This is a genomic window from Clostridium gallinarum, assembly GCF_014836325.1.
GTDB lineage: Bacteria > Bacillota > Clostridia > Clostridiales > Clostridiaceae > Clostridium > Clostridium gallinarum.
The window spans coordinates 1-40,724 of sequence record NZ_JACSQZ010000028.1 but is presented as its reverse complement, the minus strand read 5'-3'; the positions used below and the strand labels follow the sequence as shown (position 1 = coordinate 40,724).

Annotated in this window: 39 protein-coding genes and 1 riboswitch; of the genes, 32 read left to right on the top strand and 7 right to left on the bottom strand. The window is 26.6% G+C overall.

All coding sequences use genetic code 11. The features are described 5' to 3' along the window. Positions 1–55: 55 nt before the first annotated feature. The gene (locus H9660_RS09060; RefSeq protein ID WP_191750056.1) at positions 56–2,152 is read left to right on the top strand and encodes a GGDEF domain-containing protein; all 2,097 of its coding nucleotides are present in this window, start codon (positions 56–58) and stop codon (positions 2,150–2,152) included. Between the two features lie 125 nt (positions 2,153–2,277). On the opposite strand, the gene H9660_RS09055 is transcribed toward H9660_RS09060, so the two are convergent. Both H9660_RS09055 and H9660_RS09050 read right to left on the bottom strand, forming a co-directional pair. Further along, positions 2,278–2,472: a hypothetical protein gene (locus H9660_RS09055; protein WP_191750055.1), complete on the bottom strand. Its 195-nt coding sequence runs from the start codon at positions 2,470–2,472 to the stop codon at positions 2,278–2,280. Beyond that, positions 2,462–2,611, bottom strand: coding sequence for an alpha-helical endospore appendage domain-containing protein (locus H9660_RS09050; RefSeq protein WP_191750054.1), 150 nt, complete (start codon positions 2,609–2,611; stop codon positions 2,462–2,464). The genes H9660_RS09055 and H9660_RS09050 overlap by 11 nt, the downstream gene beginning before the upstream one ends. 326 nt (positions 2,612–2,937) lie before the next feature. Here H9660_RS09050 and fliB point away from each other — a divergent pair, with 326 nt between their 5' ends. From fliB to H9660_RS09030, 4 genes are all read left to right on the top strand, one after another. Continuing rightward, the gene (gene fliB, locus H9660_RS09045; RefSeq protein ID WP_191750053.1) at positions 2,938–4,086 is read left to right on the top strand and encodes a flagellin lysine-N-methylase; all 1,149 of its coding nucleotides are present in this window, start codon (positions 2,938–2,940) and stop codon (positions 4,084–4,086) included. A 95-nt stretch (positions 4,087–4,181) separates the two neighbouring features. Continuing rightward, positions 4,182–5,576, top strand: a complete 1,395-nt coding sequence (locus tag H9660_RS09040) for a hypothetical protein (RefSeq protein WP_191750052.1) — start codon at positions 4,182–4,184, stop codon at positions 5,574–5,576. A gap of 319 nt (positions 5,577–5,895) precedes the next feature. After that, complete coding sequence (locus H9660_RS09035; protein WP_191750051.1) at positions 5,896–6,747, top strand: DegV family protein; 852 nt, start codon at positions 5,896–5,898, stop codon at positions 6,745–6,747. A 41-nt stretch (positions 6,748–6,788) separates the two neighbouring features. Next, entirely contained in the window at positions 6,789–7,217 is a 429-nt protein-coding gene (locus H9660_RS09030) for a DUF4829 domain-containing protein (RefSeq protein ID WP_191750050.1), read from the top strand. A 146-nt stretch (positions 7,218–7,363) separates the two neighbouring features. Here the strand turns inward: H9660_RS09030 and H9660_RS09025 are convergent, their stop codons facing one another. Then, positions 7,364–8,848 carry an aldehyde dehydrogenase family protein gene (locus H9660_RS09025; RefSeq protein ID WP_191750049.1) on the bottom strand — a complete coding sequence of 495 codons (1,485 nt, stop codon included), beginning with the start codon at positions 8,846–8,848 and terminating at the stop codon, positions 7,364–7,366. Between the two features lie 224 nt (positions 8,849–9,072). Here H9660_RS09025 and H9660_RS09020 point away from each other — a divergent pair, with 224 nt between their 5' ends. The 21 genes from H9660_RS09020 (at position 9,073) to H9660_RS08920 (ending at position 28,919) form a co-directional block, all read left to right on the top strand. Beyond that, positions 9,073–12,237: a DEAD/DEAH box helicase gene (locus H9660_RS09020; protein WP_191750048.1), complete on the top strand. Its 3,165-nt coding sequence runs from the start codon at positions 9,073–9,075 to the stop codon at positions 12,235–12,237. A 215-nt stretch (positions 12,238–12,452) separates the two neighbouring features. Further along, positions 12,453–12,683 carry a hypothetical protein gene (locus H9660_RS09015; RefSeq protein ID WP_191750047.1) on the top strand — a complete coding sequence of 77 codons (231 nt, stop codon included), beginning with the start codon at positions 12,453–12,455 and terminating at the stop codon, positions 12,681–12,683. A gap of 22 nt (positions 12,684–12,705) precedes the next feature. Further along, positions 12,706–13,470 carry a glucose-1-phosphate cytidylyltransferase gene (rfbF, locus tag H9660_RS09010; protein ID WP_191750046.1) on the top strand — a complete coding sequence of 255 codons (765 nt, stop codon included), beginning with the start codon at positions 12,706–12,708 and terminating at the stop codon, positions 13,468–13,470. Next, positions 13,464–14,444 carry a GDP-mannose 4,6-dehydratase gene (locus H9660_RS09005; protein WP_191750045.1) on the top strand — a complete coding sequence of 327 codons (981 nt, stop codon included), beginning with the start codon at positions 13,464–13,466 and terminating at the stop codon, positions 14,442–14,444. Before rfbF ends, H9660_RS09005 begins: the two co-directional genes overlap by 7 nt. Positions 14,445–14,447: 3 nt before the next feature. Further along, a complete protein-coding gene (locus tag H9660_RS09000; protein WP_191750044.1) occupies positions 14,448–15,365 on the top strand; it encodes a hypothetical protein in 918 nt (305 codons plus the stop codon). A 26-nt stretch (positions 15,366–15,391) separates the two neighbouring features. Continuing rightward, positions 15,392–16,570 carry a glycosyltransferase family 2 protein gene (locus H9660_RS08995; protein ID WP_191750043.1) on the top strand — a complete coding sequence of 393 codons (1,179 nt, stop codon included), beginning with the start codon at positions 15,392–15,394 and terminating at the stop codon, positions 16,568–16,570. Between the two features lie 31 nt (positions 16,571–16,601). Then, a complete protein-coding gene (locus H9660_RS08990; protein WP_191750042.1) occupies positions 16,602–17,540 on the top strand; it encodes a hypothetical protein in 939 nt (312 codons plus the stop codon). A 253-nt stretch (positions 17,541–17,793) separates the two neighbouring features. Beyond that, a riboswitch (cobalamin riboswitch) is annotated at positions 17,794–18,001 on the top strand. A 158-nt stretch (positions 18,002–18,159) separates the two neighbouring features. Continuing rightward, positions 18,160–19,017, top strand: a complete 858-nt coding sequence (locus tag H9660_RS08985) for a sirohydrochlorin cobaltochelatase (RefSeq protein WP_191750041.1) — start codon at positions 18,160–18,162, stop codon at positions 19,015–19,017. Next, positions 18,986–20,284, top strand: a complete 1,299-nt coding sequence (locus H9660_RS08980) for a cobyrinic acid a,c-diamide synthase CobB (protein ID WP_191750040.1) — start codon at positions 18,986–18,988, stop codon at positions 20,282–20,284. Before H9660_RS08985 ends, H9660_RS08980 begins: the two co-directional genes overlap by 32 nt. After that, the gene (locus H9660_RS08975) at positions 20,284–20,907 is read left to right on the top strand and encodes a precorrin-8X methylmutase (protein ID WP_191750039.1); all 624 of its coding nucleotides are present in this window, start codon (positions 20,284–20,286) and stop codon (positions 20,905–20,907) included. Before H9660_RS08980 ends, H9660_RS08975 begins: the two co-directional genes overlap by 1 nt. A gap of 5 nt (positions 20,908–20,912) precedes the next feature. Further along, a complete protein-coding gene (cbiD, locus tag H9660_RS08970; protein WP_191750038.1) occupies positions 20,913–22,001 on the top strand; it encodes a cobalt-precorrin-5B (C(1))-methyltransferase CbiD in 1,089 nt (362 codons plus the stop codon). After that, entirely contained in the window at positions 22,002–22,625 is a 624-nt protein-coding gene (gene cbiE / locus H9660_RS08965; protein ID WP_191750037.1) for a precorrin-6y C5,15-methyltransferase (decarboxylating) subunit CbiE, read from the top strand. It abuts the gene before it with no gap. Continuing rightward, a complete protein-coding gene (gene cbiT / locus H9660_RS08960) occupies positions 22,612–23,190 on the top strand; it encodes a precorrin-6Y C5,15-methyltransferase (decarboxylating) subunit CbiT (protein WP_191750036.1) in 579 nt (192 codons plus the stop codon). The genes cbiE and cbiT overlap by 14 nt, the downstream gene beginning before the upstream one ends. Before the next feature lie 3 nt (positions 23,191–23,193). Next, the gene (locus H9660_RS08955) at positions 23,194–23,862 is read left to right on the top strand and encodes a cobalt-factor II C(20)-methyltransferase (RefSeq protein WP_191750035.1); all 669 of its coding nucleotides are present in this window, start codon (positions 23,194–23,196) and stop codon (positions 23,860–23,862) included. Between the two features lie 11 nt (positions 23,863–23,873). Beyond that, a complete protein-coding gene (cobM, locus tag H9660_RS08950; RefSeq protein ID WP_191750034.1) occupies positions 23,874–24,620 on the top strand; it encodes a precorrin-4 C(11)-methyltransferase in 747 nt (248 codons plus the stop codon). A 1-nt stretch (position 24,621) separates the two neighbouring features. After that, the gene (gene cbiG, locus H9660_RS08945) at positions 24,622–25,590 is read left to right on the top strand and encodes a cobalt-precorrin 5A hydrolase (RefSeq protein ID WP_191750057.1); all 969 of its coding nucleotides are present in this window, start codon (positions 24,622–24,624) and stop codon (positions 25,588–25,590) included. Positions 25,591–25,689: 99 nt separating this feature from the next. Further along, positions 25,690–26,406, top strand: coding sequence for a precorrin-3B C(17)-methyltransferase (gene cobJ, locus H9660_RS08940; protein ID WP_191750033.1), 717 nt, complete (start codon positions 25,690–25,692; stop codon positions 26,404–26,406). Beyond that, complete coding sequence (locus H9660_RS08935) at positions 26,403–27,179, top strand: cobalt-precorrin-6A reductase (protein WP_191750032.1); 777 nt, start codon at positions 26,403–26,405, stop codon at positions 27,177–27,179. Before cobJ ends, H9660_RS08935 begins: the two co-directional genes overlap by 4 nt. A 54-nt stretch (positions 27,180–27,233) precedes the next feature. After that, positions 27,234–27,959 (top strand): energy-coupling factor ABC transporter permease, encoded by a 726-nt coding sequence (locus H9660_RS08930; RefSeq protein WP_191750031.1) that lies wholly within the window; start codon positions 27,234–27,236, stop codon positions 27,957–27,959. After that, on the top strand, positions 27,959–28,246 hold the full coding sequence (locus tag H9660_RS08925) for an energy-coupling factor ABC transporter substrate-binding protein (protein WP_191750030.1): 288 nt from the start codon (positions 27,959–27,961) through the stop codon (positions 28,244–28,246). Before H9660_RS08930 ends, H9660_RS08925 begins: the two co-directional genes overlap by 1 nt. Then, a complete protein-coding gene (locus H9660_RS08920) occupies positions 28,221–28,919 on the top strand; it encodes a CbiQ family ECF transporter T component (protein WP_207729452.1) in 699 nt (232 codons plus the stop codon). The genes H9660_RS08925 and H9660_RS08920 overlap by 26 nt, the downstream gene beginning before the upstream one ends. A gap of 119 nt (positions 28,920–29,038) precedes the next feature. On the opposite strand, the gene H9660_RS08915 is transcribed toward H9660_RS08920, so the two are convergent. From H9660_RS08915 to H9660_RS08905, 3 genes are all read right to left on the bottom strand, one after another. Then, positions 29,039–30,445 carry a YfcC family protein gene (locus tag H9660_RS08915; RefSeq protein ID WP_191750028.1) on the bottom strand — a complete coding sequence of 469 codons (1,407 nt, stop codon included), beginning with the start codon at positions 30,443–30,445 and terminating at the stop codon, positions 29,039–29,041. Positions 30,446–30,496: 51 nt separating this feature from the next. Next, positions 30,497–31,660 carry a M20 family metallopeptidase gene (locus tag H9660_RS08910; protein ID WP_191750027.1) on the bottom strand — a complete coding sequence of 388 codons (1,164 nt, stop codon included), beginning with the start codon at positions 31,658–31,660 and terminating at the stop codon, positions 30,497–30,499. A gap of 238 nt (positions 31,661–31,898) precedes the next feature. After that, the gene (locus H9660_RS08905; protein ID WP_191750026.1) at positions 31,899–32,573 is read right to left on the bottom strand and encodes a hypothetical protein; all 675 of its coding nucleotides are present in this window, start codon (positions 32,571–32,573) and stop codon (positions 31,899–31,901) included. A gap of 249 nt (positions 32,574–32,822) precedes the next feature. Here H9660_RS08905 and H9660_RS08900 point away from each other — a divergent pair, with 249 nt between their 5' ends. The 4 genes from H9660_RS08900 to H9660_RS08885 all read left to right on the top strand — a co-directional run bounded on the left by H9660_RS08900 (position 32,823) and on the right by H9660_RS08885 (position 36,076). Next, positions 32,823–33,977 (top strand): 5-bromo-4-chloroindolyl phosphate hydrolysis family protein, encoded by a 1,155-nt coding sequence (locus H9660_RS08900; RefSeq protein ID WP_191750025.1) that lies wholly within the window; start codon positions 32,823–32,825, stop codon positions 33,975–33,977. A gap of 24 nt (positions 33,978–34,001) precedes the next feature. Then, complete coding sequence (locus tag H9660_RS08895; protein ID WP_191750024.1) at positions 34,002–35,144, top strand: toxic anion resistance protein; 1,143 nt, start codon at positions 34,002–34,004, stop codon at positions 35,142–35,144. 61 nt (positions 35,145–35,205) lie between these two features. After that, on the top strand, positions 35,206–35,637 hold the full coding sequence (locus tag H9660_RS08890) for a nucleotidyltransferase domain-containing protein (protein WP_191750023.1): 432 nt from the start codon (positions 35,206–35,208) through the stop codon (positions 35,635–35,637). Further along, complete coding sequence (locus tag H9660_RS08885) at positions 35,621–36,076, top strand: HepT-like ribonuclease domain-containing protein (RefSeq protein ID WP_191750022.1); 456 nt, start codon at positions 35,621–35,623, stop codon at positions 36,074–36,076. Before H9660_RS08890 ends, H9660_RS08885 begins: the two co-directional genes overlap by 17 nt. A gap of 87 nt (positions 36,077–36,163) precedes the next feature. Here the strand turns inward: H9660_RS08885 and H9660_RS08880 are convergent, their stop codons facing one another. After that, on the bottom strand, positions 36,164–36,994 hold the full coding sequence (locus H9660_RS08880; protein ID WP_191750021.1) for a MerR family transcriptional regulator: 831 nt from the start codon (positions 36,992–36,994) through the stop codon (positions 36,164–36,166). 97 nt (positions 36,995–37,091) lie between these two features. Here H9660_RS08880 and H9660_RS08875 point away from each other — a divergent pair, with 97 nt between their 5' ends. Together H9660_RS08875 and H9660_RS08870 are read left to right on the top strand one after the other, a co-directional pair. Further along, positions 37,092–38,819, top strand: a complete 1,728-nt coding sequence (locus H9660_RS08875) for an ABC transporter ATP-binding protein (protein ID WP_191750020.1) — start codon at positions 37,092–37,094, stop codon at positions 38,817–38,819. Continuing rightward, a complete protein-coding gene (locus H9660_RS08870) occupies positions 38,819–40,597 on the top strand; it encodes an ABC transporter ATP-binding protein (RefSeq protein WP_191750019.1) in 1,779 nt (592 codons plus the stop codon). Before H9660_RS08875 ends, H9660_RS08870 begins: the two co-directional genes overlap by 1 nt. Positions 40,598–40,724: the final 127 nt, after the last annotated feature.

The window sequence follows — 40,724 nt, the reverse complement described above, 5'->3', positions numbered from 1 at the left end:
TTAGATAAAATTATACATAGTATGATTCATAGTAAGTATAAAAAGTGGAGGGTATATGAGTTTATATACTATAAGTAATAAAGATTTAAATGAATTAATGAACGATGAAAATTATTCAAAAAATATATGTGAAAAAATAAACGAAATAGAGGCTGATAAAGCTAAAGAAATATATATATTTTTTATAAAATTTTGCAAAGAAAATAATCTTATAAAGGCTTGTTCTTGGTTTTATCATTATATAGGTAGATTAAATTATGATTTATTAAATCTAGATAAATCTATAGAATATCATGAAATTGCTTTTAAGGGATTTGAAAGTATAAATGATAATGAAGGAATGGTATTTGCTATAAATGGAATGTTTATAGCAAATGTAAAACAACAAAAATTTGATATAGCTATTGAGTTTGGGATTAAGGGAATAAAACTTGCAAGTGAAGAAAATAATTACGAAGGACTTGCTAGATTAAAAACTAATATGTTAGGAGTATATGAGGAAATAGGTGAATATGAAAAGGCAATAGAATTGTATGATGATATGGAAACAATAGGATATATGGCTAATAAAGAAAATCAAATATTAAATAGTTTAAATAGAGGTATATGTGAATTTAAATTAGGAAATAAAGATGATGCTATAAAGTATGAAGAAAAAGCTTATGCAATTGCAAAAGAAAGTAAATTTAATTACTTAATTCCCAATATTTTATCAGAGTTGGCGAATGTTTATATAGATAAAGGTGACTTTGATATTGCTGTGGACAAACTAAATGAAGCTAGGGAATATATTAAAGATAAAAAAGATAATATAGGAAATTTATCTATTTTAATGACTTTAGGAGATCTGGAGTTAAAGAGAAAAAATTATAGATTAGCAATAGAGAATCTTGAAGAGGCTGGCAAAAATATAATAAATAATTATTATAAAAATGAATTAAGAGAAATATATAATAAGCTAAGTTTGGCTTATAAAGGAATAAAAAATTATAAGAGATCAATAGATTATTTAGAGAAATATATAGATATAGATAAAAAGATACAAAAGGAATTAAAAAGTGAAAAAATTAAAGAAATAAATAAAGCTAAGGAAGAAGAAAATAGAACTTATAAAAGTTTATATATTCAAACAGATAACATATATAAATTTGGACAAAAAATAACATCTAATTTAGAAAAAGAAAATATATTAAATATAATAGTAGAGGAAATAAGTAATTTAATAGATTATAATATAGTTCAAATCGGATTATATAAGGAAGATAAAGATGAATTTGAATTTTTACTATGTTTAGAAGAAGGAAATAGAGTAGAGATACCTACAATATCAATAAATGAAGAAAGTTTTAATGGATATTGTATAAAACAGAATAAGGAAATTCTAATTAATGATATTCAGAATGAATATTATAAATATCTTAATATAGAAAAAAAGATTAATAGAGAAAATAGGTTTCCTACAAATAATAGAAGGTGTAATTCAGCAATATTTATTCCTTTAACTATTAATGATAAACCTATAGGCTCATTTTCAGTACAAAGTTATGAAAAGGGAAAATATAATTTAAAGGATTTAAACACAATAAAAATAATATCATCTTTTATTGCAATAGCTTTAGAAAATTCAAGATTATATAAAGAAGTAAAATATTTTGCCAGACATGATTATTTAACACGAATATTGAATAAAGGAGAAGCTTTAAAGGAAGGAAATGAAATTTATGATATTATGATGAGAAATAAAGAGCCAATATCTATCATGATGATTGATATAGACGACTTTAAATGCATAAATGATACTCATGGACATCAATTTGGAGATAAGGTTATTCAAAATATAGCTGATGTAATAAGCAAATCTATAAGAAAAAATGATGTTGTTGGAAGATATGGTGGAGAAGAGTTTATAGTGTTTTTTAACGGTAATTCCAAAAAAGATTATATATCTATATCAGAAAGGATAAGAAGCAATATTGAAAATTCTCCTGTAGAAAATAATTTAGGAGAATTTATTAGTGTTACTTGTAGCATAGGAGTAGTTTATAAAGAGGCAATAAAAGAATCCATAGATAATCTTATAAATTTGGCAGATATGGCATTATATAAAGCTAAAAATACTGGGAAAAATAAAGTCGTAGTTATTAAAGAATAATTATTTTAGTTATTAAACCCTCGATAAGGTAGAAATATATTTTCGAGGGTTATTACAATTTTTATAAAAATATCTATTATAAAATATTTAAATGTAATTTATTAAATTTAATACATACTAAATTCTTATTTATAAGGAATATACTTATCTATTTTTAAATAACCTGATTTAATTAAAACTATATCACTATCATAATTAAATAAACTATTAGAAGATGTTGTAACCATACGTAGTTTTTGAGTAGATTTATAGTCTAAAATTGTACAGGTAAAATCTACAGTAGATTGTTGTAATAATTTTCCTTGAGAATTAAAGGACATAACTCCTTTTCCTTTTATTATAAATAATATTAGCTAGTCCCATCTCTTCCATAGCTATAGAGGCCATTAACATATTAATTGCTTTTTCCCTATTTATATTAATAATTGGAGTTATATTAGGAATATTAGGCATTGACATTTTAAGACCTCCTTATAATATGAGATAGGAGATTATACAGCATATCTATATATTGTCCTATTTAACATATTTATAAATTTATAATATATTCTTAAAAGGGGGCGATAATTTTATTATCAGCAACCCTTTAAGAAATGATTCTATTAAAAAATAAAGAATACTTCAAATCCATAATAAAGGAATAAGGTTTATTAATATTAGTGGGGTACTATATAGTATTCTACTTTCTTAAAAAAATTAATTTTAAATTTATAAAAGACAATATAAAATAAAGAAAGTTTATTATAATAGTTATATTAAAACTAAATTTAATTTGGAGTTATGATATGAATAAAATAAAAAATACTTTAAAGATAAAAGGATATGATCAATTTAAGTGTACAGCAGATAAATGCAATTTTACTTGTTGTAGAGGATGGGATATCAATGTAGATACTAAGACTTATAATAAATGGAGAGAAAAAGATAATCTTAATTATATTTTAGATAATGTAAGGTTTGTAAAAAGTTATGGAGAAAATAAATACTTAATTAAGAAGGAAACAAAAGGGGGATGTCCTTTCTTAAGCAATGAGGGTTTATGTAATATAGTCATAAATCATGGTGATGAATATTTATCTTCAACTTGTAGAACCTTTCCTAGAATAGAAAATGATTTTGAGGATGTAAAAGAACTTACCTTATCTTGTTCTTGTCCTGAAGTAGTTAACATAATTAGTGATATGAAAGATAAAATTTATATAGATTTTAATGAATCTCTCTCTTATATTGAAGAGTTAGGTTGTTTAAAAATAAGGGAAAGTTTAGTTAATATACTTCAAAAAGAAGATATAAGTATAGAGAATAAACTTATTATTTCCTATGATATGCTTTTTAATATGCTTAATAGTGATGATTTAACTTATGAAGATTTAATAGAACTTTTAGAAAAATATAAATCTAAAAATTATATAAAAGAAGAATTAGATAAATATAAGGAATATGAAAATAAAGACACTATAGGAGATTTAAAAGAAATAAATTCATTATTTATAGATATAATAGAAAACTATAGAAATGTCTCTATTTTTAAAGAGTATTTAAAGGATATTTATAATTTTACTGAGAAAATTAGTATAAAAAATCTTTTTAAGGAATGGAATAACTTTAAGGATTTATTTAAAAAATATGATAATTTAATTGAAAATTGTATTGTATCAAAGGTTTTAAGTAATTGTACTAGTGATGATTTAGAAGAGATGATTATTTCTTTTGAAATAATTATATTAGAATACTTATTAATAAGACATGCTTTATTTTTAAGATATTGTATTAATGTAACAAAGGAAATTAATATTCAGGAAATAAAAGATTACGTTGTGATTTTTTCAAGAATTATAGGAAATAATTCTGAGGCTGTAATAGAATTTTTATTAGATATGTTTGAAAGTGAAATATTGGAATTCAATTATATATCTGCCTTGATTTTAAGCTGATAGATACATTTGTCTTTTTATGACAATAATTCTGTAACTAGGTAAAATTTGTAGCATAAATTAATACTATAATAATTAATAAAGTGGAGAGGGACATGATAAACGTAACACTAACACCACTACACTACATTTATCTTATCTTTATCATTGTTATTATAATTGCAATGATAATGAAGAAAGATATATCCTTAATTTGTTTATTGGGGATATTTGTTATAGGATTTATTGGAACGCAATCACTTTATGAGGCTGTTATGGGTATCTTTAATAGTCTTGTATATGCTACAAAAGAACTAATGCCAACTATACTTATTATTTCGGTCATAACAGCTATGAGTAGTATTTTAATGGATTCTGGTATAAATAATGAGATAGTAGCTCCTTTTAAGGGGGTAATTAAGAATTACTGGATTGCTTATTGGGTTATTGGAATAACTATGATGATTATGTCTTGGTTCTTTTGGCCATCACCAGCAGTAGCACTTATAGGTGCTATATTTTTACCTATTGCTAAGAAAGCGGGACTTCCAGCCATTGGAGTAGCTATATCTATGAATTTGTTTGGACATGGTATTGCTTTATCAAGTGATTATATAATTCAAGCAGCTCCTAAAATTACTGCTGATGCAGCTGGAATACCTGTATCAAGTGTTATTTCAGCAAGTATTCCTCTTACAATAACAATGGGGATTGTTACTACAGTTTCTGCATTCTATTTTCTTAGAAAGGATATTAAATCAGGGGTAATATCTAATGAATATAATATAGATGATGAAAATAAGAATGATAAAAAAATGCTTATATCTTCTCAAAAATTAAGAAGATTATTAGCTTTGTTTATTGTAATATTATTTTCTATAGATATATTTATAATGTTTAAGGCAAACCTTCAAGGGGGAGATGCAACTGCTCTTATAGGTGGTACTGCAGTATTTATATTAAGCTTAATTTCTATAATAACTTATAAGGGAGAAGCTCTTGAAAAAATAACAAATGATCTTGTAAAAGGTCTACAGTTTGGTTTTAAAATCTTTGGTATTGTAATACCAGTTGCAGCATTTTTCTACTTAGGAGATTCAGCTTTTAATGAAGTATTTGGAGAAATACTTAATAAAACTTCTAACGGTATAGTAAATGATTTAGGTCTTGCTCTTGCAAATATAGTACCTCTAAACTCAACTGTTTCAGCAAGTACGCTTACTGTTGTAGGAGCCATTACAGGGTTGGATGGTTCAGGTTTTTCAGGAATATCATTAGTTGGATCTATTGCCAAAATATTCTCAACTGCTCTTGGTGGAGGAATAGCAACATTCACAGCTTTAGGACAAATATCAGGAATATGGGTTGGTGGAGGAACTTTAGTTCCTTGGGCTGTAATACCTGTAGCTGCTATATGTGGTGTTGATCCATTTGAACTTACTAAGAAAAATCTTAAACCTGTTATAATTGGATTGATTGTTACTACTATTGTAGCAATATTAATAATTTAAAAGTTAAATAAAAAAGAGTACTGTATTTATAAAGATAAAATTTTATAGAAAATAGAATATTATATTGGAAAAACCGAGAAGATAACTTCTTGGTTTTTAATTTTATAAGCTATAAGATTATAAAAAATATGAAATAATAAAAAGAATGGTATAATATATTTATGGATGTTTAGTTAATTATTTACAAAAGAAATATTGGTTTATATTTGAAAATATTAGAGTGACATACAATAGACCATATTATATTTATTTCTTTAATAATTAAAAATTAAATAACTTTAATAATATAAAATAATTAGATGATAGAAGGGTGATGAAAGTGAATAATATTATATTAGTGGCAGAAACAGGTTCAGATATTCCAAAAGATATTGCAGAAGAAATGGGGATTTTCCTTGTTCCAATGCATGTTACTATGGGAGATACTACTTTTGATGATGGAACTTTCCCAGTTGAAAAAATTTGTGAGTATTACAATAATACAAATAAAATACCAAAGACAAGTGGAAGTTCACCACAGGATTTTATAAAAGTCTTTGATGAAATTCATAGATTATATCCAGATAAACAGATATTACATTTGGCATATTCAGCAGTAACAACTTGTTCATATCAGAGTGCTTTGATAGCAGCAGAGGATAGAGATTATGTTACAAGTATTGATACTAAGCAGGTATCTGTTGGTCAAGGAGCCGTTGTAATTCAAGCAGCAAGATATTTAAAAGAAAATCCTAACGTTACTATGGAGGAATTAGTAAAGGAAGTAAAAAATATATGTAATAGTTGTAAGATGACTTTTATTCCTGATGAATTAGAGTATCTTAGAGCTGGAGGCCGTGTGAGTAATGCAGTCTTTATTGCAGGTAAGATACTAAGTATCCATCCTTCAATTGAAATAGAAAATGGATACTTAGTAGCTAAGAAAAAGTATAGAGGAAAAATGGAGAAAATAGTTCCAAAACTAATAGAAGAATATAGCTATATAAAAAATTTAGATAAAAAAGAAGTATATATGCTGTGGTCTATAGGATTATCAGAAACAGTTAAGAAAGCAGCTGAAGATAAAGCAAAGGAAATAGGATTTAAAATTATTAGATGGATGCAAACAGGAAATGTAATTACTACTCATGGAGGACCAGGTTCCTTTGGAATTGTAGGATTTTCTAAGTAATTTTATATACGGGTATATTAGTTGGAGGTTATGTATAAGATATGAAAAAAATTAGTTTAATTTTCTGTTTTCTTTTATTAAGTTTTTCTTTGGTTTCATGTAATAAAGATAAGATTTCAAATGATATTTCAATTGAAATAAGTCAATCTAGCAAATTTTCTAAAGATGAAATAGAAGAAGCTATTCAATGTGTAAAAGATAATTTTAGTTTTCCAGGAGCTACTTTAACAACAGTGTGGTATGATGAAAAAAAGTCTAATTATCTAATTGAAGAATACTTAGAAAATGGAAATGGGTCAATAAATGGAGTTAAAGTAGAAAATTTAATTATAATATTATCAAACTTTGATGTTGATGGATCTGGAGACAATCCTGTATTAACTCCCAATACAACATATTCAAATTATAAATGGATATTAATAAGAAATGATAAAAATAGTGATTGGGAAATTGATGACTTTGGATATTAATAGGTACCTAATATCATATTAAAAAAAGCTGATAACCTTCATTAGTAATGAGATTATCAGCTTTTGTTATATTATTAAGTCAGTAGTTAAAATATAATAATTTGTAATGAGTTTTATATATGATTAATAATTAAACTATTATATGTTTATTTTTTTACATACATTCCACCAGGAGTTTCAGATAAATTAACTATAATATTTTTCTTTTGAGTATAAGCTTCTAAGATAGTCTTATGAGTTTCTCTGCCTATTCCTGATTCTTTATATCCACCAAAGGTTGCACCAGCAGGGAAAGAATTATAAGTGTTTACCCATACACGGCCTGTCCTTATTCCTCTTGCAACTCTAACAGCACGATTTATATCACGAGTAAATACTCCGCCACCTAAACCATAGTCACTATCATTGGCCATAGCAATAACTTCTTCTTCGGTCTTAAATTCAATAACAACACCTACTGGTCCAAAGATTTCTTCTCTAGCAACTCTCATATCATTAGTAACATCTGTCAATAATGTAGGTTTCATAAAGTATCCATTTTTAGCATCACCTTCAATAAATCTTTCTCCACCAGTAGCTACTTTAGCACCTTCTTGTTTACCTATTTCTATATAGCTTAGAATTTTATTAAGTTGAGCTTCACTAACTTGTGCACCCATTTGAGTATTAATATCTAATGGATTACCAACCTTAACTTTTTCAAAAGCTTCTATGGCTTTTTCAATAAATTCATCATAGAAATCTTCTTGTACAAATATTCTAGATCCTGCAGAACAAACTTGTCCTTGATTAAATAAAATTCCTAGTTGAATACCTTCAAGAGCAATATCCATATTTGCATCACTAAAGAATATGTTGGCTGACTTTCCACCAAGCTCTAAAGTAGCAGGAATAATACGTTCTGCTGCAGAAATTCCAATTTGTCTACCTACTTCTGTAGAACCAGTAAAGGCTAATTTATCAATACCTTTATGATGTTGGAGATATTCACCACTTTTTGAACCTCTACCAGTAATTACATTAATTACTCCCTTAGGAATAACATCTTGTATTAATCTCATAAGTTCTAATACACTTAATGAAGTAGTACTTGATGGTTTGAATACTGAAACATCTCCTGCAGCTAATAATGGAGCTAGTTTCCAAGCTGCCATTAAGAAAGGGAAGTTCCAAGGTACAATTTGTCCAACAACACCAAGAGGCTCTCTTAATATTATATTTAATGTATTTTCATCAAGAATTGTTGCAGTACCCTCATCTGCACGAATAACTCCAGCAAAATATCTGAAATGATCTGCTGCCAATGGAATATCGGCACCTGTTGTTTCTCTAATAGGTTTTCCATTGTCCATAGCTTCGATAGTAGCTAAATATTCTTTATTTTCATCAATTATATCAGCAATTTTATTTAATATAGTTGCTCTTTCTATTGGAGTAGTCTTACTCCATGAAGTAAAAGCATTTCTTGCAGCATCTACTGCAGCATTTACATCCTCTTCTGTAGCATCTGCTATTTCGGCTAAAAGTTCCCCAGTAGCTGGATTGTAAGTTTTAAGAGTTACATTATCAGAAGAATCTTTCCATTCTCCATTAATAAATAATTTATATTTTTCTTGTAAATTAACCTTCATATAATCACCATTCCTTTTATATACATTTTAGTTATAATTTAATTGTAACACTATGAATTTAAAGTTCAATTTAAATAATTATTTAACAAATGTCTATATAAGAATTTATATAGACAAATGATTCTTACGATTTATTATTATGATTTTTAAAAAGCTAAATATCCATAATGATACAAATATGATAAAATATTAATTATTATATAATAAAAATGGTGGTGAATTTATTGAAGCAAGGTTTATATGAGCAAGTAATTAATAGTGAAATACAAGAACAACTTAAAGCTTTAGAGCATGAAAAATTTATTATAGATAAAAGTAAAATAGATAATGAAGAGGCAAAGGCAATTCTTTCTCAATACATAGCTCAAGTAATTAGAAAATCTTTAAATTATATAAGAGATAAGGAAAAGGAAGATAGTGATAAGCTATTAAAGCAAATAGAGGCTTGTAATGATATTATTAACAGATTAAGTGAAGTGTCTAATGAGGATGATATTAAAAGGTATGAAATAGATAAGAATGGTGAAATTCTTAATGCTTTATATAGTAAGGTTAATAATAAGAAGGCTTTAAAGAAGGAGAGTATAGTAAGACCTGTAACTCCTTTATCTCAAAGCTCTTTGTTTACAGGTACTTCCTTAGAGCCTAATATGCTTGGTGAATTAAATAAGGAAATAATAACTTCTGATTCTATTGATTTATTAGTTTCTTTTGTAAAGTGGAGTGGTCTTAGATGTATAATTGATAGTCTTAGAGAAGCTACCATGTCTGGAAAGAAATTAAGGATAATTACAACTTCTTATATGGGAGCTACTGATGTAAAAGCGATATATGAATTAAGTAAGTTACCTAATACAAAAATTAAGATATCTTATGATACAGAAAGAACTAGACTTCATGCAAAGGCTTATATGTTTAAAAGAGATACAGGCTTTACTACTGCATATATTGGTTCTTCGAATCTTTCTAATGCTGCTTTAACTTCTGGACTCGAATGGAATATAAAAATAACTGAACAGGATTCCTTTGATATTATAAAGAAGTTTGAAGCTACCTTTGAAAGCTATTGGAATGACGGTGAATTTGTTGCTTATTTAGGAACTGATGAAGATAGAAACATATTAAAGAGATCTTTAAATAAGGAAAAGAAAATTGATGACGAAGAATTAAATTTTTCTTTTGATATAAGACCTTATGCTTATCAAAAGGAAATATTAGATAAGTTAAGGGTTGAAAGAGAAATATTTAATAAAAATAAAAATCTTGTTATTGCAGCAACTGGAGTAGGTAAAACAGTAATTTCAGCTTTTGATTATAAAAATTTTTGTAGAGAAAATAAGGGGAAAATAAATAAATTGTTGTTTGTTGTTCATAGAGAAGAAATTCTTAGACAAGCAAGAGATACTTTTAGAGCAATTCTTAAAGATAATAACTTTGGAGATTTAATGGTAGGCGGAAATATTCCACATAGTTTAGAGCATTTATTTGTTTCTATTCAAAGTTTAAATAGTAAGGATTTATGTGAAATAACTACAGAGGATTACTATGATTTTATTATAGTAGATGAATTTCACCATGCAGCAGCTCCTTCTTATCAAAGATTATTAAGTTATTATAAGCCAAAGGTTTTATTAGGATTAACAGCAACTCCAGAAAGAGGGGATAATAAGGATATATTTAAATATTTTGAAGATAGAATTTCAGGAGAAATAAGGCTACCAGAGGCTATTGACAGAAAGCTTTTAAGTCCTTTTCAGTATTTTGCTGTATCTGATTCAGTAGATCTATCAAAGATAAAATGGCAAAGAAAAGGATATAATATAAGCGATTTAGATAAAGTTTATACAAATAATGATATAAGAGTAAATGAAATAATAAATGCTTTAAATAAATATGTAACTGATATTAATGAGGTTATAGGTTTAGGTTTTTGTGTAAGTAAAGAGCATGCAAAATTTATGGCTAAAAGATTTAATGAATTTGGAATTAAATCTATAGCATTAACGGATGAAAGTGGAAAAGATGAAAGAAGAGAAGCTAAGAGTAAATTAGTAAATAAAGAAATTAAATTTATTTTTGTTGTAGATTTATATAATGAAGGTGTAGATATACCAGAAATAAATACAATACTATTTTTAAGGCCGACAGAAAGTTTAACAGTATTTTTGCAACAGCTTGGAAGAGGCTTAAGACTTCATGAAGATAAAGAATGCTTAACTGTTTTAGATTTCGTTGGGCAAGCTCATAAAAATTATGATTTTGAAGAAAAGTTTAGAGCTTTAATTGGAAGAAGTAATAAATCAGTAAAAGAATATATTGAAGGTGGATTTCTAACTTTACCAAAAGGTTGTTATATTCATTTAGAAAAGGAAGCTAAAGAATATATTTTAAGAAACATAAAATCATCAGCCAATACTAAGATAAATTTAATTAATAAGATTAGAGCATTTAAAATAGATACTGATTTAGAATTAACCTTAGAAAACTTTTTAGATTATCATAACTTATCCTTAGTAGATTTTTATGGAAAGTCTAGAGATAGAAGCTTTTCTAGATTATGTGTATTAGCAGGAGAAAAAGAAGATTTTAATGATAGTAATGAAGAAGAAATAACAAAGAAGTTAAGTAATTTATTAATAATAAATTCAAGAAGATTTATAGAATTTATTATTAATTTAATAAAGAATGATAATATTAATAATGTTGAATTTAATAAAGAAGAAAGTTTAATGCTTAATATGATGTATTATATTTTCTATAACGATTCACCTAAAAAGATAGGTTTATCTTCATTAAAAGAAGGTATTAATAAATTACTTAGCAATAAAATTATGATGAAGGAAGCTTGTGATATATTAAGTTATAATTATAAGCATTTAGAATTTGTAGATAAAAAAGTAGAGTTAGGATTTGAATGTCCTTTAGATTTACATTGTGATTATTCAACGGATGTAATAATGGCTGCCTTTGATTATTATAATGAAGAGAAAAAGCCTGCATTTAGAGAAGGTGTTAAGTACTTTGAAAATAAAAAAATAGATATATTCTTTATTACACTAAATAAAAGTGATAAAGATTTTTCACCTTCAACATTATATGAAGATTATGCGATAAATGAAAAATTATTTCATTGGCAAAGTCAATCAAAAACTTCAGTTGAAAGTGTAACAGGACAAAGATATATTAATCACTTAAAAACAGGAAATAAAATAGCTTTATTTGTTAGAGAATATAAAACTAAAGATGGTTTAACATCACCTTTCACTTATTTAGGGACTTGTGAATATAGAAGTCATACTGGAAATAAACCAATTAGCTTTATATGGGAGCTACATGAAGAGATCCCAGCTAAAATGATAAATAAAGCAAATAAATCAATAGTTATATAATTAAGAGTAAAAAGTCACATAATTGTGGCTTTTTTTATTTAAACAGAGAGATAATGATTTTTCTATTTCCTTCATTATTGGAACTCAATATAGATGAAATAAATGTGTTCTTAGAGAAATATCTGTATTTATAATATAAGAAATAAAAATCAGTAGCACTATAAAATTTTATGAACAATATATATTATGAAAACTTGTAAGAATGGGGAAATACAATGAAAGTAAAGATATTTAAAGGTACAAATATAGGAAGATTAGAATGTGAAATTAATGAGTTTATCAAAGATAAAATTATTATAAAAATAAGTCATGAGATAGTAACTTCTAGGCTATATGATAGGTGTATAAGTATTTTGGTATTTATAATTTTATACGATGAATACAATCATTGTGGATATTTAGACCTTGATTCGATATGGGATTTGAAAAATAACAAAACTAATTAAATAAAAAAATGGAGGGCAAAAGATGAAAATTGTTATACTTGCTGGAGGAAAAGGAATTAGAATGAGTCAGTTAACAATGAATATACCTAAGCCTTTATGTGAGGTTGGGAATATGCCAATAGTATGGCACATAATGAAAATATATAGTCATTATGGGTTTAATGATTTTATGTTTTTGTTAGGATATAAGGGAGAAAAAATAAAAGAATATTTTATAGATTATTCATGGAAGACTAGAAGTTTTCTTTTAGATATGAAAAATGGGGATATTAATATATATTCTGAACCAGAACCATGGAGGATAAATTTTATTGATACAGGTATTGAAACGATGACAGGTGGAAGATTAAAGAGAGCTCAAAAGTATATTGGAAATGAAACATTTATGTTAACTTATGGAGATGGATTAGCAGACATAAATATAGATGAATTATTAAAATTTCATAAAGAACAAGGAAAAATAGCCACAGTTACAGGGATATATAAGAAAAGTCAATATGGGATTTTAACTATAGAAGATGGATTAGCTAAATCTTTTGATGAAAAGAAGAGTACTGATGGAATAATAAATGGTGGATTTTTTGTTTTTGAGCCGGAAATATTTGATTATTTGGAAAATGATACAACATGCGTTTTAGAACAAAATCCATTAAAAAAATTAGTTAAAGATAATGAATTAGCGGTATATATTCATAATGGTTTTTGGACTGCTATGGACACTTTAAATGATATAAATAATGTAAATAAAATTTGGAACGAAGGAAGAGGAGATTGGAAAATATGGTAAATAAGTTTTGGAATAATAAAAATGTTTTTGTAACTGGTGGTACTGGATTTTTAGGAAGTTATTTAGTTAAAAAATTAGTAAACTATGGGGCTAATGTAACTATCTTATTAAGAGATTATATACCACAATCTAATATATATATTGGAGAAGAATATAAAAAGGTTAATGTTGTACACGGTATGTTAGAAGATTATTTATTAATAGAAAGAACACTTGGAGAATATGAGATAGATACAGTATTTCATTTAGCAGCCCAAGCTATTGTTGGAGTTGCAAATAGAAACCCATTAGGAACTTTTAAATCTAATATAGAAGGAACTTGGAATATACTTGAGGCAGCAAGAAAAAGTCCATTAATTAAACAAGTAATAGTAGCATCTAGTGATAAAGCTTATGGAGATCAAGAAAAACTTCCATATGATGAAAATATGCCACTTCAAGGAAAGCACCCCTATGATGTTTCAAAAAGTTGTGCAGATTTAATTGCTCAAACTTATTACGAGACTTATAATCTACCAGTATGTATTACAAGATGTGGAAATCTTTACGGTGGTGGGGATTTAAATTTCAATAGAATTATTCCACAAAGTATTCAATCTATATTAAATAAGGAATCTCCTGTAATAAGAAGTGACGGAAGTTTTATTCGTGATTATTTTTATATAGAGGATGCAGTAGACGCATATATTAATTTAGCCGAAAAAGTTGTAGAGCTTAATTTAGGGGGACAAGCTTTTAATTTTAGTAATGAAATACAATTAACAGTTTTAGAACTAGTGAATAAAATCTTGAAGATTATGGGCAGTGATATAAAACCTATAATATTAAATCAAGGAAGTAATGAAATAATACACCAATATTTATCAGCAAAGAAAGCAAGAACTGTATTAGGATGGAGTCCAAATTATACAATAGATGAGGGGCTAAGTAAAACTATAGAATGGTATGAGGCTTTTCTTAAAAAGGAGAGATAAAGAATGCAAGAAAGTGTTTTTTGTATGGTTGTATCAAGAACTAGATTAATTCAGGCAATTGCATGTTTTTTATCTTTGTATAAAACAATGGATAATTTTAAAGTATATATACTTTGTGTAGATGAAAAATGCTATGAATTTCTTAAGAAAATAAATTTTGATAAAATAGTGTTAGTAACAATTTCTGAATTAAATAGAGAAGATTTGTTAGAAATCAAAGCTTCAAGAAAATTAAATCAATATTGTTGGACATTAAAACCTGCCTTTATAAAGTATGTCCTTACTTTAGAGGAATCCATTAAAAGGGTAACTTATATAGATTCAGATTTATTTTTTTATAAAAATCCTAATGTAATATTTGAAAATCAACCATATGCTTCTGTATTGCTGTCTAGTGGAGAAGTATTTTTGCCTATGTATTCGAAAGAGGTTAATAATACTGTTCAATCTCTCACTGGGAATTTTAACTCGGGATTTATTAGCTTTAAAAAAGATATCGACGGACTAGCATGTGTTAATTGGTGGGATAAAATGTGTATAGAAAGTTGTACTTCAAATCCTGAAGATAATAAATTTGGGGATCAAAAATATCTTGATGATATGCCATTCCTATTTAATAATATTTACGAAATAACAACTCAAGGGGTAAATATTGGGCATTGGAATTGTTTAAAGTATAAGTTTACAGTTTTAAATGAGAATATATTGGTAAATAACAACAAATTAATATTTTATCACTTTAGCGGTTTTAGAATAGTTAGTAAAAATGATATTAGGCAGGTTCATGAACAAGACAGGGGAAATATGCCATTTATTTATCAGATATATAGAAGAGCTTTACGAAAAATTATTGATGATGTTGAAAAGATAGATCCAGAATTTAAGGAATATATTACTGTAGCTGCTATTGATGATAATTAGAAAAGATTAAAAGGGGAAGAGACGAAATGAAAGCAAGTGTTATAATACCAGCATATAATTCTAAAGAACGATTATACTACAATCTTATATCCTTAAATAATCAAGATTGTGACTTCAATATTTTTGAAGTTATTGTAGTCGATAATGGATCTAATGATAATACAATAAAGTTGTTAGAAAATTTTAAAGCTAAATTTGACTTTAAATTTGTTAGACTTGAAGAGAATAGAGGAATAGCTCGTGGAAGAAATGAAGGAATAAGAAGAGCAGTTGGTGATATTCTAATATTTCATGATAGTGATATGATAGCAAGTAGAGATTTTATAACTAGGCATTTAAAAAATCATGAAGAAAAAAATATAGTTGTATGCGGAATTCTGTGGAAAAGGATTTTTACTTTTTATTACAAAGAATTAAAATTAAGCATTGAGAATTATTTAGATAAAACAGTGAGTAAGCTAGATGAAAATTTTAATATGATAGATAAATACCCGTTAATAGATGTTGAATCAATAATAGATGGAAGCTATTTAAATAAATCTTTTGACTTAGATGCAGATTTTATACGAGGGCTAAAAGAGATATTGAGAAATCACAATGATGAATTAAAAGACTATCTTCTGCCCTGGAGATTTTTTTTAACTAATAATGCTTCTGTAGAAAGAAACAGAGTTATAGAAGTAGGAATGTTTGATGAAAATATAGTTGGATATGGATTTGAAGACTATGACTTAGGAATAAGGCTATATAAATCTGGGAGCAAATTTATATTTGATAAAAATATAGTAAGCGTTCATCAAGAACATCCTACCAATAATACTATATTTGAAACACGTGAAAATATAAATTATATATGTAAAAAATACAATAATAATTATTTTTTAGATGTAATATTAGTTTGTACGGTTGGAATAACATCAATTAATGATTATGATTTTCATCAATTAACTAAAGATATAAATAATATGATAGCTGTAAGCTATTTCAGGCCTCTTTTAGATATATTTTTAGAATTACTTCAGACATGTAGACGACGATACGTTATAGAAGGTGTCACAGATATAAATAAAGTTATGCCAACTATAGATATAGATGTAAACAAATTAATTATGGAAGTTAAAATTTTAAGAGATATATTTGGAATCAAATACTTTACAGAAGCTATGTTAGCCTTAATAAAAGACATTTATAATGTTTATTATTAAATTCTAAAATGTACTGAAGAGGAGGAGAGTTATGAGCAAATATCATTTATCAATGATTTTATCAGAATCAAATTTATTTAAATTAATACCAATGTATGTTTCTTTAGAAAAATATTGTAGTGATTTTAAGTTATTCATTCTATGTATGGATGAGTTTGTTTACCATATATTAAATAAAATAGCTTTTAAAAATATTATTTTAGTACAAATTAATGATATAGAGGAAAATAATTATGACTTAGAAGTAGCTAAGTCTAATAGAATATTCCATGAATATTGCTGGACGCTAAAGCCTATTTTTTTATATTATGTTGTTAATAAATATAACAATGCAGAATATTATGCACATGTAGATGCAGATTTATTCTTTTTTTCTGAATTAGATTATATTTTCAATGAGAATCCTAATGCATCAATTTTTCTTATAGATCATAGAAATTCAGAAGAGTTTAAGCACTATTATGAATTAAGCGGATTATATAATACAGGGTTTGTGGGATTTAAAAATAATAATGAAGCAAAAGCAGCAGTAAAACTTTGGGGAGATAGGTGCTTGAAAAAATGTACTATTGAATATGATATAGTTAATAAAACCTTTGGAGATCAAAGATATGTAGAAGATTGGCCTGATATATTTGAAAATGTTCATATAGTAAATTCTATTGGCGCAAATGCTGCATTGTGGAATATTAAAAATTATAAAATTTCAAAAAAGAATAATGTTGTTTATTTAGATGATTCACCTCTAATATTTTACCATTTCTCTGGTCTAATGTTATTAGGATCAAGAGAATTTAACTTATGTCCTTATTATCATATAGAGGATGAAAATATAATAAATTATATATATGATCCTTATGTTAGATGGCTAGCGAAATCAATAGAAAATATAAATAAAGAATTTCCATGGTTTAATGCAGGATTTATCGATAAGAAAAATATTGTAAATTTGAATAACTATAAAATATGATTATCCTAATTTTCATGAAAATGAATTGTTTTACTTGTGAAATATGTGGTGGAAAATTAAAATTGAATGCATATAATGATGATAAATAGGTTTAGTTATATGAATTATCAAAAGAAAATTAGGTGCTGGTATATGTTGGAATAGTTGGGAATTTAGTAAGGAGTAAGTAGGTAATTTTTTTGTTTACTTACTCCTTAAATAAGTTTTAGTATTATTTGTAATTTTTCTAGATTAAGGTTATAATTATAAAAAATGAATATGTAAGGTAATAGGTTTTTAAAGTTTTAATTTTAAATTTTAGAATTAAAAGGGAAAGTGGTTAGAATCCACTACAGCCCCCGCTACTGTAATAGCTGACAAATCTCTAAATTAAAGCCACTGATTTGAAGTAATGAAAATTGGGAAGGTAGAGAGGCGGATGAAGCTTAAGTCAGGAGACCTGCCTATTATTAAACCATGCTTCGGAGGGAGGCTTAGGAGATATTTGAAAATATGAATGCTTTTATTAGTTATTTTATTATTTCTAATAAGGCTTTTTGATGTGCAAAAATTTTCTAGCGTCCTTAAAAAGGGCGCTTTTTATTTTTAATAAAAAATATTTAGGGATAGGGAGATGTAAATGAAAAAAGCTATAATAGTTGCTAGTTTTGGGACTAGCTATGAAAATGCATTAAAAAATTCAATTGAGGTTATAGAAAAGGAGATAGAGGAACGTTTTAAAGAATATGATATCTTTAGAGCTTTTACTTCACATATAATCATTAAAAAGTTAAGGGGAACTAAGAATATTAATGTATTAACACCGGAAGAAACTTTAGAAAAGCTTTATATAGATGGATATGATGAAGTTATAATTCAGCCATTGCATATAATTCCAGGGGAGGAATATGATTATATAAAAAATGTAATGGAAGAGTATGAAGAAAAGTTTTCTTGTATAAAGATTGGAAGACCTATTTTTTATTATCAAGGTGTTGAGGGAGTTCCAGATGATTATAGTTTATTTATTGAATCTATAGATAAGGTATTAAAAGAAAATGAAAATGTAGTTTTATTTGGACATGGAACAGCACATCCAGCAACATCAGTTTATGGATGTATACAATCTGTTTTACAAGATGAAGGTTACGAAAATGTTTTTGTAGGTACAGTAGAGGGATATCCAAGTTTAGATAATGTTTTAAATAGATTAAAGAGAAAAAATATAAAAGAAGTATTATTAATGCCATTAATGGTTGTAGCAGGTGATCATGTTTTAAATGATATGGCATCAGAGGAAGAAGATTCTTGGAAAACTATATTAGAAGCTGAGGGAATCAAGGTTAATTTATTTATGAAGGGACTTGGGGAAGTTAAGGAATTTAGAAATTTATATATAGATAGAATAGAAGATGTAATAAATGATAGATATAAAAATATAGGAAGTACTAAGAAAGGAATTAAGAATGAAGACACTAATAATTTCGTCAAATTGTAGTGGTGGAGGAAAGACTACATTTACATTAGGCTTAATGAATGTATTAAAAAATAGAGGATATGAAGTTCAAGGATTTAAGTCTGGACCAGATTATATAGACACAGCATTTCACACAGATATAACTGGCAAAGCTTCAAGAAATTTAGACATTTTCTTAATGGGTGAAGAAGGTGTTAAAGCATCTTTTAGTAGAGGAAAAGGTGATTTAGCAATAGTTGAGGGAGCTATGGGATTATATGATGGAAAAGGAATGACAGATGAGTATTCTACTTATTCAGTTTCAAAGGTGCTTGATAATGCACCAATAGTATTAGTAATAACACCTAAGGCTCAAAGTTTAACTATATGTGCAGAAATAAATGGGCTTAAAGATTTTAGAGATGCCAATATAGTAGGAATTGTTTTAAATAATATTAGTGAGAGTTATTATAATTTATTAAAAAAAATAATAGAAGAACATTGTAAGATAAAGGTTTTTGGTTATATACCTAGAAATGAAAAGCTTAAATTAGAAAGTAGACATTTAGGGTTAGTACAAAGTGTAGAAGTTTCTAATATAAAAGAAAAGATAGATTTATGTTCAGAGCTTATAGAAAAATATGTGGATGTTGATTTACTAATTTCAAGCTTTAAAGATATAAAAAAGAGCGAGGATAGCTTCCACTTAAAACCAATAAATAAGAAAATAGCTGTTGCTTATGATGAAGCTTTTAGATTTTATTATAAAGAAAATCTAGAATTATTAGAGGAAATAGGAGAAGTTATATATTTCAGTCCTTTAAGAGATAAAGAACTTCCAAAGAATATAGACTTCTTATATTTAGGAGGAGGCTATCCAGAGATATTTAAAGATAAGCTTAGTGAAAATAAATCTATGTTAAAAAGTATAAAGGATGCTTTAGATAATGGATTAAATTGTTATGCAGAATGTGGTGGTCTTATGTACTTAATGGGGAATATAGATGGTCAAAATTTAGTGGGATTTTTTAATGGAAATAGTGAAATGACAAAAACTTTAAATAGGTTTGGATATGCAACTATAAATGTTCATAATATAAAAATCAATTGTCATGAATTCCATAAATCAAAAGTTAATACTAATGAAAAAGCTATTTATGATATTGAGAAAGTAGGGTTAACTGAGGAAAAAATAAGTTGGAATTGTGGGTATAAAAAGAATAATACTTTAGCTGGATATCCCCATGTTCACTTCTTTGGAAATTTAGAATTCTTAAAATATATTTTAAATTGGAAAGAGGAAAAATAATGAGTTATGTAAAGAATCCTATGGATATAGAAAATAAGAGCTTTGAGATAATAGAAAAAGAAATGAAAAATCATAATTATAGTATAGATGAACTTAAAATAATAAAAAGGGTTATACATACTACAGCAGATTTTGAATATGAAGAGCTTATAGAAATGAGTGACAATTTTATAGAAGTTGGGAAGAGGATATTAAAGAATAAGCCTACCATATATACAGATACTAATATGGCTCTTTCTGGAATAAATAAAATAGCTTTAAGGAAATTAGAGGCAGAAGCTATTTGTTATGTAAATTTAGAAGAAGTTCATAAAGAAGCAAAGGAAAAAAATATAACTAGATCTATGGCAGCAGTAGAAAAAGCTGTTAAAGATAATGTGGATATATTTGTATTTGGAAATGCTCCAACTGCTTTATTTAAATTAAAGGAACTTATAAAAGAGAAAAAAGTTAGTCCAAAATTAATAGTAGCAGTTCCAGTAGGATTTGTAGGAGCTAGTGAAAGTAAGGAAAATATGAAAGATTTAAATATTCCATACATTACAGTAAGAGGAAGAAAAGGTGGTAGCACAGTAGCTGCATCAATAATTAATGCCCTTATGTATATGTGTGTTGAAAGGTAGAAAGTATGTTAGATCTTTACGTTGAAAGTGGAGGAAAAAAGTTAAGATGTGGCTATACAACTGGCTCAACAGCAACAGCAGCAGCTAAAGCAGCAGCATATATGCTATTTAATAATGTTGATTTAGATTATATAGAAATTGATACTCCAAAAGGAATTGAATTAAATATAAAAGTAAATTCCATAGAAAGAGGAGAAAATTATGTTAAAGCATCTGTTATTAAAGATGCTGGTGATGATATAGATGCAACGGAGGGAATAGAGATATTTGCTAAAGCAGAAATATCAAAAGAAAAATTTGAATTAACAGGTGGAATTGGAGTTGGAATTGTTACTAAAGAAGGACTAGCAATAAAGCCTGGTGAATATGCTATAAATCCAGTTCCAAGAAAAATGATAAAAAAAGAAGTGTTATCTGTTACTCCAGAAAATTTAGGAGTTAAAATTTCAATATCTATACCAGAAGGAGTGAAAATTGCTGAAAAGACTTTTAATCCTAGACTTGGAATAGAAGGGGGCATTTCTATTATAGGAACTACTGGAATAGTTTATCCAATGTCAGAAGAATCTCTTAGAGAATCTATAAAAATAGAAATTGCTCAAAAATCTATAAATAATAAAAGACTAGTAATAACCTTTGGAAATATGGGAGAAAGATGTGCAAAATCTTTAGGATTTAAAGAAGAAGAGATAGTTATAGCTTCTAATTTTATAGGTTTTGCCATAGAAAGTTGTATTTTGGCAAAGGTTAAAGAAATAGTTTTAGTGGGGCATATAGGAAAGATTAGTAAAGTAGCCTATGGATGTTTTAATACACATAGTAGGGTAAATGATGTAAGGCTTGAAGTTATTGCTTTAGAACTTGCTTTATTAGGTTATGATATAGAGTTTGTTAAAAATGTTTTAAACCAAAAAACTTCTGAGGGAGCTGTTGAATTTTTAGGAGAAGGATATGAAGAACTATATAGAATTATAGGAAGAAAGATAGTAGAAAGAATGAAAATATATTCTTATAGTGAGCTAAAGTGTGATGCTGTAATGTATTACGGATTTAAAAATTGTAAGATTTTATATAATTCTTTGGAGGATAATTAAATGATTTATATTGTTGGCTTAGGGCCAGGGAATAGAGATTATATGACAAAGAAAGCCTTAGATACATTAGAAAAAAGTGATATTATAGTAGGCTTTAATAGAGCAATAGATTCTTTAGACTTTATAGAAAAAAGAAAGATAAAAGTTAAAAAGATAAGTGAAATTTTAAATATAATAAATGATTTAAAAAATAAAAAAATAATATCAATTATAGCCTCAGGAGATCCTTGTTTCTTTGGTATAGCTGAATATATAAGCAAAAATATAGATGACAAAATAGAAGTTATAGCAGGAATAAGTTCTTTTCAATATTTAATGACTAAAATTAATAAATCTTGGAGCAGAGCATATACTGGAAGTTTACATGGAAGAGAAGAAGAATTTATAAAAAAAGTTAAGGAAAATATTATTAGCATATGGCTTTGTGATAGTAAAAATTCACCTCAAAAGTTATGTGAAAATCTTATTAAAGAAAAAGTAAATTGTAATGTAATAATAGGTGAAAATTTATCTTATGAAAATGAGATTATATTAGAAGGAAAACCTTATGAATTTATAAATAAATCTTTTTCAGATTTATCAGTAATTATAGTGGAAAGAGGGGATAAAGATGAGATTAATTAAAGATGAAGAATTTATCAGAGGAAAAGCTCCTATGACTAAAGAAGATATAAGAGCATTATCTATTTGGAAAATGAATTTAAGTGATAAATCTAATGTTTTAGATATAGGCTCGGGTACAGGAACTATAACAGTACAATCTGCAATGATAGCTAAAGATGGGAAAGTTTATTCTATAGAAAGAGATGAAGAGGCTTATAATACTTCTATTAAAAATATTCAAAAGTTTAAAGCTAACAATGTTTTATTAGAAAAGGGAGAAGCTAAAGATATTTTAGATAAGTACATAGAAGATAAATTAAGCTTTGATTCAATATTCATAGGGGGTTCTGGTGGTGACTTAGAGCTTTTAATTGAAAAAAGTGATTTGTTATTAAAAAATCAAGGAACTTTAGTTATGAATTTTATAACATTAAATAATGCTTATAAAGGTATTGAAAAGGTAAAAAGTTTAAAGTATGAAACAGAAATAACAGCAGTAAACATAAGTAAAAGTAAAGAAAATAGTTATATGATGATAGCTAATAATCCAATTTATATAATTAGTTGCTATAAGGGAGAGGTTTAAAATATGTCAATTTTATATGGAATAGGTGTAGGGCCAGGAGATAAAGAACTAGTTACAGTTAAAGCTGTTAAAGCTATTAAAAATAGTGATGTTATAGTTGCACCAAGTGCTATGGAAAATGGAGAAAGTATAGCATTAGAAACTGTTAGAGAATATATAGAGGATAAAACGGAAGTTGTAATTAAGCATTTTCCTATGGGGAAAAAGGATAAAGAAATTAAGGTTAAAGAAGCTTATGATTTTATAGAAGAAAAGTTAAAAGAAGGCAAGGTTGTATCTTTCTTAACTATTGGAGATCCCTTTGTATATAGTACATATATTCATTTATTAACTCATATGAAAGAAAGAAATTTTAAAGTTGAAACTATAGCAGGGATAACTTCTTTCTGTGCAGCTGCAAGTATTGTAGAGAGAACCTTAGTAATAGGTGAAAATAGATTAGTTATATTACCAGCAACTAAAGTAAATGAAATAACTGATGAAAAATATGTAGTTATTATGAAAGTGTACAAGCATGAAAAAGAAGTAATAGATGCTTTGGAAGAAAAAGGATTTACTGATTATGTATATGTAAGTAGAGCAGGAAGAGATGGGGAGTTAATTTTAACAGATAAAGAGAAAATAATAAATGCAAGAGATTATATGTCTTTAATTTTAGCAAGTAAAGAATAGAGGGGATAAATATGGTTTATTTTATAGGAGCAGGTCCAGGGGATGTTGATTTAATTACAGTTAAGGGGAGAAATATATTAGAAAAAGCAGATATTGTTATATATGCAGGTTCATTAGTTGATAAAGAACATATGGATTTTTGTAAAAAAGAAGTTGAAATATATAATTCAGCAACTATGACTTTAGATGAAGTTATTGAAGTAATTAAAAATAATAGAGACAAATCTATAGTTAGACTTCATACAGGAGATCCATCTATATATGGTGCTATTAAAGAGCAGATGGATGAATTAGATAAGTTAGAAATAAAATATGAAGTTGTTCCAGGAGTAAGTTCATTTGTAGCAGCAGCTGCATCAATAAAAAAGGAATTTACTTTGCCATCAGTAAGTCAAACTGTAATATTAACGAGGGTTGAAGGAAGAACTAAAGTTCCAGAAGGCGAAGATTTAGAAAATTTAGCGAAGATAGGGGCTTCTATGGCTATATTTTTATCTATTTCAATGATAGATAAAGTTGTCGATAAATTAAGAAGAGGGTATGGAAAAAATGTACCTATAGCTATAGTATCTAGAGCAACTTGGGAAGATGAGAAGATATTAATAGGCACTTTAGATGATATTTCAGAAAAGGTAAAAGCAGAAGGAATTAATAAATGTGCACAAATATTAGTTGGTGATTTTATTAATTGTGATTATGAAAAGAGTCTTTTATATGATAAAAGCTTTACTCATATGTATAGAAAAGGAATTGAGTAATATGCTTGCAGTTATTAGTGTTACTGAACTTGGTGATGAAATAGGAAAAAAAATTAATAATGAGTTTGGAGGAAAAGCTTACTATAAATCTAAAATAAATAATTTTAATTTAGATAAAGTAGTAAATGAAGCTTTTAAAGAAGGTGATTCAATAATATTTATAAGTTCTACTGGAATAGCAGTAAGAGCAATTTCAAAGTATTTAAAATCAAAGGATGTAGACCCAGCAGTAGTAGTTGTGGATGTATGCAATAAATTTACCATAAGTTTAGTTTCAGGACATTTAGGGGGAGCTAATGAACTAACTTTAAAAGTTTCAAAGTTATTAAATAATACTACTGTTATAACAACAGCAACAGATAATTTAAATAAGAAAGCTCCAGATATAATAGCCAAAGAAAATAATTTAATAATAGAAAGGTTAGATAAAGCTAAAGATATTGCAGCTAGATTAGTTAATGGCAAAAGTATTTATTTTAAGGATGATTTAAATAAAATTAAATGTCCAAAGGGATATATAAAGAGTGATGAAATTAAAGAAAATATGCTTTGGATTACAGATAGATTAAATTCTCATAAAGATGTACTTAGACTTATAAGAAAAGATATAGTTCTTGGAATTGGATGTAGAAAAGATACATCCTCAGAAAAAATGCTTAGATTTATAGAAAAAACTTTAAATGACAATGAAATAGATATAAGAAGTGTTAAAACAGTTTCATCTATAAATATAAAAAGTGAAGAAAAGGCTATTTTAGATTTAAAAGATAAGCTTAATGTAGATTTAAAATTCTTTACTAAAGAAGAAATTAGAAAAGTTCATAATAAATATGAAGGTAGTGACTTTGTAGAAAAGAACGTTGGAGTTAGAGCTGTAAGTGAGCCTGTTGTAGAGTTATTAGGTGCAGAAATAATTATAGATAAGATAAAGTTTGAGGGAATTACATTAACTATTGGAAGAGTAATTTAAAATAAAAATTTATTCTTAGTAGAATTAAAAAATATAAATAAATATAGAGAAGAGAATTAATTTTTATTTAGAAGAAATATATTAAAAATGGAGGTACATATGGGGAAGTTATATGTAATAGGAATAGGTCCAGGTGGTTTAGATCACATGACAATAATGGCAAAAAAGGCTATTGAAGAAAGTGAAGTAATAGTTGGATATACAAAATATATAGATATGATAAAGTCTATGATAGAAGGAAAAGAAGTTTTTAGTACTGGTATGAGAGGCGAAGAAGAAAGATGTAGGGAAGCCTTAAGGTTATCAAAAGAAAAGAAAGTTGCATTAATAAGTACAGGTGATTCTGGAATATATGGGATGGCAGGATTAGTACTAGAACTTATGGATTATGAAGATGTAGAAATAATACCAGGTTTAACAGCTTCAAGTGCAGCAGGTTCAGTATTAGGAGCTCCACTTATGCATGATAATTGTAATATAAGCTTAAGTGATTTAATGACACCTTATGAGCTTATAAAGAAAAGAGTTAGAAATGCAGCTGATGCAGATTTTATTATTTCATTATATAACCCAAGAAGTAAGGGAAGACCACATTATCTAAAAGAATGTATAGATATAATAAGAAAGTATAGAAAAGCTGATACTCCAATAGCTGTTGTAAGACATGCTCTAAGAGAAGGGCAAGAGGTTAAATTATTTACATTAGAAAATTTTGATGAAAGTATAGTAGATATGTTCTCTATAGTTATAATTGGAAATTCTCAAAGTTATATTAAAAAGGATAAATTTATAACTCCAAGAGGGTATAAGATATGATAGGATTTGTTCTTGGAACATCTGAAGGTAATGAAATATTAGAAAAAGTAAATAAAATAACAGACAATATAGTAATATCAACGGCTACTAATTATGGGGGAGAGCTTTTAAAAAAATATAAATTTAAGCATTTAAACACACAACCTTTAGATGAAGAAGGATTTAAAAGATTAATTAAAGAGTTTAATATAAAATTATTTGTTGATGCGTCACATCCATATGCAAAAGAAGTATCAAAGACCTTAATTAAAGCTTGTGAGGATTTAAATATTGAATATATAAGATACGAAAGAAAGAGTTATCTTGATAATATTGAAAATAAAAACATTATTAGAGTAGATAACTATGAAGAATTACCAAAGGTATTAGAAAATATAGAAGGAAATGTATTAAATACTACAGGAAGTAATAATGCAGGATTTATAAATAGTTTAGAAATAAAAAATAGAGTAATACATAGGGTGTTGCCTTTACCTAATATACTTCAAAAACTTATAGATTCAGGAATAAAAATAGAAAATATAGTTGCTATAAAAGGACCTTTTGGAAAAGAAATAAATAATGGAATAATAAAAGAATATGAAATAAAGGCAATTATAACTAAGGATAGTGGGTTAGAAGGTGGAATGAAAGAAAAAATAGATTCGGCTTTAGAAAATAATATTAATGTAATAGTAATTAGTAAGCCGAAAATTAAATATAAGAATTTTTATGAAACTATAGATGATTTAATTGAGGTTATAGAAAATAAAAAAGAATTAATTATTAGATAAGACATATAAATTATATATTTAATTTATAAGAAATAGTAAAAGTAGGGGGAAAATATGAAAAAATCAATATTTATTTTATTAGCACTTTGTTTATGGGTATCTATTCCTATGAATACTTATGCTATGCATATTGCAGAGGGGGCAATTTCATTAAATTGGTGTGTTTTTTACTTTGTATTATCAGCACCGTTTATATTTATAAGTATAAGAGAACTTAGAAAGTGTATTAAGAAAAATAGTGAAATAAAAATGCTATTAGCACTTATGGCAGCCTATATTTTTATGATGTCAGCCATGAAATTACCATCAGTTACAGGGAGTTCATCACATCCAACAGGAACAGGACTTGGAAGTATAGTATTTGGACCATTAGTAGTTGTAATACTTTCAGTAATTGTATTATTATTTCAAGCTTTATTATTGGCTCATGGAGGATTAACTACTTTAGGTGCAAATGTATTATCTATGGGAATAATAGGTCCATTTATAGCCTATGGTATATATAGATTAGTAAAAAATAAAAACAAATCTGTAGCTGTATTTTTAGCCTGTGCACTAGGAAATTTATCAACATATATAGTTACTTCTATTCAATTAGCTCTTGCATATCCAGATAGTGTTGGAGGAGTAATAGCATCAGCTATAAAATTTATGGGAATATTTGCTTTAACTCAAGTTCCACTTGCAATAGTAGAAGGAATTATATCAGTTATATTATATGATTTTATAACAAAACATTGTATTAATGAGTTAAATGAATTAGAGGAGGCTCTATTATAATGAAAAGAAAAAATATATTTTTAATTTTTTTATGTTTAGCTCTTATTATAGTACCATTTATAATTAATAAAGATGGAGCTTATGAAGGAGCAGATGCTCAAGCTGATGCTCTTATTTATGAAATTAATCCAGAGTATGAGCCATGGGCAGAAAGTCTTTGGGAACCACCATCTGGAGAAGTTGAAAGCTTTTTATTTGCCGCACAAGCAGCTGTAGGAGCAGGTTTTATAGGCTATTTTGTTGGAAAGAAGAAGGGGCAAGTTGTTAAGGGAAATAAATCTATATAGTAATAACTCTAAATTATTTAATATACATCCTATGGAGAAAATATTATTAATAAGTATTTCTTTAATATGTTGTAGTTATACAGAAAATATTTACTTAATAGCATTAAATATTTTATTATTTTTTATATTAAATAAAATAGCTGAAAATCCTTGGAGAATAATTAAAAAATTTATTCTTATATCATTACTTTTTTCAATATCTACAGCTATAACAATGCTTTGGCAAGGTCAAGCATTAATATCAATAGTACTTATAATTCTTAGAGGGATTAATGGTGCTATTACATTAAGTTTTTTATCATTAACAACGCCTATAAATCAAATTGTAGCACTTATAAGTATATATGAAAGCTTAAGAGATATTGCAGATATAATAAAAGCCATGGAAAGATTTATTATATTACTTGAAGAGGATTTTAGCATAACATTTAAAGCTATGAAATCAAGAGGGGGATTTGGAAGCTTTAGAAAAAGTTTAAATGATTATGGAAAAGCTTTTGGAATAATACTTAAAAATATATTTAGTAGATGGAAAGAAATTAGTTTATACCTTCAAAATAGGTGTTATAAAGGAAAGTTTAATTATAGTTTTGATTTTAAAATAAATAAAAAAAGAATACTTTCAATAATAGCGTATTTTCTGAGTTTTATAATATTAATATATTTACCATAAACTGTTGCCTAAGGATATTGGAAGTATTTATAAAAACCTCTTTTAATCATATTTGATTAAAAGAGGTTTTTATTTGTTTTGGCTAAATTATACTAGGTGGATTTTATTTTAAAATTAATTTAGAACGGACCATAATTCATAATGTTTGCTATTACTGACACAGATATACTAATAGCATATTGTGCAATAAGAAGTGGTAAAATGAACTTAATCCATTTACGATAAGGAATCTTATTCATAGCAAGTACTGCCATAAGTATACCTGAAGTTGGTATCCATGTATTACCTATACCATCGGCTAAAGTAAATATTAAGCAAGCTGTTTGTCTTGTAACATTTAAAAGATCAGATAAAGGTATCATGATTGGCATTGTAAGCATAGCTTGACCACTACCAGATGGTACTAAAAGGTGTATAGTTCCTTGTACTAAAAACATTCCTATAACACTTAGTGATGTAGGGAGATGTTGTAGTAAAGTAGAGGAGTAATATAATATTGTATCTATTATATTTCCGTTTGTAAGAACTACTACTATACCTCTGGCAACACCTATTATTAAAGCACCTGGAAGAATATCTTCAGCTCCTTTTAAGAAATGTTTAATATACTGCTCTGGAGACATTCTCCAAATTAAAGCCATTGTAATGGAGATTAAAATGAATAATCCTGAGTATTCGCTCATTCCCCAGCCATACTTCATAACACCAAACACTAATATAATCATTCCTATAACGAAGCTTAATAAAACTAGTTTATGTTTAGTTTCTAATTTTATATTTGTATTTTCGTTATTTTTAGATTTTGTATATATATTATATACATCCCAAACACCAATAGATGGATCTTTTCTTACTTTTTCTCCATGTCTATATAAAAATGAAACAACTAAAATATAAATTATAACATATAAAGCAATTCTTAAAGCTATCCCTGAAAACATTGGCAATTCTGCTATTCCTTGAGCAATTCCAATAGTAAATGGGTTTATAATTGCTGTTGTAAATCCAGCACACATACCAAGCATAACAATAGCTACTCCGGTAAGAACATCATATCCCATAGCTAAAGCAAAAGGTACTACAATTGGAATATAAATTAAGCTTTCCTCGCCCATTCCAATTAAAGTTCCGCCTAATGAAAATAGAAGAACTAAAACTGAAATAAATAATAATCTTCTTTTGGCAAGTTTTTTTGAGGTAGTAGCAAGTAATGCATCTAGTGCACCAGTAGAATTCATAACAGATATCATACCACCAATTATAATTACATAAAATATAATTGGGGCAGCTTCAACCATTCCATCATGAACAGATGAAAATATATCAAAAAAACTAACAGGGGTTCTAGATATTGTTTTAAATGAATTAGGCACAACTACATTTCTTCCATCTACTAAAGTTCGAGTGTATTCACCAGCTGGAATGATGTAAGAAAAAATAGACATTACAACTAAAACTGAAAATAGTAATACAAATGGATTGATGCTTTTTTTCTCTTTTGGCTTTTTATTTTTTAAATTAGGCATAGAGTATCTCCTTATATAATGTTATCTATAATTAGGTTTAATCTTATAAATTTATTTTGTCATTTTAATAAATTCTTCTTTAATTTCAGCTAGTAAGTCCTTGTTTGTAATAACATCAAAACCTGTATAAGCCATTGATGTAGCCCCTATAAGTAGTGCTTCATGAGCAGGATTAGTTATAGTGAAATCAGCAGCTTCTGTAGTATGAAGAACTAGATTAGGATTTCCAATTCCTATTAAAGGATGAATAGATGGCACTTCATAGCTTACATTTCCCATATCCATAGAACCACTAAGGTCTTCTCCAGCATGTATATCTGTAATTCCTAAAAGATTAAGATTTTTATTAAATGCATTTGATAAAGTTTTATTTGTATTCATATCATCAAAAGAAGTTTCATAATTACTTATTTTTAATTTTGCACCTGTCATAAGAGAAGCACCTTGTGCAATATTTTTAACTTTTTCAACTAATTGTTTAAGATTTTTCTTCTTTTTAGCTCGTACATAAAATTGAGCTGTAGCTTTATCAGGCACTATATTTGCAGCAATTCCACCTTCTTTAATAATTCCATGGATTCTTACATCTTCAGTAACATGTTGTCTTAAAGCATTAATACCATTAAACATTAGGATAACTGCATCTAATGCATTTATTCCTTCTTCTGGAGCTGCAGCAGCATGACTTGACTTTCCAAAAAACTCAAATTGAAGAGCTTCCATTGCTAAAGAGCTACCACTTTCACAAGTAATGCTATTTGGATGAACCATCATAGCAACATCAATATCCTTAAATAAACCTTGTTCAGCCATATCAACTTTTGCTCCGTTTGTTTCTTCAGCACAAGTTCCAAATACAACTATTTTACCGCCAATTTCGTTAAGAACTTTACTTAATGAAACAGCAGCCCCAACGCTCATAGTTCCAATCATATTATGACAACAACCATGACCTATTCCAGGTAGTGCATCATATTCACACATAAATGCAACAGTTGGTCCAGGTATTTTACTATCAAATTCAGCTCTAAATGAGGTTTCTCTATTAGCAGTTCCTATTTCAATATTAAAAGAATTTTCTTTTAAAAATGAAGTAAGCTTTTCAACGGCCTTAAATTCTTCATCACCTACTTCAGGATTATGATAAATGTAATCACTTATTTCCCAAAGGTTTTCTTTTATACTTTGAATTTCATTCATAATTTTATTTTTCATTATTAGGTTCCTCCTTATAAAATATAGTTTATTCTTTAGTAAACTTCATAAGTTGTTCATATAAAAAGCACCCTGAGATTATATTCAGAGTGCTTTTATGTATTTATATGCAAACACATCTTAGTTTCAAAATAAACGATAGCACAAAACGAGAATTAAAAATGTTTAAATTTTTAATTTTGCTTGATTAATTATACAGCGTAATGCATAAATAGTAAATAAAATTTTTTACAAAAAGTTAATTTTTAGTTTTGTCTTTTTCGTTATTTTTCTTAATGAAAAAAATAACTATTAAAATTAAAATTGATAAAATTAGAGCAAATAATATAATTCTAAAGATGTTATATTCTTCATATTGAAATTTTAAATTAGTATTGTTACTAATTTGATCAAGTGTATAACTCCATTCTAATGTATTTTCATTTATTATATTATTAGAATTAGATGATAATACTTTACCTGAAACAATAACTCTATTAGTAAATGGAATAAACTTTAAGTAATTTGCTAAATTATTATCTACAATAGAGGATAAATCAGAAAGAAATTTTATATCAAAAGTGTAAATATCTTTAAATAGAGAAGTAGATTTATGTTTTTCAAATAATAGATAATCCTTTAATTTACTATCTAATAATAGTTTGTTGATATCATCTGTAGAGAAATTTACTTCTTCAATATACATATTATTTTGATTATTATAAGAAGAATTAACTTCTAAATTAGGGTTTATCATATCTTTTATTATATTATTTCCTAATTGTGTTTTTATTAATGAATCATAAGTCAAAATGATTTTCATATTAGAAATGTTATCTTTGTTTATTATTGTTTCTGTATAGATGTTAGCACTACCACAAGAAACTAAAAAAAGTGTTAGAAATAAAAGTAATATTAATCGTATTTTTTTCATGTTTAACCTCCTAATGCTAATGATTATATTTTTAGCTAAATTTACGGTGAAAATACTAAAATAATAAAAATTAACTAAAAAGAGGAGAAATATTCATTGGAAAGTAATATTTTTATAGAGAGATAAATTTACAATAATTATATAATTGTTATAAATTGTATTAAGATAAATTATGATATATAATTAATCTAAATATATTCTAAATTAGAGTTTAGGCTATTTATATTAAATTAATCTGGAGGAAAGATAATGGGGAAAAATGATTTTTCAGATTTAGAAGATCAAATTATGTCCACAGTTACAAAGGCTCTTAATGCTATAGATTTTGCTAATTTAAAAAGAGAAATTAGCGATAAAACTGAGGATACTTTGAATGAATTTAAATCAAAGTTTAATGAGTATAGTGAAAAGTTAGAAAATAAATATATTAACTTAAATAGAAGAAATAAAAATGATATAGCTAAGTATATTAGTAAAAAGCCAGCCGGAAGTGTATCTGGAATATTTTATATGATATTTGGAGTTATAGGAAGTTTAATTTTTGGATTTATGTCATTTATATTTTTAATATTTATGATTTTTTTTGGTGGTATTATAGCAAATATTTATGTTGCTTTTAGTTTTATACTAACTTTCCTGGGAATAAGTATATGTCTTCTTTTAAGAGGAGTAAGTTTAAGGAAAAGAATAAAGCGATTTAAAAAATATGTAAGATTTATAGATGATAATAGTTATATTTTAATTAATGACTTAGCTAAATTCGCTAAAGAAAAAGAAGAGTTTGTTATCAAAGACCTAAATAAAATGATTAATTTAGGAATGTTTTTAGAAGGTCATATAGATGAAGAAAAAAATTATTTCATTTTAAATGATGATGTTTATGAAGATTATTTAAATTTAAAGAAACAACAATTAAATAAAGAAAATTTAAATGAAAAAGAGAAATTAAAAGAAGAAGTAGTAGAAAATAATGAAACAGAAATTGTAATTAATATGGGAAGAAAATATATTGAAGAAATAAGATCTGTAAGAAATGAGCTTTATAAAGAAAATTTAGCTATAAAGTTAGATAAATTACAAAATATTGCAACTCAAATTATTGATTATGTAGAGAAAAATCCAAATAAGATTCAAGAGGTTAATAAATTTATTAATCATTATCTTCCTATTACCATAAAGTTAATTAATTCATATGAGGATTTGAATAAGCAAGTGGTTCAAGGTGATAATATAAAAAATGCTAAAATTGAAATTGAAAATAGTATAGATCTTATAGAAATTGCTTTTGAAAATTTACTAGATGACTTATTTGAAGATGTTGTTTTAGATATTTCAACAGATATTTCTGTTCTCAAAACATTATTTAAGCAAGAAGGATTAACAGAGGAAGATTTTAAAAAGTAATTTTAAGATAAAGGAGGAATAAAAATGAGAGATGAATTTAAAGAAGATATTAATATAAAACCAGAATTAGTTTTTGAACCATTTCAAGATGAAGTTATAGATGTAAAAGTGCAAGAGGAAAAGGTAGAAGAAATAATTGAAGAAGTACAATTAACAGAAGAAGAAAAAAAGATGATAGATCAATTTGTAGATAAAATAGAAATAACTAATTCAAATTCTATTTTACAATATGGAGTAGGAGCTCAAAAGAAAATTTCTGATTTTTCTGAGTCGGCATTAAATAACGTAAAAACTAAGGACTTAGGTGAAGTTGGAGAAATGTTATCTAGTGTAGTTCAGGAGCTTAAGAATTTTGAAGAAACAGAAGAAAAAAAAGGGATTTTAGGTTTCTTCAAAAAAGGGCAAGATAAAATTTCGCAAATGAAAATAAAGTATAGCAAGGTAGAAGATAATATTAGTAAGATGTGTAATATTCTTGAGAAACATCAAATACAACTTTTAAAGGATATTGCTATGTTAGATAAGATGTATGAAATAAATAAAGTATATTTTAAAGAATTATCTATGTATATTTTAGCTGGTAAAAAGAAACTTCAAAAATTGGAAAAGGAAGAGCTTCCTAAATTACAAGAAAAAGCAAGAAGGAGTGGTCTTCCTCAAGATGCTCAAGAAGTTAATGATTTTATTGCTCTGTGCAATCGCTTTGAAAAGAAAATTCATGATTTAGAATTAACGAAGATGATTTCCCTGCAAATGGCTCCTCAAATTCGTTTGATTCAAAATAACGATTCATTAATGTCTGAAAAAATACAATCAACAATTGTAAACACAATTCCGCTTTGGAAAAGTCAAATAGTTTTAGCTCTTGGAGTTGCTCATTCTACTAATGCAGCAAAAGTTCAAAGAGAAGTAACTGATATGACAAATGAACTTTTACGTAAAAATGCAGAAATTTTAAAAACTTCAACTATAGAAACTGCTAAAGAATCTGAAAGAGGAATCATTGATATTGAAACACTTAAAATTACTAATGAATCATTAATTTCAACTCTTGACGAAATACTTAATATACAAACAGAAGGTCGTCAAAAGCGTAGAGAAGCTGAAGTTGAGTTAAGAAATATTGAAAATCAATTAAAAAATAAACTTTTAGATTTTAAATACTAATATGAAAAAGTATTTATTAGTATATAATATAACTAACTATATAAATGTAAGGAGTTTCTATATGAATAAAGAAGAATTTATAAAAAAATTAAATAAATATAGAGAAATTGTAGCCTTATGTGAATTTGGAAGTTATGGTACTAATGATTGGATAAAGGATAGAAGTGATATTGATTTAATTGTTGTAACTAAGCCTAATGTTACTTTTTTAGATACCTTTGAAATTGAAGATGGAATAAGAGAAATAGCCATTGAGTTTTATAAATATAATAAAATACATTTAACTTTTTTGTTGTTTAATGATTTTTCAAATAAATATGCACGTATTGCTATAGATAGTGAAAATAAGTATATTTTAGATGAAGAGAGATGGTATGATTTTAATCATTATGTATTAAAGTCAGTAAGAAACAATGAAAAGTTAGAGAGAACATTAAGAATAGATGAACAATATAGTTATTTTGGAGGTATTATTGATGAGTCATTATTATAGATATAAAAAAGAAAAGTTTTTAGAAAAGTATCAAAGTGCCTATGATAATCTAGAAGATCTTAAAGAAGCTATAATTGAGTATAAAAAAAATAATAGTAGAATTATAAAAAGAGCTGTCTTTGCTTTCTTTCAGGATTTTTCGGAATATATAATTGATATGTGTGAAAGTTATATAATAATAAATGATGGAAAGCTAAAAAGTAATACTTCATCTATACAAATAATAGAGAAAGCATATGATATGGGATTTTTTGATGAAAATTTAAAATTATATCTTACTATGTCTGTAAAATTGAGAAACAGATATACTCATGATTATTATAAAAGGGAAGAAAGTGAAAAACTAATAGAAGAGTTTTGTTTTAATAAACTAGCATACCTAAATATTTTCTTAGAAGAGAGTAAGGATAAAGTTATTTTAAGATATAAAGAAAAGTAAATTTAAGAATGTTATTTAAAGTAACATGTATAATACAATACATTTAACTTAAAAGTCCAGTGATTTGAAATTACTGGACTTTATTTTTTAGTTTTTTGAAACTTGTATTGATATTTTTATTATATAGTCATCAGTATTTTTACAAACTAGTTCATCAGCTAATACTTTTTCGTAAGAATTTCCAATGATTTTTAGATTATTATTATTAATGTAAGAAATTAATTTTTCATAAAAAGATGGTAAGGTATCATAATATCCTTTAGAATATCCTACAACATATAGACCTTTAGGTTTTTTTAAAATATTAGTATGGTTTGAGATTTTTTTATTATTTGTTTTGGTAAAATAAAAACTACAATCTTTAAAGTTACCTTTAAGTAAATTATCCATAGAGATAATAGTACCAGTTGAATAGCCTATATTAAGATCATTATCAAAACAATAATTTACATGATTAACATAAGTGTTAATATCATAGTACTCATTAGTATTATCTATGGGATTACTTAATACCAAATATTCTTCATCTTCATTAAGTAAACTTATTTCTTTCCTATAATTTTTACCTTCTTCAATATACTTAATTTTATTAATAAGTCTTTCTTTATTTGCCTTTAATTTATTAAGCTCATTTTCTATATTTGTAATTTCTGAATTTAAAATATCAATAACATTATTAATGTTTCTTTTATTTATAAAATCTTTAATTTCTCTAAGAGACATTCCCATATCTTTTAAATTGAAAATGATGCCTAATAATTCGATTTGAGTATGGGAATAATACATATAGCCATTAGATAATATTTTTTCAGGTTTAAATAAACCAATTTCATTATAGTAAAATAAAGTTTTTTTATTTATATGAAATAGGTTAGCAAACTCACCAGTAGTAAAATAAAGTTTATTATCATTATTCATTTAAAATTCCTCCTTGACTGTCTAGTTACTGGATACTTTAAGATTATTATAGCATAAAATAATAGAATTTTTACAAATGAAGGGAAGTGAAAGTATCATGAAATTATTATTAAACTACATAAAAAGATATAAGTTGCTTTTAGTTCTTAATATTATATCTGTATTTGGTTTTGCTTTAGTAGAGCTTGGAATACCAACTATAATGGCTAAAGTTATAGATCATGGAATAGTGTATCAAGATATAAGCTATATAAAAAGAATGGGAGTAGTAATTGGAATTATATCAATAATAGGTGTTATAGGAACAATAACTTTAGGATATTGTTCATCTAAAATATCTAGTAATATCACAAGAGATATTAGAAATGATATTTTTAAAAAATCACAGGAGTTTTCACATACAGAGTATGATAAATTTGGAGTATCATCAATGATTACAAGGACTGGTAATGATGCTTTTGTATTACTTCAATTTACGAATACACTGTTAAAAATGGCACTTTTAACTCCAGTAATGTTTATTATAAGCTTAATTATGATTTTAAAAACTAATTTATCTTTATCATTAGTTTTAGCTATAACTGTACCATTTATAATAGCGGGGGTTATAGTAATTGCTAAAATATCAGAGCCATTATCAGAAACACAACAAAAAAGGCTAGATAAATTGAATAGAATATCAAGAGAAAATTTAACAGGAATAAGAGTAATAAGAGCCTTTGGAAATGACAAGCATGAAAGTGAAAGATTTGATGAAACAAATGAACTATATGCACAGGTAGCAAAAAAGTTAAATAAACTTATGTCTATATCTCAACCGACGTTTTTCTTCTTGCTTAATCTAGCAATCATAGCTATATTTATAGTTTCTAGTAATATGATAAACTCCGGAACTCTTCAAGTTGGACAGCTAGTAGCATTTATAGAATATTTATTCCATGCAATGTTTTCTATTATGTTATTCTCTATGGTTTTTGTTATGTATCCTAAGGCACAAGTATCAGCTAATAGAATACGTGAAATTTTAGAAGAAGAACCTATAATAAAAAGTCCTGTAAATGGAGTTAAAGAAACAGATATTAAGGGTGAAATAGAATTTAATAATGTTTCATTTAAATATCCGGATAGTGATGAATATGTATTAAAAAATGTATCCTTTAAAGCTAAAAAAGGTGAGACTATAGCCTTTATAGGAAGTACAGGTAGTGGTAAAAGTACATTAATAAATCTTATTCCAAGATTTTATGATGTAACAGAAGGATATATTAATGTAGATGGAATAAATGTTAAAGATTATGATTTAAAGGCATTAAGAAAGAAAATAGGGTTTATACCACAAAAATCTTTATTATTTACAGGAAGTATTGCAAATAATATTAGATTTGGGAAAAAGAATGCAAGTACTGGAGAGGTAGAGTATTCTACAAAAGTAGCTCAAGCTTATGATTTTATTTCTAAGAAGCAAAAGAAATTTGATGAGGTTATAAGTGAAGGTGGAGCTAATTTATCAGGGGGACAAAAACAAAGATTATCCATAGCAAGAGCAATAGTTAGAAGACCTGAAATTTACATATTTGATGATAGTTTTTCAGCTTTAGATTTTAAGACAGATGCAACTTTAAGAAAAAGACTTAAAAGTGAAACAAAAGATTCAGTTGTTTTAATAGTTGCTCAAAGAGTAGGTTCTATAATGGATGCAGATAAAATCATAGTTTTAAATGAAGGTGAAGTAGTTGGTATAGGAACTCACAAAGAGCTTCTTAAAAACTGTGATATTTATTATGAAATAGCAGAATCACAGCTTACAAAGGAGGAGTTAAACTAATGAAGAATTTTAAAAGAACGATAAATAAAATTACTCCTTTTATAAAAAATTATAAATGGTCTTTTATAGGATCTATTATATTTATAATTTCAGCAGCTGTATTTACAGCTTTAGCACCTAGAACAGAAGGGTTAATAATAACTCAATTAACAAAGGATTTTGAAAAACTTATAAAAGGTGTAGAAGGTGCTGCGGTAAACTTTAATTATATATATAAAGTGTTAATTTTATTATTCTTTGTTTATCTAGGTAGTACTGGTTCTACACTTATAGCAAACTTTTTATTAACAAATGCAATTCAAAATACCATGAAGGATATAAGAGGTAAAGTACAAAGAAAAATAAGTAAATTACCAGTAAAATATTTTGATGGTAATAGTTATGGGGATGTATTAAGTCGTATAACAAACGATGTGGATACAATATCAAATGCATTACAGCAAAGTTTCTTACAAGTTGTAAATGCAGTTTTGTCAATATCATTAGCGTTAATAATGATGTATTCTATAAATATTAAATTAGCACTTTTAGCAACTTTAATAATTCCATTAAGTTTATTAATAACAAGATTTATAGTAGGAAAGTCTCAAAGTTTATTTGTTAAGCAACAAGAAGCTTTAGGTAAATTAAATGGAAGAGTTCAAGAAATATATACAGGCTTTAATGTAATTAAATTATATGGAAAGCAAGAAGATGCAATAAAAGACCTTATGGAAGCTAATGAAGAGTTAAGAGAAACAGGATTTAAAGCTCAATTTATATCAGGTATAATGTCTCCATTAGTAAGTCTTGTTACTTATTTAGGAATCGCAACAGTAGGTGTTACAGGAGCTATAATATCAATAGCTGGAGGTATAACTGTTGGTAATTTACAAGCATTTATCCGTTATATATGGCAGATAAATCAACCATTATCTCAAGTAACACAACTTTCCTCAGCAATTCAATCAGCTTTTGCGGCTGCACATAGAGTTTTTGAATTCCTAGAAGAAGAGGAAGAGATAAAGGATATTGAAAATTCTATTAAAGTAGAAAATCCTAAAGGAAATGTAACTTTTGAACACGTAAAATTTGGATATAGTGAAGATAAGATATTAATTCAGGATTTAAGTGTAGAAGTTAAAAGTGGACAAATGGTTGCTATTGTTGGACCAACAGGAGCAGGAAAAACTACATTAATTAATTTATTAATGAGATTCTACGAAATTAATGGTGGATCAATAAAAATTGATGGTGTAGATATAAGAGACATGAAGCGTGAAGACTTAAGATCTATGTTTGGTATGGTACTTCAAGATACATGGCTATTCAATGGAACAATATATGAAAACTTAGAGTATGGTAGATTTGGAGCTACTAAAGAAGAGATAGTAGAAGCTGCAAAAGTAGCCAATGTACATCACTTTATAAAAACATTACCAGGTGGATATGATATGTTCTTAAATGAAGAAGCTTCAAATATTTCTCAAGGAGAAAAGCAACTTTTAACTATAGCAAGAGCAATTTTAAAAGATCCAGCTATATTAATATTAGATGAAGCAACAAGTTCTGTAGATACAAGACTTGAATTATTACTTCAAAAAGCTATGAGAAATATAATGAAGAATAGAACAAGTTTTGTAATAGCACATAGATTATCAACTATTAGAAATGCAGATTTAATATTAGTAATTAATGAAGGAAATATAATTGAACAAGGAACTCATGAAGAGCTTATGGCAAAAGGTGGGTTCTACGAGAACTTGTATAATAGTCAATTTGCAGATAAAGAAAATTAAAGTAGTAATTAAAGGGTAAAGAAACTAAGCTAAAGTTTCTTTACCTTTTTTTGTATAGAAAACCACTAGTACTGCTAGTGGTTAAAAAGGCTTAAGCTCTGAACAAAAAAACTCCTATGATATAATG

Bases quoted from the DNA above. Each gene is read 5' to 3' on its own strand.
- H9660_RS09060 (WP_191750056.1), top strand. From the start codon at position 56: ATGAGTTTATATACTATAAGTAATAAAGATTTAAATGAATTAATGAAC.
- H9660_RS09055 (WP_191750055.1), bottom strand. From the start codon at position 2,472: ATGTCCTTTAATTCTCAAGGAAAATTATTACAACAATCTACTGTAGAT.
- H9660_RS09050 (WP_191750054.1), bottom strand. From the start codon at position 2,611: ATGTCAATGCCTAATATTCCTAATATAACTCCAATTATTAATATAAAT.
- fliB (WP_191750053.1), top strand. From the start codon at position 2,938: ATGAATAAAATAAAAAATACTTTAAAGATAAAAGGATATGATCAATTT.
- H9660_RS09040 (WP_191750052.1), top strand. From the start codon at position 4,182: ATGATAAACGTAACACTAACACCACTACACTACATTTATCTTATCTTT.
- H9660_RS09030 (WP_191750050.1), top strand. From the start codon at position 6,789: ATGAAAAAAATTAGTTTAATTTTCTGTTTTCTTTTATTAAGTTTTTCT.
- H9660_RS09025 (WP_191750049.1), bottom strand. From the start codon at position 8,848: ATGAAGGTTAATTTACAAGAAAAATATAAATTATTTATTAATGGAGAA.
- H9660_RS09015 (WP_191750047.1), top strand. From the start codon at position 12,453: ATGAAAGTAAAGATATTTAAAGGTACAAATATAGGAAGATTAGAATGT.
- rfbF (WP_191750046.1), top strand. From the start codon at position 12,706: ATGAAAATTGTTATACTTGCTGGAGGAAAAGGAATTAGAATGAGTCAG.
- H9660_RS09005 (WP_191750045.1), top strand. From the start codon at position 13,464: ATGGTAAATAAGTTTTGGAATAATAAAAATGTTTTTGTAACTGGTGGT.
- H9660_RS09000 (WP_191750044.1), top strand. From the start codon at position 14,448: ATGCAAGAAAGTGTTTTTTGTATGGTTGTATCAAGAACTAGATTAATT.
- H9660_RS08995 (WP_191750043.1), top strand. From the start codon at position 15,392: ATGAAAGCAAGTGTTATAATACCAGCATATAATTCTAAAGAACGATTA.
- H9660_RS08990 (WP_191750042.1), top strand. From the start codon at position 16,602: ATGAGCAAATATCATTTATCAATGATTTTATCAGAATCAAATTTATTT.
- H9660_RS08985 (WP_191750041.1), top strand. From the start codon at position 18,160: ATGAAAAAAGCTATAATAGTTGCTAGTTTTGGGACTAGCTATGAAAAT.
- H9660_RS08980 (WP_191750040.1), top strand. From the start codon at position 18,986: ATGAAGACACTAATAATTTCGTCAAATTGTAGTGGTGGAGGAAAGACT.
- H9660_RS08975 (WP_191750039.1), top strand. From the start codon at position 20,284: ATGAGTTATGTAAAGAATCCTATGGATATAGAAAATAAGAGCTTTGAG.
- cbiD (WP_191750038.1), top strand. From the start codon at position 20,913: ATGTTAGATCTTTACGTTGAAAGTGGAGGAAAAAAGTTAAGATGTGGC.
- cbiE (WP_191750037.1), top strand. From the start codon at position 22,002: ATGATTTATATTGTTGGCTTAGGGCCAGGGAATAGAGATTATATGACA.
- cbiT (WP_191750036.1), top strand. From the start codon at position 22,612: ATGAGATTAATTAAAGATGAAGAATTTATCAGAGGAAAAGCTCCTATG.
- H9660_RS08955 (WP_191750035.1), top strand. From the start codon at position 23,194: ATGTCAATTTTATATGGAATAGGTGTAGGGCCAGGAGATAAAGAACTA.
- cobM (WP_191750034.1), top strand. From the start codon at position 23,874: ATGGTTTATTTTATAGGAGCAGGTCCAGGGGATGTTGATTTAATTACA.
- cbiG (WP_191750057.1), top strand. From the start codon at position 24,622: ATGCTTGCAGTTATTAGTGTTACTGAACTTGGTGATGAAATAGGAAAA.
- cobJ (WP_191750033.1), top strand. From the start codon at position 25,690: ATGGGGAAGTTATATGTAATAGGAATAGGTCCAGGTGGTTTAGATCAC.
- H9660_RS08935 (WP_191750032.1), top strand. From the start codon at position 26,403: ATGATAGGATTTGTTCTTGGAACATCTGAAGGTAATGAAATATTAGAA.
- H9660_RS08930 (WP_191750031.1), top strand. From the start codon at position 27,234: ATGAAAAAATCAATATTTATTTTATTAGCACTTTGTTTATGGGTATCT.
- H9660_RS08925 (WP_191750030.1), top strand. From the start codon at position 27,959: ATGAAAAGAAAAAATATATTTTTAATTTTTTTATGTTTAGCTCTTATT.
- H9660_RS08915 (WP_191750028.1), bottom strand. From the start codon at position 30,445: ATGCCTAATTTAAAAAATAAAAAGCCAAAAGAGAAAAAAAGCATCAAT.
- H9660_RS08910 (WP_191750027.1), bottom strand. From the start codon at position 31,660: ATGAAAAATAAAATTATGAATGAAATTCAAAGTATAAAAGAAAACCTT.
- H9660_RS08905 (WP_191750026.1), bottom strand. From the start codon at position 32,573: ATGAAAAAAATACGATTAATATTACTTTTATTTCTAACACTTTTTTTA.
- H9660_RS08900 (WP_191750025.1), top strand. From the start codon at position 32,823: ATGGGGAAAAATGATTTTTCAGATTTAGAAGATCAAATTATGTCCACA.
- H9660_RS08895 (WP_191750024.1), top strand. From the start codon at position 34,002: ATGAGAGATGAATTTAAAGAAGATATTAATATAAAACCAGAATTAGTT.
- H9660_RS08890 (WP_191750023.1), top strand. From the start codon at position 35,206: ATGAATAAAGAAGAATTTATAAAAAAATTAAATAAATATAGAGAAATT.
- H9660_RS08885 (WP_191750022.1), top strand. From the start codon at position 35,621: ATGAGTCATTATTATAGATATAAAAAAGAAAAGTTTTTAGAAAAGTAT.
- H9660_RS08880 (WP_191750021.1), bottom strand. From the start codon at position 36,994: ATGAATAATGATAATAAACTTTATTTTACTACTGGTGAGTTTGCTAAC.
- H9660_RS08875 (WP_191750020.1), top strand. From the start codon at position 37,092: ATGAAATTATTATTAAACTACATAAAAAGATATAAGTTGCTTTTAGTT.
- H9660_RS08870 (WP_191750019.1), top strand. From the start codon at position 38,819: ATGAAGAATTTTAAAAGAACGATAAATAAAATTACTCCTTTTATAAAA.